This window comes from Nocardia vulneris (genome assembly GCF_001613425.1).
Lineage (GTDB): Bacteria > Actinomycetota > Actinomycetes > Mycobacteriales > Mycobacteriaceae > Nocardia > Nocardia vulneris.
The window spans coordinates 171,242-216,669 of record NZ_BDCI01000011.1 but is presented as its reverse complement, the minus strand read 5'-3'; the positions used below and the strand labels follow the sequence as shown (position 1 = coordinate 216,669).

The 45,428-nt window shown below is 69.4% G+C and carries 38 protein-coding genes and 4 pseudogenes (1 of these 42 cut by a window edge); 23 read left to right on the top strand and 19 right to left on the bottom strand.

The annotated features are described in order from the left end of the window. A pseudogene (locus NVU01S_RS44205) lies at positions 1–318 on the top strand (2-oxoglutarate dehydrogenase, E2 component, dihydrolipoamide succinyltransferase); the annotation flags it as partial. Between the two features lie 73 nt (positions 319–391). Here NVU01S_RS44205 and NVU01S_RS15300 read toward each other — a convergent pair. From NVU01S_RS15300 to NVU01S_RS15285, 4 genes are read right to left on the bottom strand one after another with little or no spacing between them, the layout of a single operon-like run. Continuing rightward, positions 392–1,180 carry a 3-oxoacyl-ACP reductase gene (locus tag NVU01S_RS15300; protein ID WP_373864201.1) on the bottom strand — a complete coding sequence of 263 codons (789 nt, stop codon included), beginning with the start codon at positions 1,178–1,180 and terminating at the stop codon, positions 392–394. 5 nt (positions 1,181–1,185) lie between these two features. Continuing rightward, positions 1,186–2,547 carry an aldehyde dehydrogenase family protein gene (locus NVU01S_RS15295; protein WP_043681905.1) on the bottom strand — a complete coding sequence of 454 codons (1,362 nt, stop codon included), beginning with the start codon at positions 2,545–2,547 and terminating at the stop codon, positions 1,186–1,188. Beyond that, complete coding sequence (locus NVU01S_RS15290) at positions 2,544–3,311, bottom strand: gamma-glutamyl-gamma-aminobutyrate hydrolase family protein (RefSeq protein ID WP_082032454.1); 768 nt, start codon at positions 3,309–3,311, stop codon at positions 2,544–2,546. Before NVU01S_RS15290 ends, NVU01S_RS15295 begins: the two co-directional genes overlap by 4 nt. After that, entirely contained in the window at positions 3,292–4,656 is a 1,365-nt protein-coding gene (locus NVU01S_RS15285; protein WP_082032453.1) for a glutamine synthetase family protein, read from the bottom strand. The genes NVU01S_RS15290 and NVU01S_RS15285 overlap by 20 nt, the downstream gene beginning before the upstream one ends. Positions 4,657–4,885: 229 nt before the next feature. Here NVU01S_RS15285 and NVU01S_RS15280 point away from each other — a divergent pair, with 229 nt between their 5' ends. Next, positions 4,886–5,854: an Acg family FMN-binding oxidoreductase gene (locus tag NVU01S_RS15280; protein WP_043681899.1), complete on the top strand. Its 969-nt coding sequence runs from the start codon at positions 4,886–4,888 to the stop codon at positions 5,852–5,854. A 4-nt stretch (positions 5,855–5,858) separates the two neighbouring features. Here NVU01S_RS15280 and NVU01S_RS15275 read toward each other — a convergent pair. From NVU01S_RS15275 to NVU01S_RS45440, 6 genes and pseudogenes are all read right to left on the bottom strand, one after another. After that, positions 5,859–6,508, bottom strand: a pseudogene (locus NVU01S_RS15275) (response regulator). An 82-nt stretch (positions 6,509–6,590) separates the two neighbouring features. Next, positions 6,591–8,183, bottom strand: coding sequence for a type 1 periplasmic-binding domain-containing protein (locus tag NVU01S_RS15270; protein WP_043681896.1), 1,593 nt, complete (start codon positions 8,181–8,183; stop codon positions 6,591–6,593). Positions 8,184–8,208: 25 nt separating this feature from the next. Next, positions 8,209–10,149: a hypothetical protein gene (locus tag NVU01S_RS15265; RefSeq protein WP_156161984.1), complete on the bottom strand. Its 1,941-nt coding sequence runs from the start codon at positions 10,147–10,149 to the stop codon at positions 8,209–8,211. A gap of 139 nt (positions 10,150–10,288) precedes the next feature. Next, on the bottom strand, positions 10,289–11,602 hold the full coding sequence (locus tag NVU01S_RS15260) for a lipase family protein (RefSeq protein ID WP_043681890.1): 1,314 nt from the start codon (positions 11,600–11,602) through the stop codon (positions 10,289–10,291). 151 nt (positions 11,603–11,753) lie between these two features. Continuing rightward, positions 11,754–12,203 (bottom strand): hypothetical protein, encoded by a 450-nt coding sequence (locus tag NVU01S_RS45445; RefSeq protein ID WP_373864202.1) that lies wholly within the window; start codon positions 12,201–12,203, stop codon positions 11,754–11,756. A gap of 67 nt (positions 12,204–12,270) precedes the next feature. Beyond that, a pseudogene (locus NVU01S_RS45440) lies at positions 12,271–12,639 on the bottom strand (esterase/lipase family protein); the annotation flags it as partial. A gap of 519 nt (positions 12,640–13,158) precedes the next feature. On the opposite strand from NVU01S_RS45440, the gene NVU01S_RS15250 reads away from it, so the two are divergent. The 11 genes from NVU01S_RS15250 (at position 13,159) to NVU01S_RS15200 (ending at position 22,344) form a co-directional block, all read left to right on the top strand. Beyond that, entirely contained in the window at positions 13,159–14,424 is a 1,266-nt protein-coding gene (locus NVU01S_RS15250; RefSeq protein ID WP_043681887.1) for a PucR family transcriptional regulator, read from the top strand. A gap of 404 nt (positions 14,425–14,828) precedes the next feature. Then, positions 14,829–15,227 carry a TOBE domain-containing protein gene (locus NVU01S_RS15245; RefSeq protein WP_014987324.1) on the top strand — a complete coding sequence of 133 codons (399 nt, stop codon included), beginning with the start codon at positions 14,829–14,831 and terminating at the stop codon, positions 15,225–15,227. Positions 15,228–15,250: 23 nt separating this feature from the next. Further along, positions 15,251–16,018, top strand: coding sequence for a molybdate ABC transporter substrate-binding protein (gene modA, locus NVU01S_RS15240; protein WP_244896310.1), 768 nt, complete (start codon positions 15,251–15,253; stop codon positions 16,016–16,018). Further along, positions 16,015–16,812, top strand: coding sequence for a molybdate ABC transporter permease subunit (gene modB / locus NVU01S_RS15235; RefSeq protein WP_043681881.1), 798 nt, complete (start codon positions 16,015–16,017; stop codon positions 16,810–16,812). The genes modA and modB overlap by 4 nt, the downstream gene beginning before the upstream one ends. Continuing rightward, positions 16,809–17,858, top strand: coding sequence for an ABC transporter ATP-binding protein (locus tag NVU01S_RS15230; protein WP_043681879.1), 1,050 nt, complete (start codon positions 16,809–16,811; stop codon positions 17,856–17,858). Before modB ends, NVU01S_RS15230 begins: the two co-directional genes overlap by 4 nt. 133 nt (positions 17,859–17,991) lie before the next feature. Further along, entirely contained in the window at positions 17,992–18,387 is a 396-nt protein-coding gene (locus NVU01S_RS15225; protein ID WP_156161983.1) for a hypothetical protein, read from the top strand. A 103-nt stretch (positions 18,388–18,490) separates the two neighbouring features. Next, positions 18,491–19,660 carry a thiolase family protein gene (locus NVU01S_RS15220; RefSeq protein ID WP_043681872.1) on the top strand — a complete coding sequence of 390 codons (1,170 nt, stop codon included), beginning with the start codon at positions 18,491–18,493 and terminating at the stop codon, positions 19,658–19,660. Next, complete coding sequence (locus NVU01S_RS15215) at positions 19,657–20,670, top strand: phosphotransferase family protein (protein ID WP_043681869.1); 1,014 nt, start codon at positions 19,657–19,659, stop codon at positions 20,668–20,670. Before NVU01S_RS15220 ends, NVU01S_RS15215 begins: the two co-directional genes overlap by 4 nt. Continuing rightward, the gene (locus NVU01S_RS15210; RefSeq protein ID WP_043681866.1) at positions 20,667–21,410 is read left to right on the top strand and encodes an SDR family NAD(P)-dependent oxidoreductase; all 744 of its coding nucleotides are present in this window, start codon (positions 20,667–20,669) and stop codon (positions 21,408–21,410) included. The genes NVU01S_RS15215 and NVU01S_RS15210 overlap by 4 nt, the downstream gene beginning before the upstream one ends. A 91-nt stretch (positions 21,411–21,501) precedes the next feature. Continuing rightward, positions 21,502–22,080 carry a pyridoxamine 5'-phosphate oxidase family protein gene (locus NVU01S_RS15205; RefSeq protein ID WP_043681863.1) on the top strand — a complete coding sequence of 193 codons (579 nt, stop codon included), beginning with the start codon at positions 21,502–21,504 and terminating at the stop codon, positions 22,078–22,080. Positions 22,081–22,134: 54 nt separating this feature from the next. Continuing rightward, a complete protein-coding gene (locus NVU01S_RS15200; RefSeq protein ID WP_041564666.1) occupies positions 22,135–22,344 on the top strand; it encodes a TOBE domain-containing protein in 210 nt (69 codons plus the stop codon). A gap of 3 nt (positions 22,345–22,347) precedes the next feature. On the opposite strand, the gene NVU01S_RS15195 is transcribed toward NVU01S_RS15200, so the two are convergent. From NVU01S_RS15195 to NVU01S_RS15185, 3 genes and pseudogenes are all read right to left on the bottom strand, one after another. Continuing rightward, complete coding sequence (locus tag NVU01S_RS15195) at positions 22,348–24,294, bottom strand: MFS transporter (protein ID WP_043681860.1); 1,947 nt, start codon at positions 24,292–24,294, stop codon at positions 22,348–22,350. A gap of 318 nt (positions 24,295–24,612) precedes the next feature. After that, positions 24,613–24,939, bottom strand: a pseudogene (locus NVU01S_RS45235) (transglycosylase family protein); the annotation flags it as partial. 366 nt (positions 24,940–25,305) lie between these two features. Next, positions 25,306–25,773 carry a PaaI family thioesterase gene (locus NVU01S_RS15185; protein WP_043681857.1) on the bottom strand — a complete coding sequence of 156 codons (468 nt, stop codon included), beginning with the start codon at positions 25,771–25,773 and terminating at the stop codon, positions 25,306–25,308. A gap of 317 nt (positions 25,774–26,090) precedes the next feature. Between NVU01S_RS15185 and NVU01S_RS15180 the strand changes: the two genes are divergently transcribed. Genes NVU01S_RS15180 through NVU01S_RS15170 form a run of 3 tightly spaced genes read left to right on the top strand, consistent with a single transcriptional unit; the run spans position 26,091 to position 31,533 of the window. Beyond that, positions 26,091–27,176, top strand: coding sequence for an SMP-30/gluconolactonase/LRE family protein (locus NVU01S_RS15180; protein WP_244467542.1), 1,086 nt, complete (start codon positions 26,091–26,093; stop codon positions 27,174–27,176). Beyond that, on the top strand, positions 27,152–29,848 hold the full coding sequence (locus NVU01S_RS15175) for a glycosyl hydrolase family 65 domain-containing protein (RefSeq protein ID WP_043681854.1): 2,697 nt from the start codon (positions 27,152–27,154) through the stop codon (positions 29,846–29,848). Before NVU01S_RS15180 ends, NVU01S_RS15175 begins: the two co-directional genes overlap by 25 nt. A 53-nt stretch (positions 29,849–29,901) precedes the next feature. Beyond that, positions 29,902–31,533 (top strand): BCCT family transporter, encoded by a 1,632-nt coding sequence (locus tag NVU01S_RS15170; RefSeq protein ID WP_043681914.1) that lies wholly within the window; start codon positions 29,902–29,904, stop codon positions 31,531–31,533. A 3-nt stretch (positions 31,534–31,536) separates the two neighbouring features. On the opposite strand, the gene NVU01S_RS15165 is transcribed toward NVU01S_RS15170, so the two are convergent. Then, positions 31,537–32,172, bottom strand: a complete 636-nt coding sequence (locus NVU01S_RS15165) for a response regulator (protein ID WP_063048130.1) — start codon at positions 32,170–32,172, stop codon at positions 31,537–31,539. After that, positions 32,169–33,344, bottom strand: a complete 1,176-nt coding sequence (locus NVU01S_RS15160; protein ID WP_043677234.1) for a sensor histidine kinase — start codon at positions 33,342–33,344, stop codon at positions 32,169–32,171. Before NVU01S_RS15160 ends, NVU01S_RS15165 begins: the two co-directional genes overlap by 4 nt. Before the next feature lie 218 nt (positions 33,345–33,562). Between NVU01S_RS15160 and NVU01S_RS15155 the strand changes: the two genes are divergently transcribed. Then, positions 33,563–35,077 (top strand): multicopper oxidase family protein, encoded by a 1,515-nt coding sequence (locus tag NVU01S_RS15155; protein ID WP_043677232.1) that lies wholly within the window; start codon positions 33,563–33,565, stop codon positions 35,075–35,077. Positions 35,078–35,080: 3 nt separating this feature from the next. On the opposite strand, the gene NVU01S_RS15150 is transcribed toward NVU01S_RS15155, so the two are convergent. The 4 genes from NVU01S_RS15150 to NVU01S_RS15135 all read right to left on the bottom strand — a co-directional run bounded on the left by NVU01S_RS15150 (position 35,081) and on the right by NVU01S_RS15135 (position 38,863). After that, positions 35,081–35,836: an NYN domain-containing protein gene (locus NVU01S_RS15150; protein ID WP_042256748.1), complete on the bottom strand. Its 756-nt coding sequence runs from the start codon at positions 35,834–35,836 to the stop codon at positions 35,081–35,083. 54 nt (positions 35,837–35,890) lie between these two features. Then, positions 35,891–36,706 (bottom strand): RNA polymerase sigma factor SigF, encoded by an 816-nt coding sequence (locus NVU01S_RS15145; protein ID WP_043677229.1) that lies wholly within the window; start codon positions 36,704–36,706, stop codon positions 35,891–35,893. Continuing rightward, positions 36,696–37,127, bottom strand: a complete 432-nt coding sequence (locus NVU01S_RS15140; RefSeq protein WP_052281040.1) for an ATP-binding protein — start codon at positions 37,125–37,127, stop codon at positions 36,696–36,698. Before NVU01S_RS15140 ends, NVU01S_RS15145 begins: the two co-directional genes overlap by 11 nt. A gap of 113 nt (positions 37,128–37,240) precedes the next feature. After that, positions 37,241–38,863, bottom strand: a complete 1,623-nt coding sequence (locus NVU01S_RS15135; protein ID WP_043677226.1) for a peptide ABC transporter substrate-binding protein — start codon at positions 38,861–38,863, stop codon at positions 37,241–37,243. A gap of 471 nt (positions 38,864–39,334) precedes the next feature. Between NVU01S_RS15135 and NVU01S_RS15130 the strand changes: the two genes are divergently transcribed. From NVU01S_RS15130 to murQ, 6 genes are all read left to right on the top strand, one after another. Next, on the top strand, positions 39,335–39,889 hold the full coding sequence (locus NVU01S_RS15130) for a DUF8020 domain-containing protein (RefSeq protein ID WP_043677260.1): 555 nt from the start codon (positions 39,335–39,337) through the stop codon (positions 39,887–39,889). A gap of 108 nt (positions 39,890–39,997) precedes the next feature. Continuing rightward, the gene (locus NVU01S_RS15125; RefSeq protein ID WP_043677258.1) at positions 39,998–40,924 is read left to right on the top strand and encodes an N-acetylglucosamine kinase; all 927 of its coding nucleotides are present in this window, start codon (positions 39,998–40,000) and stop codon (positions 40,922–40,924) included. 73 nt (positions 40,925–40,997) lie between these two features. Further along, positions 40,998–42,524 carry a sodium:solute symporter gene (locus NVU01S_RS15120; RefSeq protein WP_043677223.1) on the top strand — a complete coding sequence of 509 codons (1,527 nt, stop codon included), beginning with the start codon at positions 40,998–41,000 and terminating at the stop codon, positions 42,522–42,524. After that, positions 42,524–43,687: an anhydro-N-acetylmuramic acid kinase gene (locus NVU01S_RS15115; RefSeq protein WP_043677219.1), complete on the top strand. Its 1,164-nt coding sequence runs from the start codon at positions 42,524–42,526 to the stop codon at positions 43,685–43,687. Before NVU01S_RS15120 ends, NVU01S_RS15115 begins: the two co-directional genes overlap by 1 nt. Further along, positions 43,684–44,613 (top strand): MurR/RpiR family transcriptional regulator, encoded by a 930-nt coding sequence (locus NVU01S_RS15110; protein WP_082032268.1) that lies wholly within the window; start codon positions 43,684–43,686, stop codon positions 44,611–44,613. Before NVU01S_RS15115 ends, NVU01S_RS15110 begins: the two co-directional genes overlap by 4 nt. A 56-nt stretch (positions 44,614–44,669) precedes the next feature. Next, positions 44,670–45,428, top strand: partial view of an N-acetylmuramic acid 6-phosphate etherase gene (gene murQ, locus NVU01S_RS15105; RefSeq protein WP_043677256.1) — the 5' portion only. 144 nt of this gene lie beyond the right edge of the window; only the first 759 of its 903 coding nucleotides appear in the window; the start codon lies at positions 44,670–44,672; its stop codon lies beyond the right edge, outside the window.

The following is a 45,428-nucleotide window of genomic DNA, read 5'->3' as shown; positions in this document are numbered from 1 at the left end:
CCGGCCGCACCCGCACCGGCGGCCCCGGCACCGGATGCACAGGCGGCCCCCGCACCGGGCGGCGCGGCTCCGGCCGCCCCCGGCGCACCGGCTCCCGGCGGGACCGGCACCCCGGATGCGGCGGCACCGGGCGGTGGCACCGGCGGCAACTCGGCCACCCCGGCGGCCCCGGGCGGGGCGCAGAGCGACCAGGGCGCGCAAGCGCAGGACAAGGGCCTGGCGGGCAACGTGCAGACCTTGACCGACAGCTTGAGCAAACTGAACGATCTGCTGAAGCCGCCCGCTCCGCCCGCGGCACCCCCGGCCGCGGCCCCCTAGCGGCACGGCACCGAATAACGAACTCCCGCACCTGCTTCGGGGAAGCGGTGCGGGAGTTCGGCTTTCGCTCCGGCTACAGCGGCGTCACATAGGCGCCGGAGATCCCGCCGTCCACCAGGAACTGGGACGCGGTGATGAACGAGGCGTCGTCGCTGGCGAGAAACGCCACCGCGGCGGCGATCTCCTCGGGTTCGGCGAAGCGCCCGGTCGGAATGTGTACCAGGCGCCGGGCCGCGCGCTCCGGGTCCTTGGCGAACAGCTCCTGCAGCAGTGGCGTGTTCACCGGCCCCGGGCACAGCGCATTCACTCGAATCCCGTTGCGGGCGAACTGGACTCCCAGCTCGCGGCTCATCGAGAGCACCCCGCCCTTGGAGGCGGTGTAGGAGATCTGCGAGGTGGCCGCGCCCATCACCGCGACGAACGAGGCGGTGTTGATGACCGAGCCCTTGCCGCGTTCGAGCATGTGCTGGATGGCGTACTTGCTGCACAGGTACACCGAGGTCAGATTGACCTCCTGGACTCGTTTCCAGGCGTCCAGGCCGGTCGTGACGATCGAATCGTCTTCCGGCGGCGAGATTCCCGCGTTGTTGAACGCGATGTCGAGCCCGCCGTAGGTGTCGACCGCGGTCTGGAACAGCGCCTCGACCTGGGCCTCATCGGTCACGTCGACCTTGACGTACAAACCGCCGACCTCGGTGGCGGCCGCCTCACCGCCGGCCGCGTCGATATCGGCGACGACCACCTTCGCACCCTCCGCGGCGAAGCGACGGACCGTGGCGAGGCCGATGCCGCTCCCGCCGCCGGTGACGACGGCGACTCGATCCTGTAAGCGCTGCAAGGTATCTCCTGTCGGGGTAGTGATGTTCGCTATTGGGTGGCGAGGAAGACGTTCTTGGTCTCGGTGAACGCCAGGGCGGCGTCGGGCCCGAGTTCCCGGCCGAGGCCGGACTGTTTGAATCCGCCGAACGGCGTCCAATACCGCACGGAGGAATGCGAATTCACCGAGAGGTTGCCCGCTTCGACCGCGCGGGAGACCCGCAGCGCCCGGCCGACGTCGTTGGTCCAGATGGAGCCGGACAACCCGTACTCGGTGTCGTTGGCGATCCGGATGGCGTCGGCCTCGTCCTCGAACGGCACCACCGCGACCACCGGGCCGAACACCTCCTCGGTGAGCACCCGGTCGGTGGGCGAGTCCGGCAGCACCACCGTTGGCGGATACCAGAATCCGGGGCCGTCCGGTTGCGTGCCGGTGAACGCCACCTTGGTCGACGGCTCGACGAAACCGGCCACCCGCTCGCGGTGCGCGGCCGAGATGAGCGGCCCCATCTCGGTGGCCGCCGCGGCCGGGTCGCCGACCACCACGCCGCGCACGGCGGGCTCGAGCAGTTCGAGGAATCGATCGAAGACGTTGCGCTGCACCAGGATCCGGGAACGCGCGCAGCAGTCCTGACCCGCGTTGTCGAAGACGCCGTACGGCGCGGTGGCGGCCGCCCGGTCCAGATCCGCGTCGGCGAACACGATATTGGCGCTCTTGCCGCCCAATTCGAGCGTCACCCGCTTCACCTGCTGCGCGCAGCCGGCCATGATCTGGGTGCCGACCTCGGTCGAGCCGGTGAACACCACCTTGCGCACCGCGGGGTGGGTGACGAACCGCTGGCCCACGATCGAGCCTTTGCCGGGCAGCACCTGGAACACGTCCGCGGGCAGCCCGGCTTCGAGCGCCAGCTCCCCCAGCCGGATCGCGGTCAGCGGCGTGAGTTCGGCAGGCTTGAGCACGACCGTGTTCCCGGCCGCCAGCGCGGGCGCGAAACCCCAGCCCGCGATCGGCATCGGGAAGTTCCACGGCACGATCACCCCGACCACGCCGAGCGGTTCGTGGAAGGTGATATCCACCCCGCCCGCCACCGGAATCTGCTGGCCGAGCAGCCTTTCCGGGATACCGGCCGCGTAGTGCAGCACGTCGCGGACGTTGCCCGCCTCCCAGCGCGCGTTGCCGATGGTGTGCCCGGAGTTGGCGACCTCCAGCTGCGCGAGCTGCTCCAGGTTCGCGTCCACGGCCTCGGCGAAGCGGCGCAGCAGCCGGGCCCGGTCGCCGGGGGCCACCTCGCGCCAGGAGACCGCGGCGCGCTGGGCCCGGTCGATCGCGGCGTCGGTCTCGGCCGCGCCGACCAGTTCGACCGTCGTCACCACCTGTTCGGTCGCCGGGTTGACCACCTGCGCTGTCGTCACGAGTTCCGCTCCCTTCGATAGTCTTCGGCCGCGGCGACCAGTGCCCCGATCAGCCTGCGGTCGACCGCATCCACCTCCGGATGCCATTGCACGCCGACCAGAAACGGGCCGTCCGGCGCCTCCACCGCCTCGATGGTGCCGTCCGACGCGTGCGCGCTGATCACCAGTCCCGGCGCCAGGCGGTCGATCGCCTGATGATGGTGACAGTGGGCCTTCACGTGCGCCCCGGCGATCGCCGCGACCCGGCTACCCGCCACCGGCGCCACGTCGGTGACGGTGAAGCCACCGGTCGTGCCCGAATGCTCGGCGTGCCCGACCACCTCGGGCAGATGCTGCACCAGCGTGCCGCCCAGCGCGACGTTCACCACCTGCATGCCCCGGCACACCGCGAGCACCGGCAGTTCGGCCGCGCGCGCCAGCGCGAACAAGCCGAACTCGGACTCGTCGCGGTCGGGCCTGGTGTAGGTGTCCGGATGCGGCTGGGCGCCATAGCGGTCCGGGGTCACGTCGGCGCCGCCGGTGAGCACCACTGCGTCCAGTCGCGCCACCAGTTCCGCGCGCGCCACGCCGGCCGGCGGCAGCAGCACGGGGATACCGCCTGCCGCCACGACCATCTGCACGTAGCTGTACTGCAGCACCGCGCTGTCGACGTCCCAGGAACCGAAGCGGGCGCGCTCGACGTAGGTCGGCAGCCCGATCACCGGCCGTGGCCGCACCCCGGGTGCGGCCGCGGCCGGCGCGGGTTCAGAGTCGTTCGAAGCCACGAATTCGCTCCCAGTCGGTGACGGCGGCGTCGAAGGCGTCCAGCTCGACCTGCGCCGCGTTGCGGTAGTGCTCCACTACATCATCACCGAACGCGGTCCGCGCCACCTTGCTGTCCCCGAACAGCTGCGCCGCCTCGCGCAGCGTGCGCGGCACGCGCGGGCGCTCCGACCGATAGGCGTTGCCCTGGAACTCCGGCTCCAGCGGCAACCGCTGCTCGATGCCGTGCAGCCCGGCCGCGATGGCGGCGGCCACGGCGAGATAGGGATTCACGTCCCCGCCGGGCACCCGGTTCTCCAGCCGCAGCGACGGCCCGTGCCCCACCACCCGCAACGCGCAGGTCCGGTTGTCGCGCCCCCAGGCGACCGCGGTCGGCGCGAAGCTACCCGAGACAAATCGCTTGTAGGAGTTGATGTTCGGCGCGAGCAGGTAGGTGAACTCGCGCAGGCAGTCCAGCTGGCCTGCGACGAAATGACGCATCAGCGGCGACCAGCCGCCGGGTTCGTTGCCCGCCAGCACGGCCTCGTCGGACTCCCCGCGCAGGCTGATATGGATATGGCACGAGTTGCCTTCGCGCTCATTGTATTTGGCCATGAAGGTGAGACTGCGCCCCTCCTGGGCCGCGATCTCCTTCGCGCCGGTCTTGTAGATGCTGTGGTTGTCGCAGGTGGTCAGCGCGTCGTCGTAGCGGAAGGTGATCTCGTGCTGGCCGGGGTTGCACTCCCCCTTGGCCGACTCGCAATACATTCCCGCGCCGTCCATTTCGGTGCGAATGCGCCGCAGCAGGGGCTCCAGCCGGGCGGTGCCGAGCATCGAATAGTCGACGTTGTACTGGTTGGCCGGGCGCAGTTCCCGATAGCCGGCCGACCACGCGGCCTCGTAACTGTCGTCGAACACCAGGAATTCGAGTTCGGTGCCGACGAACGCGCGCAGCCCGTGCTCGGCCAGCCGGGCAAGCTGGGCACGCAACACCTGACGCGGCGAGACCGGCACCGGCTTACCGGCGGGCTCCACCTGCTCGACATCGCACAGCACCAGCGCGGTACCCGGCCACCACGGCACCAGCCGCAGGGTGTCCAGGTCCGGCCGCAGCACGAAATCCCCGTATCCGGTGTCCCAGGACGACATCGAGTACCCGGCCACCGTCGTCATGTCCACGTCGACGGCGAGCAGATAGTTGCACGCCTCGGTCGCGTGCTCCACCACCTCGTCCAGGAAATATCTTGCCGCACAACGCTTTCCCTGCAACCGACCCTGCATATCGGTCATCGCGACCAGCACCGTATCGATGCGCCCGGCCTCGACCTGCTCCCGCAACTGCGTCAGACTCAACATCCCGCTACGCATCAACAGCCCCTCTCGGCACCAACCGTGCTCACGCTAGAGCAAACTCGGCCGTTTTGTGATCGGACACACAAACCTGCTGCGCCGGTGCGTCGATCGGACCATTGGTCCCGACTTTTCGGGACCTTCAGATCAATGTCGGACGCCGCAGCCGTCCGGACACTCGGCTCGGTAGGGCTCGTGCGTGTATCCGATCGCGCCGCGCCGCATCGAGCTAGGAGGCACTGAATCCATGGGCTGTGCACAGCCGGACGCCGATACCGTCGAGGCCGCGCTGGCGATGGCGGTCCGCGCGCCCTCGGTACACAACAGCCAGCCGTGGCGCTGGCGGATCGCCGACGAGGCGATCCAGCTGTATGCCGACCCCGACCGGCATCTCGTCGCAACCGATCCACACCAGCGTGGCCTGATCCTCAGTTGTGGTGCGGCACTGCATCATCTGCGGGTGGCGCTGGCCGTGCTCGGCTGGTCGGCCGCGGTCGAGCACCTGCCCGATCCGGGCGATCCCGATCATCTCGCGACCGTCACCCTCAGCCCATACGCGCCGACGCCCACCGACTTCGAGCTCAGCGCCGCCCTGGTGCACCGGCAGTCCGACCGCCGGCGCTACAGCTCGTGGCAGGTGCCGCCCGGCTACCTGCGCACCATCGCGACCCGCGCGGCGCGATACGGCGCCGTGGTGCGGCAGGTCCCGGACGGGCTGCGCGCGCGGCTCGCCCGGCCCGCCCGCGACGCGGTGGCCCGGCACGCGGCCGACCCCGCATATCAGCTCGAACTGGCGGCATGGAGCGGCCGCCGCGGCACCCCCGACGGTGTGCCCGCGGCGAACAGCCCGCGGCCGCAACCCCGCGACGAGATCCCGGTACGCACCTTCACCGATCCGGCCCTCGTCGACCGGACCCTGCATCCGGACGCCGCGGAATGGCTGGTGGTCTGCACCCCGTCCGACGATCGGATGTCGCGCCTGCGCGCGGGCGAGGCCCTGAGCGCCGCGCTGCTGACGGCCACCGATCTCGGCCTGTCCAACTGCCTGCAAACCGAACCGCTGGGCGTACCGGAACTGCGTGCGGACATCCGGACCCAGGTGCTGTACGACTGCGCCTACCCGCAGGCCATGCTGCGCGTCGGCTGGGTGCCGACGAGCGTCGCGCCGCTGCCGCACACCCCGCGTCGGCCGATCGCCGACGTCATCGATCGCTAGGCACTCATTCGCGACGTTGCTCGGGCAGGCCGAGCTTGGTGGCCAGCACCCCGGCCTGGGTGCGGCCGCCGACCTCGAGTTTCGCCAGCAGCTGCGAGACATAGTTCTTGACGGTCTTCTCCGACAAGAACATTCGGCGCGCGATCTGCCGGTTGGTCAGCCCTTCGCCGAGCATGCCGAGCACCGTGCGCTCCCGGTCGGACAGCGTCGCGAGCGGCCCTGCTCGGCCGCGTGCTGGGTGCGCAGCTTCGTCATCAGCGCGGCGACGGCCCGGTCGTCGAGCAGCGAGCGGCCGGCGGCTACCGCGCGAATCGCCTCGACCAGTTCCTGCCCGCGGATGTCTTTGACCAGGAACCCGCTGGCACCGGCCAGCACCGCACCGATCATCGACTGCTCGTCGACGAACGAGGTGAGCATCAGGCAGCGCAAGCCCGGCGTCGCCGCGAGCAGATCGCGGCACAACTCGACCCCGCTGCCGTCGGGCAGCCGGACGTCGAGCACCGCGACATCGGGGCGCAGCGGCGGCACCCGGCGCCGCGCCTGCGCGCAGGTGGCCGCCTCGCCGACCACCGCGAGATCGGCGTGGCCGTCGACGAGGTCGCGGATGCCGAGGCGGACGATCTCGTGATCGTCGACCAGGAACACTCTCGCCATCGCGGCACCGCCTCTCCCCTCCGGACGCCCTGCCCCCCATCTACCAGCAGTTACCCCGGCGATGCTGGGTGAAACCGAGCAGTCAGCGCACGCAGGCCGGGATCGAGATACCGGGCAGCACCTCGAGCGTGGGGACGAAGGGCGGTCGATCCACCAACCGCGCCACCGGGCAGAGCCGGACGACCCGCGGCCCTGGGCCGGTGCGATTACCGCTGTTGTCGAAGACGACCGGTCCGCCCGCCCCGGGCACCGCGGTATCGGGCGCGGAGAATCCGCTGATCGTCGCGTTCACCTGGCTGCGCTGCACCGGCATGGTGGCGGGCAGTTCGCGCAGCGCGGTATCGATGGTGGTCACCGCGTCGTAGGCGTTGACCGCCCAGCCGTCGCCGATGTGCTCGGGATCGAAACCCGCGTCCCGGAAGTGCTGTTCGAACACGGCCCAGTTCGGGTTGCCCGGTTGCGGCGCGTCCGCGCCGGCCACCAGGGTGAACAGCAGCCGCACCCGGCCGTCGGCGAAACTGGGCGAGGACAAAGCCTTGGTGCGCAGATCCTCGAGCGCCGGGTCGGCCTCCTCGGTACGCAGCCGATTGCCGTCCGAGGTGCTGAGCACCGTCACCGAGGTCGCGGCGCACTGGCCGTTCGTGTAGGCCTCGTCGAGGCTGTACAGCAGCCTGCCCAGATCGCGACCGCGGGCGATGTAGGCGATCGTCACGTCCTTCGGGGTCGAGCAGACCCGCTTGGCGGTCTGCGGCACAGTGCTCGGTTCGCTGGTGTCGAATTTGACCTCCAGCACATTGCCGCCGTACTGGCGCTGGAAGAACGGCAAGGTGGTGCAGGTGTACGGGTCCGAACCGCCGATCGGCACCATGATGAAGTCGGGCCGGACCGGCGAGACCGCGCCGAGCGCCTGCACCTGCACGGCCACCCGGAACGCCACGCGATAGAAGTAGTCCCGCGCGATGCCGCGCGGATAGGTGATGTCGCGATCGCAGCTGTCGAACTCGGGATTGTCGGCGCGCGAGCCGTCCTGGTCGAATCCCTCGGCGGTCACCACATCGGACACCATCGGGATCTTCGCCGCGGCAAGCACATTCGCGACCTCGGCGGTGGTCTGGTCGCTGAGGCCGATGCCCGCCACGGCGACCACGTCGGACCGGTCCGCCAGGGCGCGCGCCACCGCGAGCGGGTCGCCGTCGCCGGCGTAGTCGCCGAGCTGGCCCACGACCAGTCGCATGGGGTGCAGGCAACCGGTGCCGTTGGCCCGGCGCTGCCCGGCCGCCATGCCCTCCAATTCGTGGACCGCCCTGCTGCCTGCCAGCTCGTCGGTCATCGTGAGCAGCACCCCGACGGTCGCCGGGGTGCCCGGGCACTCCTCGGCCGCCGCGCGATTCTGCCGATCGATCACCGCCAGCACCGACGCGAACGCGTCCAGCTCGAAAGCGTAAGGGCCCTCGGACAATCCGACGCAGTGCCGGCCCGCCTGCCAGGCCGCGCGGTCCGGCGTCCAGCCCGCGTTGCAGGTGAACGCGTGCTGCAGCCCGTCCCGGAAGGCGAACCCGGCACCGGCGAGCACGAGCAGCGCGGCGACGAGCCCCAGCCGCACCCAGTCCGTCCACGGCCGCGGAAACGGCCGCTCCGGTCGCGGAAAGACGCCTAGCCGATATCGCGATGCCACGAAAGGTCTCCTTCTGCCGCGCAGGTCATTCGAACTGGTCCGCGAGCCTGCGATAGCGATTGGCGCGCAACAGGAACGGGCCGTCGGCCGGGACGTGCTCGGCCAATTGCTCGTAGCTGTGCGCGATCCGGCGGCACAGCTCCGCCTTCAGCTCCAGCGGGGTGCCGATATCGGACTCGAACGCGGGCACCAGCGCGATCAGGACCCCGATATGCGCGCCCGGGGTGCGGGCGCGGGCGGAGCTGTCCACGAGCGACCCGTCCCGGCGGACCGGATCGGGCAGTTCGACGACGGCGTCGAACAACGTCAGCCAGTCCGGCGCGGACAGTTCCGCCAGCAGCGTGGTGAGTTCGTCCACCACCGCCGCGCGGCCGTTCAGCAGGCGGGCGTGCGCCAGCCTGCCCCCGCGATCACCGGCGGCGACCTGCTCTAGCAACGTGCCGAGTACGCGCTCGAGACCGGGACCGTCTTCGGGACGGGTGCGGGCCACCAGCGCGCGGAGGCCGAGCAGGCGCAGCAGCGGCGGGAGCCGCTCCGGGCCGCCCGGTGTCGTGGCCGTCCACAGCGAGCGGGACTTGAACAGGATGGAATCGTGCTCGACGCCGGGCGGCAACACACCGACCAGGGTGAGCGCCTCGGCTTTGTGTCGCGCGGCCGACACCGTGATCAACGCGGCGGCCAGCTCGCGACGGACCAGTTTGCGCACGCTCAAACCACGACCGAAGACCCGCAGCAGGTACTGCTCGACGGTCACGCCGGTCTCCGGGCCCGGACTGCGCAACAGGCCGTCGAGATCCGTCAGGTGCTGCGGCTCATCTTTGAGCAGCCGCAGCACCAGCGCCGTCGCCGCGGGGTGACCGCGGGTGAGCCGGTAGACCGTGTGGCCGATGTTCTCCGACTGGTACAGGTCGACGTCCTTGGCCATCAGCCGGACGTCGCTCTCGCTCAGCTCGGGCAACCGCACCCGCGCCCAGCGCGGTCCGACCAGCACCTGGGACGCCGCGTCGAGCGGCTCCGACCACACCGCGGGCGCGGGCACCAAGCCGGCCAGTTCGTCGACCAGGACACCGGAGCTCGCGGCCACGATCGTCAGCGGGTCGGGCAGCTCGGCGCCGGTGGCGGCGATCGAACGGCGCACGCGCAGCACGGAACCGAGAAACGGGGTGGCGGCCTGCGCGTCGGCGTCGTCGATCAGCACGAAGACGTTCGAGGTGCGCCGCTTGACCTTGGCGACGCTGTGCCGCAGGTCGGCGAGCAAGGCCCCGACCAGCACGTCGTCCACGTCGCGGCGGACCCGGGGATCGAGGCTTCGGGCGTTGTTGCTCAGCCCGATCAGCGCACGCTCGGCGTCGAGCCGCAGCTCCAGATCCTGATGACCGAACCATGCGGCCTTCGGTCCCCAGGTGACCCGGCCGAGCAGCCGGCCGCCCAACAACCGGCCCACCACCGCGTCGGAGACCGTATTGGCCACGGCGGGCGCGATCACGTCGACGCCGGGCACCTTGATATTGGCGGCCAGCGAACCGGCCAGATTGATCATGTTCTGGACGAAACCGACCAGCGCGGCACGGCGTTGATACCGGTTGAGCAGCAACCGCAGCCGGGTCAACTGCTCGTCCGGGGGCAGGTCGCCGAAATTCTCGGCGATGACGATCTGCGCGATCACCAATCGGGGAAACGCGACCGCGTAGCCGGGAATGTCGACGCTGAGGCCGAGCATGACGGCGGCCAGCACGGTGCGCACCGGATTGTTCAGATCGAACGGTTGCTCCAGCGGCCGGACCAGCACCGAGGGGGTGTGTCCCTGCCATTTGGCCAGCGCTCTACCCAAGACGGCGCTGCGGCCGGAACCGCCACAACCCTCCAGCACCAGCACAGGTTTCGGCGGCGCCGCCACCTCATCGGCGGATACCTCGACCAATCGGTCGATCAATTCGAGTAAATCGGTGCGCCCCACAAACACCAAGCATCGCCTCCCACGGCTTGGCAGCCACCATAACAATCGGCCACCGGCGCAACAACCGTATTCAGCTCTTGGACAACGGAATTAGGGGATAAAAGCAAACCGCAAGCAGGTACCGATTCCGAAACGAACCGACCGGCTCCTATTTCCGGGCCGCCCGGATCGGGCGCGCGAACAGCATGCGCCCGAGCAGGCGAACGAAATCCAGGTGCCCGGTGAGCGCCCGCCGCGACAACACCAGCGACCAGGTGGTCTCGGTGCCCGCCGCGGGCACAGCGCGTCGCGCGAGCCGGTCGCCGAGCCAGTCGAGCATGACCGGCACGGCCGAGAACTGCAGCAGCAGATGGGTGCTCACCCTGTCGCGCAGGTACCGGACGTGCGCGCCGGCCGCGGTGTAGCGGGCGACCAGCGCATCGACATCGGCGACGGCGATGACCTCGTCGTACACGCCCTGCACCACGAGCAGCGGCATGGCGGGCGCCTGCGCGCCCGGTTCGATGTCGGTGAGCACGGCGCGCAGCGCGGGTGCGGCCAGCAGCGCCGCGAGGCCACCGCGGCAGTGCTTGTCGATATCGCGGCGGGCGAAGCGGTACAGCAGCGGGAACGTCGCGGTGGTCTCGGTCGCCGCGAGCCAGGCCAGGTACCGTGCGTCCAGCTGGGCGCGCAGCAGGCGATCGAGATCCGGGTAGGCGCGCCGCAGTCCCGCGGTGAAGACCGCGGCGAAACCGGCGAACAGCCCGCCGTTGAGCCGCACGAAAGCCTTGGCCGGGTCGCCGACCGGCGAGGCCGCCACCGCACCCACCAGCGCCAGCTCCGGCGCGTACGCGGCCGCCAGCTCGGCGGCCCACGCCGTGGCCAGACCACCACCCGAATACCCCCACAGCGCGACGGGCACGCGCGGCGTCAGGCCGAGTGGTGCGAAGGCCAGCGCGGCCCGAATACCGTCGAGCGCACGGTATCCCGGCTCGCGCGCCACCCCGAAGCGGCCCGCCGTGCCGCCGTGATCGGGCACCGACACGGCCCAGCCGCGGGTCAGCGCGGCGGCGATGAGCGGCAACTCCAATTGCGGGATCGAGCCGGCCGCCCGGGCGCCGTGCCGCAACGCATAGGAGGGCAGGCATTTCGAGGCGACGGCGTCGATCGCGCACTGGAACGACACCAGCGGCCGCGGCACGGCCGGGTCGGCGCCCCAGGGCAACAGCACCGTGGTGACCGCCACTTCGGGCACACCGTGCAGATCACAGGTCCGATACAGCAGCTGCCAGGCCGGAACACGCTGCCGGACAAGGCCGAACAGCGCGAGTTCGACCGTCCTGGCCCGGACCACCGCACCGAGCGGCAGCTGATCCAGCGCCGGCGGCGGCGCGTAGAACGGATCGTCCTCGGGCAGCAGCGGAAAGTCGGTGCGCGGCGCGACGGCCGGACCGGTCAGGCCGCGCACGGGATCGGCACTCATGGGCTCTGCTTCCTTTCGATCGGCTCGTCGCGCCATCGGTGCCGCGCCCTGTCCTGCGACCAACCCAACCACGGTGCGATGCGGAAATAAATTGGTGCTGAAGACAATTCGCATTGCTCGCCGTTCTCCGCCGCGGGTAGTGACAATGCGGTCAGAAACTGCCCCCGCCGCCGATCAGCCAGGGATTGAACGTGCATTCGAGAGCCGGATAGGCGACCGGATCGAGCGCGTGCAGCACGATCGAGGCCGCGCGCGGGGAGTACATGAGCGTGAGGTGGTCGGACATGTCCTGCTCGCAGCCGTCCTGCAACGTGATGTTGTGCACCGTGGCGTCGGCGCCCGCCCGCAGGAAGGTCCAGTCGTACGGATTCATCACCTGGTCGAAACGCGAACCGACCGAGGTGTATTCGACGCCGGGAACGGTGTCGCCCGTGGCGTTCAACGTGGCATAGAACGCAGACCCCACGGCCTGTTGAATATTGGCGACGCCGACCAGGGGTTCGTAGAAGCCGAGGATGTCCACGCCGAGGTTGTTGATCATCCGGCCCAGCGTCGCGATGCCGAGCAGCGACGTGCCGTGATAAGTGGCGCCGAAACTCACCAGCCTGCGCACCTTCGGCGCACCGCCCTCGAATTTTCAGGTACTGGTTGGCCACCGTGCCGCCCTGCGAATGCGCGACGATGTCGACCGTTGCCGCGCCCGTGGCCGCCTGCACCCGGTCGATGAATCGGCTCAGCTGCCGCGCGGAATCCTCCATCCGGCCGACCCCGTACCGGCCGGGCAGCACCGGCCCGAGACCACCGCCCGTCAGCAGACCGGAGCGACCGAAATTGAAGGCGAACACGCAATATCCGGCGCGGGCGAGGCGCGGTGCGAGATAGGCGAAGCTGTCGTAGGCGTTGAGCCAGGTGCCGTGCAGCAGCACCACCGGCTGCGGGTGCGCGGCGCTCGGCTGACAATCCCAGCGGTTCGCGCCCGGCGGCGCGGCATCGGGATGAGTCAGCCCATAGGCGAAAGCGCTCAGATAGGACGACATTTCCGGTCCCTCGCCGAGCACGTCCGACGCGTAACTGAGCGCACCGCTGCTACCGGTATCCAGGACGGCTCGCGGCTGCCTGCCGTCCGCCGCGGGCGCCAGCCCGGCATCGAGCGCTGCCACGAGTGCCGATCCGGCCGGGTCACCGCCCGGATCACCGCTCGCCGCACCGGAACCGAGCAGCGTGGCGACGGTCAGACCCGCGGTGAAAGCAACCCCGAGCAGGGCGCGCATGGCATTGTGCGTCATTGCAAGCATGTCAGTTCACATTCCCATCAAACGATTTCGCGCTCCGTATGCGAATCAGCCGGTGCCACAAGCTGTTCTGTGGATCACAACGGCCATCCACTGTGATGTGTGCCATATCGGAGACATAATCGAATCTATGGCGCTCCACGTGGCGATGTCACTGCACGTCGGCGAGAACAATCGGACGGCGAAATTGTTGCGCGCACCAAAGTTTCGCCCGATGTGCCGGTTACCTTGCCGCACAAACCTGTCGTTGGAAACAATCGGCACATGTCCGCCCTGCTTTCGCCGCCGACCGATCGCGCCCCGCTGGTGACCCGGCTGCTCACCCGCTGGCCGCAGATCTCCGAACGCATGCTGGCCGCCGGACTCGGCACCACCGCGCCCACGGCGGATCTGCCGGAAGGACATTTCACCGCCGAGGTGCTGCCCGCGATCTACGCGTGCGGCCGCGCCGTCCTGCAGGCCATCGGCGAACAGCGGGAATTCACCAGGGCCGAGGTGGCGGCATTCGTCGTGCCGGTCGCCCAGCGGCACGCCGAGGACCGTATTCCGTTGTCGCTGTTGATCGAAGCGATGCACGGCTCCGCCCAGTCGGTATTGCACGAGGCGGCGGCCATGGCGGGCGCCGCCGAGCTGGACGAGTTGGTCGTCGTCGGCAGCAGGCTGCTCGAACTGCTGATGCACATCAACATCACCGTCGTCGAGACCTACGCCGAGGTCGAGCAGTCCATCTATCACACCGAACGCGAGGCGCGCCGCGCACTGTGCGCGGCACTGCTCGGCGGGCTGCCCGCCGAAGAACTGGCCGCGCGCGCCGATACCGCGCTCGCGGAGCGATACACGGTGCTGGCCATTCACATTCGCCACGAAGATCACCCGAGCGCCGTCGCCGGGCTCATCAGCAGGCGCCGGATCAGAATTCTGCAGCGCACCCTGGACGCGCTCGCGGGCACCACGGCGCTGGCCACCTTCGACGGCTCGACCGGCATCGCCCTGTTGCCCACCGGTACCGAGCACGATCCCGCCGAACAGCCCTACGAACAGCTCGCGGCCGAACTCGCCGGGCACTTCGGCGTCGCGGTGTTCGTCACCGAATATCGTTGCGTCGCCAGGGAATCGGTACCGCAGATCGCGCGCGAAGCCACCGAACTCGCCGAATTGGCCCGCCTGCTGGGCCGACCGGCGGGCTGCTATCGCCTCGATGATCTGCTACTCGAATATCAGCTCACCCGCCCCGGACCGGCCCGGGACCGATTGGCCGAGCGGATCACGCCGATCCTGGACAGTCCCCACCTCATCGAAGCCCTCGACGCGCATCTGCGCCACGGCGCCGACCGCAAGACCGCGGCAGCGGGCATCCACATCCACCCCAATACCTTCAGCTACCGCCTGCGCCGCATCGCCGAACTCACCGGCATCGATCCCGGCGAACCCGACGGATCGCGGCTACTCGCCGCGGCGGCGCTGATCCATCGCCTGTTCCCGGCGGCCGACGCGAAGGCCGCGACGCCGCCGGGACAGCACCTCGTCTAGATGACGTGCCAGGCCTGCAGCAGATAGGTGATGTTGGCGGCAATGGACGTGACTACGTTCGCCAGATTCAACGCGGACGAACCCAGATCGATAAGCGGCACCGAAATTCCTCCATCAGATGGGACTGCGAAATCCCCTTCAATGTAGTGATCGACGGTGGCATACGCGCTGCTCGAGCGGTGCTGGAGCGCCCGGCACCCACGCGGTCATCCCATGAAAAGGCATGCCCGGAAGGCGGTTTCGGCGGACCTGGCGGGCAATGGCCATGCGGCCACTGTGAGGGAGTTCACCGCGGCCCTCGTCACAGTGGCCACAGCAGGCTCATTCCGGAGATACCGGTCGCGTCCTGCCGCTCCGACAACTGACCCCTTGATTTCCGCAGATGCGGAAATATACTGCCCTCTGTGTCGAATTTGCGGATCAGCGAGGTAGCGGTGCTGGCGGGCGTCAGCGATGACACCGTGCGCCGGTGGATCGATCAGGGCAAGCTGACCGCGATCCAGCTCGGCAACGGGCGCAAGGGCGTCCGCGGCCGGGAGCTGGCGGAGTTCCTCCAGGCCACCGCCGAGACGCCGGAACCGGGGGTCACCGTTGCCGCCTCGGCCCGCAACCGCCTGCGCGGCATCGTGACGCGGGTGGTCAAGGACACCGTGATGGCACAGGTGGAGATGCAGGCCGGTCCGTTCCGGCTGGTCTCGCTGCTGAGCCGGGAATCCGTCGACGAGCTCGGGCTAGAGGTCGGCAGCGTCGCGGTGGCCTCGGTCAAATCCACGCACGTCGTCGTCGAGATTCCGGAAAGCTGATGAGGTCGAGCATGTTTCGTTCGTTGAGTAGCGCCGCCCTGGTCGGCGTCGTCGTGTTGAGCCTGGCCGGTTGCGGCTCGGACGACAAGGCCGCGCCCGCGGGCCCGGGCGGGATCGGCGGCACCGTCACGGTGTTCGCCGCGGCCTCGCTGACCGAGACCTTCACCGAACTCGGCAAGCAGTTCGAGGCCGCGCATCCCGGTGTCAAGGTGGTCTACAGCTTCGGCGCCAGCTCGGCGCTGGCCGAGCAGATCAACCAGGGTGCCCCCGCCGATGTCTTCGCCTCGGCCGCGCCGAAGAACATGCAGCAGGTCAAGGACAAAGGAGAGGTGACCGTCGCGCCGGTCACCTTCGTGCGCAACCGGCTCGAGATCGCGGTTCCCAAGGGCAATCCCGGCCATATCACCGGCCTGGCCGACTTCGGCAAGACCGAACCGAAGCTCGCGCTGTGCGCCGAACAGGTGCCGTGCGGCGCCGCTGCCAAAACCGTCTTCGAGGCCGCGCGCGTCACCCCGCAGCCCGACACCCGCGAAGCCGACGTGAAAGCGGTGCTGACCAAGGTCAAGCTGAACGAGGTCGATGCGGCGCTGGTCTACCGGACCGATGTGCAGGCGGCGGGCGACCAGGTGGCAGGCATCGACTTCGCGGAGTCGGGCAAGGCGATCAACGACTATCCGATCGCGCCGCTCGCGCACGCCCCCAACGCGGCCGCGGCCGCCGCGTTCGTCGAGTTCGTGCAGTCGCCGCAGGCTCGCGCCGTGTTCACCGAGGCGGGATTCGACAACCCGTGACCCGGACGGCCACGGGGCGGCGACCGCTCGTCCTGCTGCTACCCGCGCTGTGCGCGCTGGCCTTCCTACTGGTGCCACTGGCCGGTCTGCTGTGGCGGACGCCGTGGCGTGGCCTGCCGGATCGCCTGTTCAACGCCGAAGTCGGTCAGGCCCTGCAACTTTCGCTGGTGTGTGCGAGCTCGGCGACGGTGCTCTGCCTGGTGTTCGGCATACCGCTGGCGTGGCTGCTCGCGCGCGGCGACCTCCCGGGACGCGGGGTGCTCCGCGCTCTGGTCACCGTGCCCCTGGTGCTGCCGCCGGTGGTCGGCGGTGTCGCGCTGCTGCTCGTGCTGGGCAGGCGCGGGTTGATCGGGCGGTATCTGTACGAATGGTTCGGCGTCTCACTACCTTTCACGACCGCCGGGGTGATCGTCGCGGAAGCGTTCGTCGCGATGCCGTTCCTGGTGATCTCGGTGGAAGGCGCGCTGCGGGCGGCGGATCCCCGCTTCGAAGAGGCGGCGGCCACCCTGGGGGCCTCGCGCTGGCTGACCTTCCGGCGGGTCACGCTGCCCTCGGTGCTGCCCGGCGTCGTCGCGGGCGGGGTGCTGTGCTGGGCGCGGGCGCTCGGCGAATTCGGGGCCACGATCACCTTCGCCGGCAACTTCCCCGGCAAGACCACCACCATGCCGCTCGCGGTCTACCTCGCCCTGGAATCCGACCCCGAGGACGCGATCGTGCTCAGCCTGGTGCTGCTCACCGTGTCGGTGGCGGTGCTGGTCGCGTTGCGCGAGCGGTGGATTCGAGGCGCGGTATGAGCCTGGCCGCCGAACTGCGGGTCACTCGTGGACAATTCGAGCTCGATCTGCGGTTTCGCGTGGCGCCCGGGGAAGTCGTCGCCCTGCTCGGCCCCAACGGCGCGGGCAAGACCACCGCGCTGCGGGCACTGGCGGGGCTGACGCCGCTGACCGCCGGTGCGCTGCGAATCGGCGAAAACGTCTGGGACGCACCGCCGAAGGTGTTCGTGCCCGCCGAACGCCGCGAGGTCGGCGTGGTGTTCCAGGACTATCTGCTGTTCGGTCACCTCAGCGCCGTGGACAATGTCGCGTTCGGGTTGCGGGCGCGCGGCAGCCGGCGCGCGGCCGCCCGGGAGCGAGCCGCGCAGTGGCTGGACCGGGTGGGGCTCGCCGAGCAGGCGCAGGCGAAACCGCGTGCGCTGTCCGGCGGGCAGGCGCAGCGCGTCGCGCTGGCACGGGCTTTGGCCACCGAGCCCGCGCTGCTGCTCCTGGACGAGCCGCTGGCCGCGCTCGACGCGAGTACCCGGCTGCGCGTGCGCGCCGACCTGGCCCGTCACCTCGCCGACTATCCGGGTCACACGGTGCTCGTCACGCACGATCCGCTCGACGCGATGGTGCTGGCCGACCGGCTGATCATCCTGGAGCACGGCCGGGTCGTGCAGGAGGGGGCGCCGAGCGAGGTCGCGCGGCGGCCGCGCTCCGACTATGTGGCAAACCTGGTGGGCCTCAACCTGTATCGCGGCCGAGCCGAGGGCACCACGGTCGAACTCGACGCGGGCGGCACCCTCACCGTCGCCGAACCCGGCACCGGCCCGGTGCACGTGGCCTTCCCGCCGACCGCCGTCAGCCTGCACCCCGAACAACCCGCCGGCAGCCAGCGCAACACCTGGCCCGTCACCATCGCCGGCCTGGAACAGCACGCCCACACCATCCGCGTCCGCCTCGACGGCGCCCCACCCGTCCTCGCCGACGTCACCCCCGCCACCGTCGCCGACCTCCGCCTGCAACCCGGCACCCGACTCTGGGCCGCAGTAAAAGCCACCGAAACACACACCTATCCGTCCTGAATCGCAGTACCACGAAGGTCCGAGCAGGCGCTCCGCCGAGCCGAGCGCATAATCGGTGCGCAATGTCCACGGCGTGTCGCATACCCGAAAACCCTTGAGCCCCAGAACTTGTCGGTACCGGCTGGCACGCTGCGTGCCATGCCGAGCCTCCGCCCTCGATCTGGACGATGACGCCACCCGGCGCATGGTTCTCGACAACCTCGCCGACCTCGATCGGGAGACCCGCAACACCTACACTCGTTTTGTCCGGCATGCCGCCTCGGACGCGGCCACCAAAGCCCTGGAGGAACTCATGGCCAGCTCCATCTACCGCGACGAATTCATGGACGGCCTGCTGGATCAGGGGCGCGCGGAAGGCGAGGCGAAAGGTGAAGCGAAGTCGCTGCTTCGAATTCTCGCCGTGCGTCGCTTCGACGTCCCCGACGACCTCCACACCCGCATCATGGCCTGCACCGACACCGAACAGTTGGAGAGCTGGATCGAGCGGGCCGTGGTCGCCGAATCACTGGCTGCGGTCTTCGACCTCTGACGTCGGAACTCCGGGACGAGTGATCCATCAACGGCGGCAACTGTGCGAATCCGTGTTAACTTAGACGAGAATCGCAGGTAACTTAAGTTGATCGGAGAGGGCTATGGGGTCCGCCGTAATCGTTGATGTGGTGCGCACGCCGTCGGGCAAGGGCAAGGCCGGGGGTGGGCTCGCCGACGTACATCCGGCGACCTTGCTGGCGGGGGTGTTGCGCGAGCTGGTGGCGCGCAACGACTTGGACCCGGCGCTGATCGACGATGTCGTCGGCGGGTGCGTGACGCAGAGCGGTGAGCAGGCGTTCAACATCAGCCGGACGGCGGCACTCGCGGCGGGCTTCCCGGAGTCGGTGCCCGCCACGACGGTGGATCGGCAGTGCGGGTCGAGTCAGCAGGCGGCGCACTTCGCCGCGCAGGGGGTGATCTCCGGGGCGTACGACATCGCGATCGCGTGCGGTGTGGAGTCGATGAGCCGCGCGCCGATGTTCTCCAACGCGCAGGGCAAGGATCCGAACCAGGGCCCGCTGGCCCACCGCTACCCCGAAGGCCTTGTGCAGCAAGGGATCGCGGCGGAGGTGATCAGCGCGCGCTGGAAGTTCGACCGGGCGTCGCTCGACGAGTTCGCCGCGCGTTCGCACCGGCTGGCCGCCGAGACGGCCGCCGCGGGCGGTTTCGACCACGAACTGCTCGCGGCGGGCACATTGACCGCGGACGAGACGATCCGCCCCAGCACCACCGCTGCGGGTCTGGCCGCACTGCGGCCCGCCTTCGTGGACGACCGGTTCACCCAGCGCTTCCCGGAGATCGACTGGTCCATCACGCCGGGCAACTCGTCGCCGCTGACCGACGGCGCCTCGGCGGCGTTGATCATGAGCGAGGCGGCGGCGACCAAGCTGGGTCTGCGTCCCCGTGCCCGCTTCCACTCCTTCGCCGTGGTCGGCGACGATCCGCTGCTGATGCTCACCGCGGTCGTGCCCGCCACCCGCAAGGCGCTGGCGCGGGCCGGGCTGACCATCGACGAGATCGACGCCTACGAGGTGAACGAGGCGTTCGCCCCGGTGCCGCTGGTGTGGCAGCACGAACTCGGCGCGGACCCCGCCAAGCTGAACCCGCGCGGCGGCGCGATCGCCCTCGGCCACCCGCTCGGCGCGTCGGGCACCCGCATCCTGGCCACCCTGGTGAACCATCTCGAACAGACCGGCGGCCGCTTCGGCCTGCAGACCATGTGCGAGGCGGGCGGGCTGGCCAACGCCACCATCATCGAGCGGCTCGGATGACGCCCACGGGTCTGGATCTTCCTGCGCTGCAACAGTATTTCGAGCAGCATGTCCCGGACACGGCGGGCCCGCTGACCGCGACACTGCTGCAGGGCGGCAAGTCGAATCTCACCTACCGGCTGAGCGACGGCACGCACGACTGGGTGCTGCGCCGCCCGCCGCTCGGCCCGCTCACCCCGACCGCGCACGACATGGCCAGGGAATACCGTGTCGTCGCGGCCCTGCGCGACACGAATGTCCCGGTCGCGCAGGCGATCGCGCTGTGCGCGGACACCGCGGTGATCGGCGTCCCGTTCGCGGTGGTCTCGTTCGTGGACGGCCTGGTCCTGCAGGACGGGGACCAGACGGCCGCACTCACCACCGAGCAGGCGCGGGCCACGGGCAACGCCCTCGTGGATACCCTCGCCGCCTTGCACGCGGTCGACTACGCCGCCGTCGGACTCACCGAATTCGGCCGTCCCGCGGGATATCTGGGTCGGCAGGTGAAACGCTGGCACGGCCAATGGGATCGGGTCGCCACCCGGGAGCTCGACGCACTGGACCGGCTCACCGAGGCCCTGCGGCGCACGGTGCCCGAGCAGGCGGCCGAGACCATCGTGCACGGCGACTATCGCCTGGACAACACGATCGTGGACCGTACCGACCCCGGCCGGATCGCCGCGGTCGTGGACTGGGAGATGGCCACGCTCGGCGACCCACTCGCCGATCTCGGCCTGCTGCAGGTCTATTGGGACAATCGCTGCGAGCCGGTGCTCGGCGTCCGGCATGCCCCGAGCGCGAATCCCGGTTTCCCGAGCAGCGACGAGGTCGCCGAACGATATGCCGGCGCCACCGGTTTCGCCCTCGATCAGCTGCCGTTCTATCGCGCGCTCGGCTATTTCAAGCTGGCGGTCATCGCCGAGGGCATCCATCAGCGTTTTCTCGCGGGCAAGACCGTCGGCGATGGTTTCGCCACAATCGGCGCGGCCGTCCCGCTGCTGCTCGACATCGGCCTGGAGACCCTCGGATGAGCGCGGCCCGCAGCGCGCTGGTCACCGGCGGTTCCCGCGGCATCGGCGCCGAGGTGGCGCGCCGCCTGGCCGCCGAGGGTTACGGCTTGACCATCGCGGCACGGAACAAGGACACGCTCGACGAGACGGCGCACCGCCTGCACGCGGAAACGGGGGCCGCGGTGAATCCCGTTGTCGCGCAGATGAACGACCCCGCGCAGGTCCGGAAACTGGTACGGGCGCACGCGGACCGCTTCGACGGCCTGCACGCGCTGGTGCTCAGCGCGGGTACCGGCACCGCGGGCACGGTCGCCGAGATGCCGCCGAAAAGCTATGAGCGGATGCTGGACGTGAACTTCCGCGCTCCCCTCGCGCTCATCCAGTCCGCGCTCCCCCTGCTCCGCAAGAGCGCCGCCGACGACCCGCATCGTGGCGCGAAAATCGTTGCGCTCGCCTCCATCACCGGCGTCGCGGGCGAAGCGGGCTTGGCCGCGTACGGCGCGACCAAGGCCGCGTTGATCTCGCTCTGCGAAACCGTTTCGCTCGAGGAGTCCGACAACGGCGTCAGCGCGACCGCGATCTCCCCCGGCTATGTCGACACCGATATGACGGCGTGGAAACGCGACGTGCTCGCCGCGTCGGCGATGCTGACCACCGGGGACATCGCCGAACTGGTGCTGGCGATCACGCGCCTGTCCCGCAATGCCGTGGTGCCCAACATCGTCGTCTCCCGCGCGGGTGCGCAGCTCTGGCGGGCCTAGGGGTGATCTAAGCCTCAGCCGCCCGGCGACCGGGTGTCGCGGCGTTACGCTCATCGTGTCCGATCGTGGGACGACATGGGAAGGGGCCCCGATGGCGAAGGTCTTCGCACATCTCGATGACGCGCTCCGCAAGTTCATCGGCGAGCAATCGATGTTCTTCGTGGCCACCGCACCGTCCGAGGGCGGCCGGGTGAACCTGTCCCCCAAGGGTTATCGCGACACCTTCGCGGTGCTCGACGAGCACACCTTCGCCTACCTCGATCTCTACGGCAGTGGCGCGGAGACCATCGCGCACCTGCGCGACAACGGCCGGATCACCATCATGTTCTGCTCGTTCACCCGCACCTCGAAGATCCTGCGGCTCTTCGGCACCGGTCGTCTCGTCCGGCCCGACTCCGCCGAATTCGACACGCTGCGGCCGCATTTCGGGCTCCAGCATCCGGGCCTGCGCGGTGTCATCGTGGTCAGCATCGACCGGATCGCCGACTCCTGCGGGTATTCGGTCCCCTATCTCGAACTCGTCGACGAGCGCCCGGTGCTCGACGCGCTGCACGACCGCCGCGGCGACGACGACTTCGCCAAGCGCATCGCGGGCGACAACGCGACCAGCATCGACGGCCTCCCCGCCTTGGAGCCGGACCACCCGTTGCCGTCCGCGATTGCGCGCTAGACACCGGGCTCGAGATCCGCGGCGGGCGTGCTCGCGGTGCGTATGCTCGCCCGCATGCGACTGAGCACCCGTAACCAGCTGGACGGCACGGTCATCTCGATCACCCGGGGCGAGGCCATGGCCGTGGTCCGGGTCCGACTCGCGGGCGGCGACGAGATCACCTCCTCGATCACCCGGGACGCCGTCGACGATCTGGCGCTCACCGACGGCGCCCGGGTCAAGGTGCTGGTCAAATCGACCGAGGTCACCCTCGGCGTCGAATAGCCGCTAGCGCGCGGTCGGCACCGGCGTCAGTTCCGCCAGCTCACGCTGGACCACCCGGTCGTGCTCGGCGGCGGCGGCCGCGGCCCGCCGCGGTGACCAGTGCCCGGCCATCAGGAAGACGAACGGCAGGAACGCGACCTGCGCGAGCAGGCAGATCCACCACCAGCGGGCCCACTGCTCCGGCGAATCGGCCCTGGCCTGCTGCACCTCTTTCCCGTGCGCAGCCAGGTACGCCTGGTCGGCGGCGGGAATGGTGCCGACCGTCTCCAACTGCGCCCGGGCCTGGATCAGCTTCGGGCCCACGGTGGTCGCGCCGGCCAGTTCGGCGGGCGGGATCTGCTGGACCGCGGTGAGCCGGGCGATCGCCTGATCCGGCGGGATACCGAACTTCCGTGCGACCTGACCCACGGCCGCGAGTCCCGCGTTGGCGTCGGCGGGGTTCGCGGCGAGTGCGGCCTGGGTGGCGGGTTCGATCGCCTGCAGCGTCGCCAGTTCGTCCGGGTAGCGGGCGTTGAGCGCGAACGCCGCCTGGATCTCGGCGGGGGTGGCCCCGGTCAGCTTCGTCAGCGCCGCCAGCTGGGCCGCCTGGTCGTTCGGGTCTTTGCCCAGTGCCGCCAGGGTTTCCGGCCCCACCTGCTGGATCGTGGCGAGCTGGGGACCGTAGCGCGTCTGTATCTCGTGCAACCGCGGACCGTGGTTGACCAGCGGCCCCGCCGCGTTCACCACCACGAGCAGCCCGAACAGCACCACGGTGACCACGCCGCGCAGCGTCCCGCCCCAGACCGCGAGGCCCACCGCGGTCGCCGCGGGGTTGCGCTGCTCGACCGTCTCGGTGAAGCTCGCCATCCAGGTGGAGTAGGCGATGCCCGTCCCGATCGCGATCAGGGCGAACACCCAGGCGAAGGTGTAATAGCCGGTGTCCGGGTCGTCGGTGTACCCGATGAACAGGTACATGCCGACGATGCTGAGCACCGCGCCGATGATCATGAACGGCTTGCGCACCTTGAGATAGTCCGAGGCGAGCCCGGCCAGTACCAGCGCCACCGCGTTGGCGGTCCAGTACCAGTTGCCCAGTGCGTTCGCCTTGGCCGGGCTGAAGCCGAAGTTGGTCGCCATATAGACGGTCAGGAACGACACGATCGTGTAGAAGAACGCCAGGAACAGGCTGATCCCGAACGCCGAACCGACGATGTCCAGGTGCAGCATCTGGCGCCACTGTCCCTGCTCGAGTTTGCGCACGTCCAACCCGCGCGCCCGCGCCTCGATGAGCGCCCGGTCGCGCAGCGACACCATGATCTGGTCGCGCAGCGGCGGGCTGAGTTCCCGCAGGCCGACCACCGCGAACACCGCGATGACCAGACAGATCACGCCGCAGAGCCGGTAGTGATACTGCCAATCCGGGTGCGCGTCCAACGTCCTGGTGGAGATGCCGGTGGTGACCAGCGCGCCGATCACCGGACCGAGGGTCCAGAAGCCCATCGCCGAGGCCCGGCCGAGCTGCGGCGAGAAGTCCCGGATGAGCGCGGGCGTGGCCACCAGCACCGCGCCCTCGACGATGCTCACCACGCAGTAGACGAAGAGGTACTGCTCCTTCGTCGTGGTCGCGGGCACCGCGAACAACGTCAGCAGCGAGCAGATCACCACGCCGTAGGCGACGATGTTCGCGCGCCCCCAGCGGTCGAGCACCCCGGCCAGCACCGAGGCCACGGCGCCGAAGGCCGCGCCGATGATGAAGATCCAGACGAAGTAGGCGAACGACAGCTCGAAGTAGGCGATCAGTTCGTTGCCCACCGCGCCGGTGACGAACAACTGGTAGTAGAGCGCGATCGAGGTGACGACGACGACCGTCAGGTACCAGGAGCGGGCGGGGGTGTCGGGATAGTGCGGTAGCTTGCGCTGCCACAGCCCGGTGAGAAGCGTCGGTGGGGCTGCGGTCCGGGTCGAACTCATGGTCGAGATGCCTTTCTGACCACGGCATCTCGGCTGGATCTACGGCGATCCAGCACCGAGGGAGCCGGGTGGCAACAGGGTAGTGATGGGTATCACCACGCGCAGGCATTTCCCGGCCCGAGACCGAAACGTGTTCTAGTTCCGAAAGATAGGACGAAATATCTGAATGCTCGCTGCGCACACCTTCATTCGATGTCACGCGAAACAGCGCAGCGCCAGGGATATCATCGGAAAACTCGACGCTTTCCCCGGGTGACGCAATCGCCCCGAAATAGCCCGGCGCCTACCGCGTTTCGCGGCAGGCGCCGATCGGCGTCAGAGGTGGGCGCCGCAGACCGGCCAGGCGCCGGCGCCCTGGGTGGCGAGCACGTTCTCGGCGACCCGGATCTGCTCGGCCCGGCTCGCGTTGCTCGGCCGGCCGACACCGCCGTTGGCCTCCCAGGTGCTCTGGGTGAACTGCAGCCCGCCGGAGAAACCGTTACCGGTCTCGATGGCCCAGTTGCCACCGCTCTCGCACTGCGCGACCGCATCCCAGTTGTGCGCGGACGCGGTGGCGGTGGACAGGCCGAACGGGACGACGACGAAAGCGCCGAGCGCGGCGGTGAGGCCGAGGGCACGAGCGCTGAACTTGCTGTTGAGCGACATAGGAGTTTCCTGCCTGCGCCCACCGGCACGACCGTCGAGGTCGCGTCCCTGCCCCCAGGTAGGTCGGGGATCCTCGGACCGTGGGACAGGGTTACCGGCGTTCAGCGGTCCGAGTTCGAGCCCGTCTTCGATCGGGCTTCGGCGACGGTAGCGAAGAATTCGCTGCAAATCACGCGGTGATCACGGACGAATTGTCGACACAAACTGAGAGGGCATTGCTATTTCCCGTTCCGAGCAGCCGGAAAGGGTCATACGAGCGTTCAGTTATCGTTACGTTATGTGCCCGAGATCACAGCGAAATTGTGTTTCCGCTCGCAACGTCCGGTGCCGAGTCCCGGTCAGCGGGACGCCGCCACGCCGACGCCCCTACTTGCCGTGGGCGCGCAACTGGTAGAGACCTTCGGTTTCCGCGACGACCACCCCGGCGGCGTCGGTGACCACGGCCCGCAGCGTGAAGTCGGACTTCCCGTTCGCGGCGGCCTCGGCCTCGATCCGGGCGATCTCCGCGTCGGACAGGGTCGCTTCGGCGCGCACATCGGTCTTGGCCGGCTTGCGGAAGTACACGTGCAGGTCCTTCACCAGCGGGTAGTACGCGGAGTTGTCGAAGGTCGCGATGGCGATCGCACCGCCGAGGATCTCGGCGACCGTGAAGAGCACCCCGGCGTACATCGCCCCGAAGTGGTTGCCGTTGCCCTCGACCGGCACCGTCGTCGCGGCGAAGCCGCGGCGCACCTCGGCCGCCGTGATACCCATCCGGTGCGCGACCGGAATGGTGAATTCCAGCGCTCCGTTGATGATTTCGGTGAACGGCGGGGTCGCCACGTCGTCGGTCATATCGCACCAGTCCCTTCACACGCCGGGCGCGACGCACCTGGTCGCCGCCCATCCGGCCTCAGAAAAGGGTAAACCGGACCTGGCACGCCACCGCCACCGACATCGCCGCCGATTTCGGGTCCGCCGAGGCATACTGCGCTGTGCCATGGGCATACCGCACGAGTCGCCGCCGCGACCGGCGGGCGACGCACCAGGCCGCCGCTGCCGGAAACGGTTCACCATCGGCGCACCCGTCGGGAAAGGGAAACCATGAGTGAGCGAATCATGTCACAGCGTGCCTCGCGCATGACGGAACCGAGCGCCAGCGAGGTGCAGTCATGAGTGAACTGCGCAAGGCGGCAACGGTATTGGCGGCGTTGGCGTTCGCGACGGTGTCCGCCGTGGCCGCGCCCGCGGCCCAGGCCGCACCGGTGTGCGCGGGTGCCGGGCAACCGACCATTCCCGCCGCGGCGCTGCCCGGCGCGCTGGAGGGGCTGACCGTCGACGCGCGCGGCCGGGCGTACACCACCGACCTGGCGACCGGCCGGGTCTACCGCATAGATGCTCCGGGTGCGGTCCCGGTGCCGATCGCGACCGTGCCGAGCGGCGGCGGGGGCGCGCTGGCCTGGACACCGCAAGGCACACTGCTCGTCGGCTACGGCGCGGACGCCCGCGTGTTCGCGGGCGACGCGCTGCGGCAGGCGGGCATCGTCGAACTCGATCCGGACACCGGCGCGCTTACCCCGTTCGCGGCCGGACTCAGCGCGGCCAACGGGATGGACGTCGCGCAGGACGGAACGGTCTACGCCACCAACGATTTCGGTGCGCTGATCGGGCGGGTGTATCCGAACCGCGTGGTGCAGGCCGATTGGGCGGCGTTCCCGAGCGCGAACGGCGCGGTGCTCGGCAAAGACGACGAATACTTGTACATAGGAAGGACATTCGCCGACCCGGGGGTGAGCCGGATTCCGACGGCGAACCCGGGCGCACCCCAGTCGCTGCTCGACCTGGGCGGCGCCGACGCGCTCGCCGCGCCGGACGGGCTGACCTTGGATTCGCTGGACCGGCCGGTGGTTCCGCTGAACACCGCAGGACAGGTGATCCGCATCGACGCGCCGAATCAATACTGCGTGCTCGGCGGCGGCAATCCGCTGACCAGTGTGCTCACCTACGGCCGCGGCCCGACGGGCTTCTCGGCGGGCCGGCTGTTCGGGGCCACGTTCACCGGCGTGATCTATGAGATCCCCGGCGGCTTCGACCCGGACGCCACTACCGCGACCCCTGAACCGCCGCTCGGCCAGAGCCGCGACGACTGCTGCCCGAACGCGACGCCGGACATAGGATGGCCCCGTATCGCTGAGCACCACACGATCATCCATGCAGTACATGGAGGTACGGTTTGGCTTCGCGCACCAGGTTCCTGATCGCCACCGCGTTCGTCGCCGCAGTGATTCTCGTGGCCTGCGGTGTGCTCTACGCCGTCCGGCACACCGGGGAGGCCGACGCCGCGCACGTGTGTCCCGAGGACCCGGCCTCGTCCGATCCCGGCTGGATGTCCTCGAACACCGACGTGGACGCCGCGTTCGACCAACATCCGTTCGTCGGCAACGGCTATCTCGGGCTGCGTGTCCCGCCCCGCGGCACCGGCTACGCGCTCACCGGTGAGCCGTCCGGCTGGCCGCTGTACACGCCGCGCTACGACGGCGCCTTCGTGGCCGGGTTGTACGGGCACACACCGGGTCTGGCCGACGATAGGGAAGTCGCCGCGGCGCTCCCGAACTGGTCCACGCTCACCGTCGGCGCCGGTGCCGACACCTTCTCCACCGCGACGCCCGCCGCGCAGATCACGAAGTTCGCGCAGTCGCGCTATCTGCGCTGCGGGCTGGTGCGCACGACGCTGACCTGGACCGGCACCGACGGCAAGGCCACCGACCTGGTGTACGAGGTGTTCGCCGACCGCGCCGACCAGCATGTCGGCGCGGTCCGGCTGACCGTGGTGCCGCACTGGTCCGGCGAACTCACGGTGACCGATCGCCTCGACGGCGCCGGAGCGCGCAGGCTCACCCCGGTCGACGCCGGCCCGCGCGGCGACGGGATCGGCGTCGGTTTCCGCACCGAGGGCACCGGCGTTCCGGGCGAGGTCGCCTCGGTGTTGCGCACCGGGCATCCCGTGCGGCCCGGACCGGCCCGCGAACTCACCGCCGAACAGCAGAGCAAGTTCCCGGTCGAAGCCGGGAAGTCTTATGCGATAACCAAATTCGTCGGCGTCGACACCCAGCTCACCGCCCCCGAGCCCGCCGCCGCGGCGCGCGCCGCCGCACAGCGTGCCGCGGACAAGGGCTGGCCGGAGCTGCTGGCCGGTACGGCCGCGGTCTGGCGCGCGCTGTGGCGCGGTGATATCGAGACACCCGACGCCCCCGAGTTGCAGAACTGGGTGCGGGGCGCGCTCTATTCGCTGTACTCCGGCACGAATCCCGAACAGGACAACAGCCTCTCACCGGTCGGGCTGAGCAGCGACAACTACGCGGGCGCGGTGTTCTGGGACGCCGATATCTGGATGTTCCCGGCCCTGCTGCAATTCGCGCCCGAACTCGCGAGATCCGTGGTGGAGTACCGCTACAAGACGCTGCCCGCCGCGCAGGCCAACGCCGCGCAGCTGGGCTTGCGCGGCGCGTTCTATCCCTGGACCAGCGCGAGCCGGGGCGCGCTGGCCGAATGCCACAGCTGGGATCCGCCGCACTGCCTGACCCAGATCCACCTGCAAGGCGATATCTCGCTCGCGGCCTGGCAGTACTACCTGGCCACCGCCGATACCGGCTATCTGCGCGAGCGTGGCTGGCCGATCCTGCGCAACCTCGCCGAGTTCTGGGCTTCCCGGGTGACACCGAACGACGACGGCAGCTATTCGATCGAAAACGTCGCGGGCCCGGACGAATACAGCAACGGCGTGCGCGACGGCGCCTACACCAACGCGGTGGCGGCACTGGCGCTGCGCCATGCGACCAGCGCCGCGCAGCTCGTCGGCGCGCCCGCCCCGCCCGAATGGGTGGCCATCGCCGATCGGCTGCGCATGCCGTTCGACGCCGAACGGCAGATCTTCGCCCAGTACGACGGCTACGCGGGCACACCGATCAAACAGGCGGACACCGTCCTGCTCGTCTACCCGCTCGAATGGCCTATGCCACCGGAGGTTTCGGCCAGGACCTTGGAGTATTACGCCGAGCACACCGATCCCGACGGTCCCGCGATGACCGATTCGGTGCACGCCATCGACGCCGCGACCATCGGCACGCCCGGCTGCACCACCAACACCTACCTCGAACGCGCGGTGCGCCCGTTCATGCGCGCGCCGTTCGGGCAGTTCGCCGAGGCGCGCGGCAACAAGGTAGGGGTCAAGGACGCACTGGCGGGCGCGCCCGCCTTCACCTTCGGCACGGCCGCGGGCGGTTTCCTGCAGACCTTCACCAACGGCTTGCTCGGCCTGCGCCAGCGCGCCGACGAGATACGGGTCGATCCGATGCTGCCGCCGGAGCTGAGCACCGGCCTGCACCTGCGCGGAATGCGCTGGCAGGGCCGGACCTTCGACGCCGAACTGGGACCGGACCAGACCAGGATCATCCTGAAAGACGGTGCGGCCATGCAGGTCCGCACGCCGACCGGCGTCGCGACGGTCAGCCGGGACGAACCGCTGACCCTGCCGACCCGCCGCCCGGACCGCACCCCCACCGACAACCTCGCCCGCTGCAAATCCGTCACGGCGAGCGCCGAGGAACCGGGGCGCTACGCCGACGCCGCAGTCGACGGCAGCGTCGGCACCGGCTGGGCGCCGGGCGCCGGACCGGCCACCTACACCGTCGACCTCGGCGCCGGAACACCGGTCGGCCGGATACTTCCGCGCTGGTCCGGCCCGGCCCCGGCGGCCACCTTCGAGGCCTCGCCGGACAATCACACGTGGACCGCGGTCGACCTCGAGCCGGCCACCGGCGCGCCCACCCGCCCGCTCACGACCCGCTACCTGCGCCTGACGCTGTCCGCCCAGGACCCGGCCGCCCGGCCGGACCTGCGGGAGCTCGAGATCTACGCCGCACAACGGTGAACGGCGGCGCGTCCCTTCGGCTATTCGGCGGTTACCCGTAATAGTTGATCGCGATGGCTACCGAGACAGACAAGACCTCGACCACGCCGGATCTGCGGCTCATCGGCATCGGCGTCACCGCGGTGGTGGCCGCCGCCGGGTGGGCAGCCCTGGGCAAGGACAGTTTCGGCACCGCCTCCGAGACCGCACTGAACTGGGTGCTCGGCAACTTCGACTGGTTGTTCGTGGTGTCCGCCGACGTCTTCCTGGTGCTCTGCGTGGTGATCGCGGTCAGCCGGTTCGGCCGGATCCGGCTCGGCAAGGACGACGCCGAACCGGAATTCAGCAACCTCGCCTGGATCGCGATGATGTTCAGCGCGGGCATGGGCATCGGCCTGATGTTCTACGGAGTCGGTGAACCGCTACAGCATTTCGTCGAGCCGCCGCCGTCGACGGGCATCGCGCCGCAGACCGCCGCGGCCGCCGGTACCGCCCTGCAGTATTCGCTGTTCCATTGGACGCTCACGCCGTGGGCGATCTACGGCATCGTCGGGCTCGCCCTGGCCTACGCGAGTTTTCGGAAGGGGCGCGGCAACCGGCTCTCCGCCGCGTTCGTCCCCCTGCTCGGTGCCCGCCGGGCCGCGGGCTGGGCCGGACAGGCGATCGATCTGCTCGCCGTGTTCGCCACCGTGTTCGGCACCGCGACCAGCCTCGGGCTCGGCGCGCTCCAGGTCGCCAAGGGTTTGCAGCTCACCGCGAACGCGCCGGACACGGTGACCGTGCAGTTGGTCATCATCGGCGCGCTGAGCGCCGCGTTCGTCCTGTCCGCCTTCTCCGGTCTGCACAAGGGCGTCAAGTGGCTGTCCACGGTGAACATCGCGCTGGCCGCGCTGCTCATGGTGTTCGTCTTCGTGCTCGGCCCGACCGTGTATGTGCTGGACAGCATTCCGTCGAGCATCGGCAACTATCTGACCAACCTGCTGCCGATGGCCACCAGGACCGGCGCCTACGCCGATTCGACCTGGCTCGGCAAATGGACCATCTTCTACTGGGCCTGGTGGTTGTCCTGGGCGCCGTTCGTCGGCACCTTCATCGCGCGGATCTCGCGCGGGCGCACCATCCGGGAGTTCCTCATCGGGGTGCTGCTGGTGCCCAGCGGGGTCACCGTGGTGTGGTTCTGCATCATGGGCGGCAGTGCGATCCGGTTGAGCAGCACCGGCGTCGCGGATCTCACCGCGAACGCGGCCGACGCGCAGGCCTCGCTGTTCGACATGCTGGGCGCGCTGCCCCTGGGCACGGTCACCTCCTGGGTGTCGATGATCCTGGTGATGACCTACTTCATCACCAGCGCCGATTCCGCCTCGCTCGTGATGGGTTCGCTGACCAGCCGCGGGGCGCTCAATCCGCCGTCCTGGCTGGTGGTCACCTGGGGCATCCTGATGGCCGGGGTCGCCGCCGTGCTGCTCGTCGCGGGTGGCCTCAGCGCCTTGCAGACCGCCACGATCCTCGTGGCGCTCCCCTTCGTCCTGGTGATGCTCGCGCTGTGCTGGTCACTGTTGCAGGAACTCCGCGAGGACCCGGGCGCGGGGCCCGCCGGCCACCATCCGCTCTACGGACTCCGAGACGCGGTGCGCGCCATGGTCGGTGAGGCGATCAGCGAACGCGAGCCCGCCCGCAAGCCGCGCCGCCGTACCCCGCCACCGTGACCCTCAATTCCGCTTGTGCGCGTAGACCGCCAAGCGCACCCGGTTGTCGCAGCCGGTTTTGCTCATCAGGTTCGCGACGTGTGTTTTCACGGTGGTGACACCGAGGTGCAGGCGGTCGGCGATCTCCTGATTGCTCCAGCCCGCACCGACCAGGGACAGCACCTCCCGTTCGCGTGAGGTCAATTCCGCGTGCACGGCAGGTGATTCCGGTTCGGGCCGGGTGGCCACGGCGCGATCGACGAGGCGGCGCAACAGGTTCGGGGAGAAGAGCAGGTCGCCGTCGGCGGTGCGGCGGATGGCCGCGAGCAGCTCGCTCGGCTCGGTGTCCTTGATCAGATAGCCCGCGGCCCCCGCGGCGAGCGCCGGAAACAGATGCTCGTCGTCGCCGAAGGTGGTGAGCACCAGCACTTTCGCCGAGGGGCGTGCTCCGACGATCTGCGCTGTCGCGGCGACACCGTCCAGGCCGGGCATGCGCAGATCCATCAGGATCAAATCGGGTGCCAGTTCGGCCGCCGCCCGGATGGCCGCGACACCGTCGGCGGCTTCGCCGATCACCTCGAGGTCGGCAGTGGCGTCGATCAGCATGCGCAGGCCCGCCCGAACCAGGCGCTGATCGTCGACCAGCAGCACGGTGATCACGCCACGACCGCCGCTCGGCCGGCGGCGCCGGGCAACCAGGCGGCCACCGCCCAACCCCGCGCGGTCGCACCGACATCCAGCGTGCCGCCCGCGAGCTGCACTCGCTCGCGCATGCCGACGATGCCGTGGCCCGCCGAAGCCGCTGTCGCACTGCCCTTTCCGCCACTGTCGACGTGCAACCGCACCCCACCGTCGCGATCGAGCACGTCGACCCGGACCGGTACCGCCGGATCGGCGTGTTTCATCACATTGGTCAGCGATTCCTGCACCAGCCGCAGCAGCGTCAACCGTCCGATCGCGTCCAGGCCCGCCGAACCGAGCGCCAGCTCCGCGTCGACGGTGAACCCGGCCACCCGCACCCGCTGCACGGCGGCCGTGATCTCGGTGCGCACCGCCGCCGCGTCCACGAGCGCGACCTCGCCGAGCGCCGGATCGCGCAGTGCCGCGAGCAGACGCCGAATGTCGGCGAGCGCGTCGGTGGCGGTGTCGCGGACGTCGTCGAGCACCGCGGTCATGGCCGGGTCCAGATCGGGTGCGACGTGCCGGGCGATGCCGACCCGCAGCACGATCGAGGCCATGTGATGGGCGACCAGATCGTGTAACTCCCTGGCCAGCGCGCTGCGCTCGTTCGCGCGGGTGCGCAGTTCGGCATCGGCGCGCCGGGCTTCGGCGTCCGCCGCGCGCAGCCGCAGGCTCGCCGCCAGCGCCCGCTGACCGCGCAGGTACAGGCCGAGCAGCAGCGGCACGCCGACATAGGTACCCGCCTCGACCAGAATCGCGGCCCGCGAGAGGGACGCGTCGTGACTGCCCCACCGCCCGAGCAGGACCGCGCAGGCCCAGCAGGCCGCCGCGAGCACCACCCGGCTGTTGCTCCGGCTCCGCATCACCGCCTCGACCAGGGCGACGGCCCCGAGATACGGCACCAGCCCGGACAGGCCCCAGGCCTCGGTCCGGAACATCGGCACGGCGAGCGCCGCGAGTGCGATCGCCATGGCCAACGGCCACCGCCGGCCCACCACGAACAACCCGCTCGCGACCATGGCCAACACCCAGTAACCCCAGGGCACCCGGTACTGGCCGGGGAAGGTGCTGGCGACCAGCAGCAGCGGAACCGCGACGAGCGGGAGACCACGAACGGCCGACCGCACGGCGGGCCGGGAACCCATCTCCATCACGGTCCCACGGTAAGGGACTGCGGTTTCGCGACCCCCGAGACCTCCGGTCCGAGCGATGTGCACGGACCGGAACCGCTCGGCTGGTAGCACGTCGGCGATCCGCGCACAAGGGCCCGCGGGCGGAGTCGGCCGCCGCCAGAAGCGGCTTCCGGGCCGATTTCCGCAATCGGTGCGCAATCGAAGCTGGAACGGATACCGACGACAAGGAGCAAATTGTGGTCTCGAGACGAGGCTTCCTCACCGGAGTCGCCGTGCTGCCGCTCGCGGCGGCCTGCACGGCGCGACCCGCGGGCGCGCCGAGCTCGGCCACCGCGGCCACCCGGCCGCTGCCCATCCCGCCGCTGGCCTCCTCGACGGTGGATGCCGCCGGCGTCCGGCACTTCCGGCTCGACGTCCAGGCGGGCCGCTCGGAGATGCTGCCGGGCAAGCGCACCCCGACCTGGGGCTACAACGGGTCGATCCTCGGACCGACGCTGCGGGCCCGACGCCACGAGACGGTCGCCTTCGCCGTGCGCAACACCCTCACCGAGCCGACCACCGTGCACTGGCACGGCATGCACGTGCCCGCCCGGCACGACGGCGGCCCGCATCAGACGATCGAAGCGGGCGGCAGCTGGTCGCCGGAGTGGACGATCGATCAGCAGGCCGCGACCCTCTGGTATCACCCGCATCCGCACGGCGCCACCGAAAAGCATGTCTACCGCGGACTTTCCGGCCTGTTCCTGGTCGACGACGACCCTTCCGACGCGCTCGACCTCCCGAAAGACTATGGCGTCGACGATATTCCGCTGATCATCCAGGACCGGCGCTTCACCGCCGACGGCGCACTGGACGAATCCGACCCGACCGATATCGGCCTGCTCGGCGACACCATCGTCACCAACGGCATCGCGGGCGCGCACCTGGACGTCGGCACCGACCGGGTCCGCCTGCGGCTGCTCAACGGGTCGTCGGGGCGTATCTACCGGCTCGCGTTCGCCGACGACCGCGAATTCCAGCTCGTCGCCTCCGACGGCGGCCTGCTCGCCGCGCCCGTGCCGGTGCGCGCCGTCCAGCTCAGCCCCGGCGAGCGCGCCGAGATCGTCGTCGGCCTGCGCGACGGTGAGCAGGTCATGTTGCGTTCGGTGCCGATCATCGAGCGCCGTGATATCGATCGCGCGGCCGCGTTCGGCTTCGACGACACCTTCGACATCGTGCTGCTACGTGCGGGTCGAAACCTGAAACGATCTGCGCCCCTCGCCGATTCGCTCGCCGCGATGGCACCGCTCGCCACCCCGGACACCCCGGTCGATCACGAATTCGTGCTGAAGTGGTTCATGATCAATGGTCAGCGGATGGACATGAACCGCATCGATCTGACGATTCCGGTCGACACCACCCAGGTCTGGTCGGTCCGCAACAACGACAACTGGCCGCACAACTTCCACGTGCACGACGTCCAATTCCAGGTGATCACCGTCGACGGCCAAGCCCCGCCGCCCGAACTCGGCGGCTGGAAAGACACCCTCTACACCGAGCCCCAGCGCGTCTATCGCCTGGCCATGCGCTTCGCCACGCACAGCGACCCCACCTTCCCGTACATGTTCCACTGCCACCTGCTCCTGCACGAGGACCACGGCATGATGGGCCAATTCCTCGTCCTCGCCCCGGGCCAGCAGCCCGCGCCCATGGTCATGGACATGCCCGGCATGCACACCGAATCAGGTTCGGGGTCAATGCATCACGGGTGAGAGCTACTTGCCCGCCGTAAGGCTGCGCAGGTCGCGAACATAGGTGACGGCCTGCTTGCCTTCGCCGGGACTGCGCGTCTCCAACTCGAAAAGCGTGGTGGCGCTGAAGAGTTCGCCCAACTTGCGGTAGCCGTAGGTGCGCGGGTCGAAGTCGGGGCGCTGCTTGTTGATGATCGAGCCGACACCGGCCAGAGTGGCCCAGCCGGAGTCGTCGGAGGCGGCGTCGACCGCGTTGCGCAGCAGGTTCATCAGCTTGGCGTCGCCTTCGAACTGCTTGGCCGCGCTACGCCGAGCACCCGCCGGGGCCTCCTCGATGGTGCCGGTGAGGTTTTCGGTGTAGATGAACTTGTCGCAGGCCGCGACGAACGGCTTCGGCGTCTTGTGCTGACCGAATCCGTAGACGGTCAGGCCGGATTCGCGGATTCGACTGGCCAGACGCGTGAAATCGCTATCGCTGGAGACGATCACGAAGCCGTCCAGATTGCCGGTGTACAGCAGGTCCATCGCGTCGATGATCATCGCCGAGTCGGTGGCGTTCTTACCGGTGGTGTAACCGAACTGCTGGATCGGCTGGATCGACTGGGCGAGCAGTTGATCCTTCCAGCCTTTGAGGTTCGTGCTCGTCCAGTCCCCGTAGGCCCGCTTGACGTGTGCCGTCCCATACTTGGCCACCTCGGCGAGCAGCCCGTCGGCGATGCCGGGCTGAGCATTGTCCGCGTCGATCAGCACCGCGAGTCGCGTAGCGTTGTCGCTGGTCACACCACACCCCAATCGTCGGTCGGCTCGAGCACCACCGTAGCCCGGTGCGCGCCGTCAGTCGCGCAGGGCTTGTTCGCGCAGGGTGCTGAGCGTTTTGGCGAGGATCCGGGAGACCTGCATCTGGGATACGCCCAGGTGGGCGGCGATCTGATCCTGGGTCTTGGACTCGAAGAACCGCATCACCAGCACCTGGCGTTCCCGTTCGGGCAACGCCGCGATCAGCGGCTTCACCGCGAGGTAGTCCTCGACGGTGCGGTACTCCGGTTCCTCGGCGCCCAGGCTGTCCAGCGGTGAGCGCGGGGCGTTCTCGTCGTCGCTGTCGGAGCCGACGTCGATCGAAGAGGTCTGGTACGCGTTGCGCGCGATCAGCGCCTGGGTGACCTCGACGAGGTCGGCGCCGAGTTCCTCGGCGATCTCGCGCGCCTTGGGCATCCGGCCCAGGCGCTGCGCGAGGGTCTCGATCGCGGGCGCGATGGTCTGCTGAATCTCCTTGAGCCGCCGGGGAACCCGCACCGACCAGGTGTAGTCCCGGAAGTGCCGGCGCACCTCGCCCATGATGGTGGGCACGGCGAACGCCAGGAACGGCGAACCCTGGGTGGGATCGAAACGGTCCACCGCGGCGACCATCCCGACCCGCGCGATCTGCAACAGGTCGTCGAAGTTCTCGCCACGACCGGTGAACTTGCGGGCGATGTGCTCGGCCAGCGGCAGGCAGCGACCGATCAGTTCTTCGCGCAGTGCCGCGCGTCTGGGGTCGTCCGGGTCGAGCGCGGCCAGCTCCAGGAACTGCGGCTCGATATTGTCGTAGCTGTCGCCGCCACGACGACGCGGCTGCTGGTCCACCTCGGACCGGGTCGCCTCATTGTTCATCGAGTTCGCCCCGGGCCCAGACGAATTCGACGACGGTCGGATAACCGCCGACGACCGCGTCGAACGGCGCGCGGGTCGCGGCGACCGAGTCGGTCAGCGTCTGCACGATATGCCAGCCGAAACTGCCTGTCCCGACCTCGGTTTCGGAGCTGCCCACGGCCTGGATCACGGCCTTCAGCACGCCTTCCCGGTAGGTGAAGGCGCACGAAATGGTCGTGCCGGGCACCGCGTCCTGCAGCAGCACGGTCGCGATCTCGTCGAGCGCGAGCCGGATATCGGTCACCTCGTCCAGCCCGAAGTCCGCGATCAGCAGCACGGTCTCGGCGAGCGCGCGCAGCATGGTCAGCTGCTCCGGCGTCGCGGGGACGGTCACGGCGACCGTCGTTGTCTCCGTCACGGATTCCGATACCCGTTCACTCATTCCGCCACCACCCTCGTGCGCCACGTGCTCGACCGACGCGTCAGCCTACCCGGAGCGGGATAGCGACGGCAGAGCCGCGCCGACATTATCCGGCGGCGCGGCCCGTCCGGCGGCTATTTCTCGATGTTCTCGAAGTCGAATTGGCCGTTCCAGGTGAGTTCGGCCTTCTTCACCTTCTCCCCCAGGCCCGCGGTGGCGATGTAGTCGAGCACCGGGATGTCGGCCATGTCGCGCAGCAGCAGGGTCTGCGCCTGCCCGACGAGCTTGTAGGACTCCTCCAGCGACGCGGCCGCCAGCGCGGCGTCGATGAGCTTGTCGAATTCGGGGTTGGCGTAGTCGATGTTGTTGGTGCCGGCTCCGGTGTAGTACTGCGCGGTCAGGAACTGCAGCATGGTCGGGTAGTCACCCTGCCAGCCGTAGCGGAACGCCTTGCCGATGGTCCGCGCCGTGATCGCGGTCCGGATGTCCTTGAACGTCGGATAGGGTGCGCCGATCGCCTCGATGCCGAGCGTGTTCTTGATGCTGTTGGCGACCGCTTCGATCCAGGCCTGGTGCCCGCCGTCGGAGTTGTAGGCGATCTCGTAGCGGCCCGACCACGGCGACATGGCGTCGGCCTGGGCCCACAGCTTCTTGGCCTCGGTCGGGTTGAACTTCAGCACGTCCGCGCCCGGCAGGTCGCCGTTGAAGCCGGGCAGCGTGATCGCGGTGAAGTCGCGCGAGGGCACCCGGGTGCCGTGGAAGATGTTCTCGCAGATCTGTTCCCGGTTGATCGCCATCGACAGCGCCTTGCGGCGCAGCACGCCTTCCTCGCCGGACAGGTGCGGGATATTGGATTGGCTGCTCACGTGCTGGTTCTGTGCCGTGGGCTTGGTGATCGCGCGATCGCCGAGGTCCTGCTTGTAGGAGGCCAGCGCGCTGTCCGGGATGGTGTCGAGCGCATCGAGATTGCCCGCGATCAAGTCCGCGTAGGCGGTGTCGAACGACTGGTACATGACGAACCTGATGCCCTTGTTCTTGGCCGGGCGAGCGCCCTTGTAGTCCGGGTTCGCGACCAGGTCGACCTTGACGTTGTGCTCCCACGCGCCGGTCCGCGCGAACTTGTACGGCCCGTTGCCGATCGGGTTCTCGCCGTAGGCCTTCATGTCCTTGAACGCGGCCTCGGGCATCGGATAGAACGGGGTGAACGCGAGCGCGAGCTCGAAGTCGATCGACGGCCGCGTCAGCGCCACCGTGAAGGTGTGCTCGTCGACCACCTTCAGGCCCGACATCGTCTGCGCGGTGGGCTTTTCCGCGGCCACGTCGTCGTATCCGACGATCGGCGCGAAAACATAGCCCTGCAATTGCGCGTTGGTACTGAGCGCGCCGTAGTTCCACGCGTCGACGTAGGACTTGGCGGTCACCGGCGTGCCGTCGGTGAACTTCCAGTCCGGCTTGATGACGATCTTGTAATTCTTCCGGTCGGTCGTCTCGATCGACTGCGCCATGTCGTTGTGCGCCACACCGTCGGCGTCGTAATACTTCAGCCCCGCGAATATCCGGTCCGCGATCCGGCTGCCGTTGTTGTCGTTCATGCTGGTCGGCACGATCGGGTTCTGCGGCTCGGTGATATTGGTCGTCACGATGCCCGCGTCGGTGTCCTCGTCGGACGAGCACGCGGACAGTCCGAGGCCCGCGGCCAATAGCACCGCCGCCGTCAACGCACCAACTCTTGTGAATCTCACTGCGTTTCTCCCCATGTCGAGAAATGGAGGGAACCCGTGACACGCGTGAGGTCACCAGCGCGTGCCGACACGATCCGCCTTGACTGTCCTCGGACAGTAGCGATTCCGGCAAGCGCTGTCATCAGATCGACAACTTGCGGCGGGTGGGGCGTTTTACCGCCGGTCCTTCTTGCGGAACAGCACCCAGGCCGCGATCTTGCGGGTCGCCTGCCGCGCTCGGTGGTCATCGCGGCATCTGCGCAGCACAACCAACCGGTCCGGATGTTGACGGCGAGTTCCCAGCGATGCCATGGCAACTCAGGAAATCGGCGCCGGAACACCTGTGCTCCTGCCGATTTCGCGGTGCAATTCGCCGGATTTCGTTGCGCGGGATTCGCGGAATCGATCACTCGGCCCAGACCCCCGCGCGAGAATAAAAGCGGCCTGATCCGCCTTCACTCCGAACTATCGGCTGTCGTGGCCGAGCAGAACATGTGGGGAAACACGATGAAAATCAAAGGATTTGCCACCGCGCTTCTCGCGGTAGGAGCTACCGGAATCACCGCGGGCACCGTCGCCGCCGAACCGCTTTCGACACCATCAGCCGAGGTCAGCGCGTATGGCGTTGATCATGGCATCGGATACACCACGACAACCGACGGCCGCGGGGTGCGCACCACCGTCGACGCGGGCGTGTTCGCGCTGACCCACGACGGGGCCGCGGTCACGCTGACCGACAGCGCGGGCACCGTGGTCGCCGCGCTACCCACCTCGTTCACCGCCAACGGCGCGACGTTCGCGCTGCGGCCGGAGCTCGCCGACGCGGGCCGCACGGTCACGCTGACCCCCGTCAGCGCCCCGGAAACCAGCGCGCACCTGGCCCAGCTCGTCGATCAGGCGGACGACACCATCGCGCGCAAGCAGTACAACGCGGGCATCGGCGCCCTGATCGGTGCGGGCATCGGCGCGGTGATCGGGTTCTTCCTCGGCGGTGTCGGCGCCCTGGTCACCATCCCGATCGGCGCAGGCATCGGCGCCCTGATCGGTTACTCCACACCGTAATTCGCCGATGCGGCGCCGACGCGGCAGGTCCGCGTCGGCGCTGCGGGCGCGGCCGCTACCGAGTCGGGCACGGACCGCCCGCCGCGGCCGCTGTGCATGATGGTCCGCATGACCGACCTTGTGCTCGCGATCGATCTCGGTAAAACCGGCTGCCGCGCCTCGCTGCGCCGCGACGGCCACGAGATCGGCGCCGCCACCGGATCCGGCACGCCGGGCCTGGCCAATGCCGGCGGCGTCGCGGCCGCGGAGCAGTCGATCCGCGCGGTCGTCGCCCGGATCACGCCGCCCGCCACCGGCTTCGCCCTGCTCGTCGGCGCCGCGGGCGGACTCGCCGCGCCGGAGGCCGCCCGGCTGCTCGCCCACGCACTGACCGAGCTGCCCGGCGCCCGATCCGTCGCGGTCACCTCCGACGCGGTCACCGCGCACGCCGGCGCGCTCGGCGGCGCACCGGGCGTCGTGCTCGCGGCGGGCACCGGCGCGGTGGCCACCGCGGTCGACGCGGCGGGCCGATTCATCCGGACCGACGGCTGGGGTCCGCTGCTGGGCGACGAAGGCGGCGGGGCCTGGATCGGCACCGAGGGTTTGCGCGCGGCGCTGCGCGCGCACGACGGTCGCGGCCCGCACACCGCCCTTGCCGCCGCAGCCATCGACAGCTTCGGCGTGGCACTCGACGAACTGCCCAGGCACCTCGGGCAACACGAGAATCCCGCGCTGCTCGCGGCACGTTTCGCGCCGGTCGTCGCCGCGGCCGCCGCCACCGACGAGACCGCCGCGGCCGTCATGACCGCGGCCGGACGCGCACTGGCCCGCACCGTGCGCGCGGCGATCGCGCGCTCCGGCCTGCAACCTCCGGTCCCCTACGCGCTCACCGGCGGACTGGCCAATCTCGGTGCGGCGCTGCTCGATCCGCTGGATCAGGAGATCGCGCCGCTCATCGACCGGCGGACCGCGCTGGGCGGCCCGATCGACGGCGCTGCCCTGCTGGCCGGTGATACGGCTACGGTATGGGAGAAATTGGTGGTACGAATCGTCTGACAATCATTGACAGAGTTCGCGTGACGGCTGACACTAAGTTGCAATCAGCACGCCGCGTCACCTAGGAGCTGCGATGAACGCACTCAACGTCGCCGTCATCGTCGTCTATCTGATCACCGTGGCGTGGATCGGCCTACGGCTGTCCGGGAAACAGAAGTCCAGCAGCGACTACTTCGTCGGCGAGGGCCGGATGCCCTGGTGGACCGTGTGCTTCTCGGTGGTCGCCACCGAGACCAGCGTGCTCACGGTCATCTCGATCCCCGGCGGCGCGTACACCGATCAGGCCTTCGGCAACGTCGAGCTGGCGCTCGGCTACATCATCGGCCGCACCATCGTGGCGACCGCGCTGATCCCGTTGTACAAACGCGGCGGATTCGTCAGCGCCTACCAGTACCTCGAGCTGCGCTTCGGCCGCTACCTGCAGGGCGTGGCGTCGGTGACGTTCGTGTTCACCCGGCTGCTCGCCGAGGGCGTGCGGCTGTTCGCCTCCGCCATTCCGATCAAGTTGCTGCTCAGCGAGTTCGGCATCGACCTCGGCTACGACGTGATCATCATCGCGCTGACCCTGCTGACGGTCGTCTACACCTATCTCGGCGGAATCAAGGCGGTCATCTGGACCGACGCGCTGCAGATGGGCCTGTACCTTTCCGGCGCGATCATCGCGATCGGCGTGCTCACCGGTCACGTCGGCGCCGCGGGCTGGTCGGATGCGTTGCACGCGGGCAAGTTCCAGGTCTTCGACACCGATTTCGGCCTGGCGCACATTCTGACCAGTCCCTTCGCCATGCCGACGGCGATCGTCGGCGGCGCCATCTTCGCCATGGCCTCGCACGGTTCCGACCAGCTGATCGTGCAGCGCATCCTGGCCACCCGCTCGCTGCGCGACAGCCAGAAGGCGATGATCGGCTCCGGTATCTTCGTCGCCATCCAGTTCGCCGCCTTCTCCCTGGTCGGCGCGCTGCTGTGGTCCTACAACGAGGGCAAGACGCCCAAGGAACTCGGCCTCGCCACCGCGGACAACCTCTACCCCAACTTCATCCTGCACGGCCTGCCGGTGGTGATCTCCGGCCTGCTGGTCGCCGGCATCCTCGGCGCCGCGATGGGATCGCTGTCCTCGGCACTGAACTCGATGGCGAACTCGACGGTCGCCGACATCATCCGCAGCTTCGCCACGCGCGAGATCTCCGACACGTCCATGCTGAAGCTGGCCCGCTACATGACCCTGGTGTGGGCGGTGCTGATGGCGCTGTGCGCGATGGGCTTCAGTGCGACCACCGGCAACGTCTACCTGACCGCGCTCACCATCGCGGGATACACCTACGGCGCACTGCTCGGGGCGTTCCTGCTGGGCAGGCTGGTACCACGCGCCAACCAGGTCGACGCCATCATCGCCTTCGTGGTGACGGTGATCGTGATGACCATCGTGGTGCGGGCGGTCCATATCGATGTCACGGTGGCGGGCAAGACCGTCGAGAAGGGCATCGCGGCACAGTGGCTGGTGCCGATCGGGGTGCTCGTCACGCTGGTGGTCGGCGGGCTGACCAGCCGTCTCCATCCTGCCCCCGAGCCGAACCCGGAGCCGGTCGAGGCGGTGGCCTAGTGCGCGTCGTGGGGTTGATGTCCGGCACGTCGCACGACGCGATAGACGCGGTCGCCGCGGAAATATCCCTGCGGGACAGCACGATCGAGGTCCGGATCGCCGGACTGCTGAGCCGCCCCTACCCGGCCGAGTTGCGGGCCGAGCTGATCGCGGCGCTGCCGCCCGCCTCGATCGATATGGCGACGGTGTGCCGGCTCGACACCGCGATCGGACAGCAGTTCGCCGCGGCGGCCGACGCGGCGGTCCACGAATTCTTCGACGGCACCGCCGATCTCGTCGCCTCGCACGGCCAGACCGTGTATCACTGGGTGCGCGAGGGCGTCGTGCACGGCACGCTGCAACTCGGCCAACCGGCCTGGATCGCGGAGCGGACCGGACTGCCCGTCGTCAGCGATTTCCGTCCGCGCGATATCGCGGCCGGCGGGCAGGGCGCTCCCCTGGTGGGCCTGTTCGACCTGTTGTGGCTGGCCGGACGGCCCGGCCGCGCGGCGGCGTTGAACATCGGCGGCATCGCCAATGTCACTGTCACGGGCGAGCCCCCGGTGGCCTTCGACACCGGACCGGGCAACGCGCTCATCGATGCCGCCGTCGCCGCGGCGACCGGCGGGGCGGAACTGTTCGATCGCGACGGACTGCGCGCCGCCCGCGGCACGGTGGACGAGCACCTGCTGAAAGCCCTTCTCGCCGAACCCTACTATCGGGCGGCGGCGCCGAAGACGACGGGCAAAGAGCTGTTCAACAGCGCCTACCTCGCGCGCGTGTTGCGGGACCACGCATCCGCCGGCGCGGATATCGTCGCGACGGTGACCGCCCTGACCGCCCACACCATCGCCGACGCGCTGGCGCCCTTCGCCCCGGACGAGGTGATCGTCTCCGGCGGCGGCACGCTGAATCCGACGCTGTCGGCGCTGCTGCGCGACCGGCTGCGCCCGGCGACGCTGCGCACCTCCGATGAACTCGGCTTGCCCTCGGCCGCCAAGGAAGCCGCCGCTTTCGCGGTACTCGGCTTCCTGACCGCGCACGGGCTCGCGGGCACCCATCCGGCGACTACCGGTGCGCGCCACGCCTCGGTGCTCGGCTCGATCACGCCGGGCGCGACGCCGCTCGTACTTCCCGCAGTACCGGGTACCCCACCAGAGCGGCTGACGGTGGTGGCGCGATGACCGAAGCAGCACACAGCGATTCGACGAAAGGTGGTAGCCGGGTGCCGAGTGGGCCGGAGGGCGACGACGTACGCACTCGATTACTGGGGGCGCTCCCCAGACTCACGCCGGCCGGGCTGCGGGTGGCCCGGGTGATTCGCGACGATCCCTCCGGCGCTGCGCAATTGACCGTGAGCGAGCTGGCCGAGCACGCCGCGACCAGCACCTCGGCCGTCGTCCGGCTCGCCAAAGCCCTTGGCTACGAGGGCTATCCGCAGTTGCGCCTGGCGCTGGCAGCGACCGCCAAGGACGACGGCAGGCCGGTGTTCGCCACCGATATCGACGCCGAAGACCCGCTGTCGAAGGTGTTGCAGAAGCTCACCGCCTTCGAAACCGAAGGCATGCTGGCCACCGCCGAACTCGCCGATCCCGCCACCATGCTCGCGGTGGTCGAGGCCCTGGTGCACGCGCGTCGGGTGGAACTGATCGGCATCGGCGCGTCCGGTCTGGTCGCGACCGATATGGCACAGAAACTCGCCCGGATCGGCATGTGGTGTGACGCGTGCACCTCCGAGGACGAGGCGCTGGTGCTGGGCAGCCTGCTCGAGGAAGGCGACGTGCTCATCGCGTTCTCGCACTCCGGGGAGACCGCCGCGATCGTCGACGCCCTGGATCACGCCCGCGGCAGGCGCGCCACCACGGTGGCCGTCACGGCGGGCCCGCAGTCCAAACTCGCCCGGGTCGCGACACACACGGTGCTGGTGGCCGGGCGCGAGGACGGCTTCCGCTCCGCCGCGATGGCGAGCCGGATGAGTCAGCTGCTGGTCGTCGACGCGCTGTATGTCGGTGTGCTGCAACGCACTCCGTCTGCGGCGTTGGCACTGCGGCGCACCTACGACGCGGTCGCGGACCGCAGGATCCCACGCTCGCTCCGGAAGTCTCCGTGAGCTCGGCTTTCGCTCGACCCCCGGAGTTGGCGGACCCGCAGGACAGAGGAGGCGAAGTGAACGAGATCAGCGCACTGACCACCGAGGAAGCCAATCCCCATACCGCCGCACTCGATGCCATGCCGGTCGAGGACATACTGCGCGTCATGAACGCCGAGGACGCGGGCGTGGCCGCCGCGGTGGCGCAGGCGCTGCCGCAGATCGCGCGCGCCGTGCACCGGATCATCGCGGCGCGCGAGCAGGGCGGCCGGTTGGTCTACGTCGGCGCGGGCACCAGCGGCCGGCTCGGCCTGCTCGACGCGGTGGAATGCCCGCCGACCTTCGGCACCGATCCCGGCGAGGTGCTCGGCATCATGGCCGGTGGCACGCAGGCGTTCACCCGGGCGATCGAGGGCGCGGAGGACGACCCGGAGCGCGGCAGGCAGGACATGGTGGCGATCACCCTCACCGCGCGCGATGTCGTCGTCGCGCTCGCGGCCAGTGGCCGGACACCGTACGCGATCGGCGCGCTGCAATATGCCCGCTCCGTCGGCGCGGCCACCGTCGCGGTCTCCTGCAACCGGCAGGCCGAACTCAGCGCGCACGCCGATATCGGCATCGAAATCGAAACGGGCCCAGAGGTTTTGACCGGATCGACGCGCTTGAAAGCGGGTACCGCGCAGAAGATGGTCTGCAACATGCTCTCGACCGCGACCATGGTGCGCTCCGGCAAGGTGTACGGCAACCTCATGGTGGACGTGCGGCCGACCAACGCCAAACTGGTCGACCGCGCCTGCCGCATCGTCGCCGACGCCACCGGCGCCGACCTCGCCACC

Bases quoted from the DNA above. Each gene is read 5' to 3' on its own strand.
- NVU01S_RS15285 (WP_082032453.1), bottom strand. From the start codon at position 4,656: ATGCGTAGCGGGATGTTGAGTCTGACGCAGTTGCGGGAGCAGGTCGAG.
- NVU01S_RS15280 (WP_043681899.1), top strand. From the start codon at position 4,886: ATGGGCTGTGCACAGCCGGACGCCGATACCGTCGAGGCCGCGCTGGCG.
- NVU01S_RS15260 (WP_043681890.1), bottom strand. From the start codon at position 11,602: ATGAGTGCCGATCCCGTGCGCGGCCTGACCGGTCCGGCCGTCGCGCCG.
- NVU01S_RS15250 (WP_043681887.1), top strand. From the start codon at position 13,159: ATGTCCGCCCTGCTTTCGCCGCCGACCGATCGCGCCCCGCTGGTGACC.
- NVU01S_RS15230 (WP_043681879.1), top strand. From the start codon at position 16,809: ATGAGCCTGGCCGCCGAACTGCGGGTCACTCGTGGACAATTCGAGCTC.
- NVU01S_RS15220 (WP_043681872.1), top strand. From the start codon at position 18,491: ATGGGGTCCGCCGTAATCGTTGATGTGGTGCGCACGCCGTCGGGCAAG.
- NVU01S_RS15215 (WP_043681869.1), top strand. From the start codon at position 19,657: ATGACGCCCACGGGTCTGGATCTTCCTGCGCTGCAACAGTATTTCGAG.
- NVU01S_RS15210 (WP_043681866.1), top strand. From the start codon at position 20,667: ATGAGCGCGGCCCGCAGCGCGCTGGTCACCGGCGGTTCCCGCGGCATC.
- NVU01S_RS15205 (WP_043681863.1), top strand. From the start codon at position 21,502: ATGGCGAAGGTCTTCGCACATCTCGATGACGCGCTCCGCAAGTTCATC.
- NVU01S_RS15200 (WP_041564666.1), top strand. From the start codon at position 22,135: ATGCGACTGAGCACCCGTAACCAGCTGGACGGCACGGTCATCTCGATC.
- NVU01S_RS15195 (WP_043681860.1), bottom strand. From the start codon at position 24,294: ATGAGTTCGACCCGGACCGCAGCCCCACCGACGCTTCTCACCGGGCTG.
- NVU01S_RS15185 (WP_043681857.1), bottom strand. From the start codon at position 25,773: ATGACCGACGACGTGGCGACCCCGCCGTTCACCGAAATCATCAACGGA.
- NVU01S_RS15180 (WP_244467542.1), top strand. From the start codon at position 26,091: ATGAGTGAACTGCGCAAGGCGGCAACGGTATTGGCGGCGTTGGCGTTC.
- NVU01S_RS15170 (WP_043681914.1), top strand. From the start codon at position 29,902: ATGGCTACCGAGACAGACAAGACCTCGACCACGCCGGATCTGCGGCTC.
- NVU01S_RS15160 (WP_043677234.1), bottom strand. From the start codon at position 33,344: ATGGAGATGGGTTCCCGGCCCGCCGTGCGGTCGGCCGTTCGTGGTCTC.
- NVU01S_RS15145 (WP_043677229.1), bottom strand. From the start codon at position 36,706: ATGAACAATGAGGCGACCCGGTCCGAGGTGGACCAGCAGCCGCGTCGT.
- NVU01S_RS15140 (WP_052281040.1), bottom strand. From the start codon at position 37,127: ATGAGTGAACGGGTATCGGAATCCGTGACGGAGACAACGACGGTCGCC.
- NVU01S_RS15135 (WP_043677226.1), bottom strand. From the start codon at position 38,863: ATGGGGAGAAACGCAGTGAGATTCACAAGAGTTGGTGCGTTGACGGCG.
- NVU01S_RS15130 (WP_043677260.1), top strand. From the start codon at position 39,335: ATGAAAATCAAAGGATTTGCCACCGCGCTTCTCGCGGTAGGAGCTACC.
- NVU01S_RS15125 (WP_043677258.1), top strand. From the start codon at position 39,998: ATGACCGACCTTGTGCTCGCGATCGATCTCGGTAAAACCGGCTGCCGC.
- NVU01S_RS15120 (WP_043677223.1), top strand. From the start codon at position 40,998: ATGAACGCACTCAACGTCGCCGTCATCGTCGTCTATCTGATCACCGTG.
- NVU01S_RS15110 (WP_082032268.1), top strand. From the start codon at position 43,684: ATGACCGAAGCAGCACACAGCGATTCGACGAAAGGTGGTAGCCGGGTG.